General features: G+C 51.7%; 52 protein-coding genes, 1 tRNA gene and 3 pseudogenes (2 of these 56 running past the window's edge). 39 read left to right on the top strand and 17 right to left on the bottom strand.

Annotated features, from left to right (window positions below; all coding sequences use genetic code 11):
• The 11 genes from METMI_RS0119270 to METMI_RS0119205 form a co-directional block, all read left to right on the top strand.
• Window positions 1–1,608, top strand: the 3' portion of a protein-coding gene (locus tag METMI_RS0119270) for a ShlB/FhaC/HecB family hemolysin secretion/activation protein (RefSeq protein ID WP_019867941.1). The gene continues 6 nt to the left of window position 1, outside the view; 1,608 of the gene's 1,614 nt are visible here — the last part of the coding sequence; the start codon falls outside the window, past its left edge; the stop codon is at window positions 1,606–1,608.
• A gap of 9 nt (window positions 1,609–1,617) precedes the next feature.
• Entirely contained in the window at window positions 1,618–12,231 is a 10,614-nt protein-coding gene (locus tag METMI_RS0119265) for a filamentous haemagglutinin family protein (protein ID WP_019867940.1), read from the top strand.
• Between the two features lie 98 nt (window positions 12,232–12,329).
• Window positions 12,330–14,213: a DUF2341 domain-containing protein gene (locus METMI_RS0119260; RefSeq protein ID WP_019867939.1), complete on the top strand. Its 1,884-nt coding sequence runs from the start codon at window positions 12,330–12,332 to the stop codon at window positions 14,211–14,213.
• 226 nt (window positions 14,214–14,439) lie between these two features.
• A complete protein-coding gene (locus METMI_RS0119250) occupies window positions 14,440–14,844 on the top strand; it encodes an ExbD/TolR family protein (RefSeq protein ID WP_019867937.1) in 405 nt (134 codons plus the stop codon).
• Window positions 14,845–15,140: 296 nt separating this feature from the next.
• The gene (locus METMI_RS0119245; RefSeq protein ID WP_019867936.1) at window positions 15,141–15,821 is read left to right on the top strand and encodes an energy transducer TonB family protein; all 681 of its coding nucleotides are present in this window, start codon (window positions 15,141–15,143) and stop codon (window positions 15,819–15,821) included.
• A gap of 117 nt (window positions 15,822–15,938) precedes the next feature.
• Window positions 15,939–17,750: a putative porin gene (locus METMI_RS0119240; RefSeq protein WP_029151815.1), complete on the top strand. Its 1,812-nt coding sequence runs from the start codon at window positions 15,939–15,941 to the stop codon at window positions 17,748–17,750.
• Between the two features lie 12 nt (window positions 17,751–17,762).
• On the top strand, window positions 17,763–18,410 hold the full coding sequence (locus tag METMI_RS0119235; protein WP_019867934.1) for a coiled-coil domain-containing protein: 648 nt from the start codon (window positions 17,763–17,765) through the stop codon (window positions 18,408–18,410).
• A gap of 514 nt (window positions 18,411–18,924) precedes the next feature.
• Window positions 18,925–19,902 (top strand): serine O-acetyltransferase EpsC, encoded by a 978-nt coding sequence (epsC, locus tag METMI_RS0119220; protein ID WP_019867931.1) that lies wholly within the window; start codon window positions 18,925–18,927, stop codon window positions 19,900–19,902.
• 52 nt (window positions 19,903–19,954) lie between these two features.
• Window positions 19,955–20,872, top strand: a complete 918-nt coding sequence (locus METMI_RS0119215; RefSeq protein ID WP_019867930.1) for a family 2A encapsulin nanocompartment shell protein — start codon at window positions 19,955–19,957, stop codon at window positions 20,870–20,872.
• Window positions 20,859–22,502, top strand: a complete 1,644-nt coding sequence (locus METMI_RS0119210; RefSeq protein ID WP_019867929.1) for a family 2A encapsulin nanocompartment cargo protein cysteine desulfurase — start codon at window positions 20,859–20,861, stop codon at window positions 22,500–22,502. The genes METMI_RS0119215 and METMI_RS0119210 overlap by 14 nt, the downstream gene beginning before the upstream one ends.
• 116 nt (window positions 22,503–22,618) lie before the next feature.
• Window positions 22,619–22,694, top strand: a tRNA-Thr gene (locus METMI_RS0119205).
• A gap of 165 nt (window positions 22,695–22,859) precedes the next feature.
• Here METMI_RS0119205 and METMI_RS0119200 read toward each other — a convergent pair.
• From METMI_RS0119200 to METMI_RS0119185, 4 genes are read right to left on the bottom strand one after another with little or no spacing between them, the layout of a single operon-like run.
• A complete protein-coding gene (locus METMI_RS0119200) occupies window positions 22,860–25,370 on the bottom strand; it encodes a DEAD/DEAH box helicase (RefSeq protein WP_019867928.1) in 2,511 nt (836 codons plus the stop codon).
• Window positions 25,367–25,738 carry a hypothetical protein gene (locus tag METMI_RS0119195; protein ID WP_019867927.1) on the bottom strand — a complete coding sequence of 124 codons (372 nt, stop codon included), beginning with the start codon at window positions 25,736–25,738 and terminating at the stop codon, window positions 25,367–25,369. The genes METMI_RS0119200 and METMI_RS0119195 overlap by 4 nt, the downstream gene beginning before the upstream one ends.
• A 17-nt stretch (window positions 25,739–25,755) precedes the next feature.
• Complete coding sequence (locus tag METMI_RS0119190) at window positions 25,756–26,337, bottom strand: IS1595 family transposase (protein WP_019867926.1); 582 nt, start codon at window positions 26,335–26,337, stop codon at window positions 25,756–25,758.
• Window positions 26,334–26,714, bottom strand: a complete 381-nt coding sequence (locus METMI_RS0119185; protein WP_019867925.1) for a transposase — start codon at window positions 26,712–26,714, stop codon at window positions 26,334–26,336. The genes METMI_RS0119190 and METMI_RS0119185 overlap by 4 nt, the downstream gene beginning before the upstream one ends.
• A 44-nt stretch (window positions 26,715–26,758) precedes the next feature.
• Between METMI_RS0119185 and METMI_RS24645 the strand changes: the two genes are divergently transcribed.
• The 7 genes and pseudogenes from METMI_RS24645 to METMI_RS0119150 all read left to right on the top strand — a co-directional run bounded on the left by METMI_RS24645 (window position 26,759) and on the right by METMI_RS0119150 (window position 31,716).
• Window positions 26,759–27,334: a COG4705 family protein gene (locus METMI_RS24645; protein WP_019867924.1), complete on the top strand. Its 576-nt coding sequence runs from the start codon at window positions 26,759–26,761 to the stop codon at window positions 27,332–27,334.
• 604 nt (window positions 27,335–27,938) lie between these two features.
• A pseudogene (locus tag METMI_RS27545) lies at window positions 27,939–28,313 on the top strand (transposase); the annotation flags it as partial.
• Window positions 28,314–28,329: 16 nt separating this feature from the next.
• Window positions 28,330–28,896 carry an IS1595 family transposase gene (locus tag METMI_RS27540; protein ID WP_019867923.1) on the top strand — a complete coding sequence of 189 codons (567 nt, stop codon included), beginning with the start codon at window positions 28,330–28,332 and terminating at the stop codon, window positions 28,894–28,896.
• Window positions 28,897–28,983: 87 nt separating this feature from the next.
• Window positions 28,984–29,919 carry a YfdX family protein gene (locus METMI_RS0119165; protein ID WP_019867922.1) on the top strand — a complete coding sequence of 312 codons (936 nt, stop codon included), beginning with the start codon at window positions 28,984–28,986 and terminating at the stop codon, window positions 29,917–29,919.
• A gap of 193 nt (window positions 29,920–30,112) precedes the next feature.
• On the top strand, window positions 30,113–30,382 hold the full coding sequence (locus METMI_RS0119160; protein WP_019867921.1) for a hypothetical protein: 270 nt from the start codon (window positions 30,113–30,115) through the stop codon (window positions 30,380–30,382).
• Between the two features lie 236 nt (window positions 30,383–30,618).
• Window positions 30,619–30,945, top strand: coding sequence for a c-type cytochrome (locus METMI_RS0119155; RefSeq protein ID WP_019867920.1), 327 nt, complete (start codon window positions 30,619–30,621; stop codon window positions 30,943–30,945).
• 231 nt (window positions 30,946–31,176) lie between these two features.
• Window positions 31,177–31,716, top strand: coding sequence for a hypothetical protein (locus METMI_RS0119150; RefSeq protein ID WP_156829904.1), 540 nt, complete (start codon window positions 31,177–31,179; stop codon window positions 31,714–31,716).
• Window positions 31,717–31,890: 174 nt separating this feature from the next.
• Here the strand turns inward: METMI_RS0119150 and METMI_RS0119145 are convergent, their stop codons facing one another.
• From METMI_RS0119145 to METMI_RS28340, 4 genes are all read right to left on the bottom strand, one after another.
• Entirely contained in the window at window positions 31,891–32,265 is a 375-nt protein-coding gene (locus tag METMI_RS0119145; protein ID WP_019867918.1) for a type II toxin-antitoxin system VapC family toxin, read from the bottom strand.
• Window positions 32,262–32,504, bottom strand: a complete 243-nt coding sequence (locus tag METMI_RS0119140; RefSeq protein WP_019867917.1) for a hypothetical protein — start codon at window positions 32,502–32,504, stop codon at window positions 32,262–32,264. Before METMI_RS0119140 ends, METMI_RS0119145 begins: the two co-directional genes overlap by 4 nt.
• 623 nt (window positions 32,505–33,127) lie before the next feature.
• The gene (locus METMI_RS0119130; protein WP_019867915.1) at window positions 33,128–33,883 is read right to left on the bottom strand and encodes an IS5 family transposase; all 756 of its coding nucleotides are present in this window, start codon (window positions 33,881–33,883) and stop codon (window positions 33,128–33,130) included.
• Window positions 33,884–33,903: 20 nt separating this feature from the next.
• Complete coding sequence (locus METMI_RS28340; protein ID WP_408630398.1) at window positions 33,904–34,314, bottom strand: tyrosine-type recombinase/integrase; 411 nt, start codon at window positions 34,312–34,314, stop codon at window positions 33,904–33,906.
• A 176-nt stretch (window positions 34,315–34,490) separates the two neighbouring features.
• On the opposite strand from METMI_RS28340, the pseudogene tnpA reads away from it, so the two are divergent.
• Window positions 34,491–34,715 (top strand): annotated as a pseudogene (gene tnpA, locus METMI_RS24630) (IS200/IS605 family transposase); the annotation flags it as partial.
• Between the two features lie 249 nt (window positions 34,716–34,964).
• Here tnpA and radC read toward each other — a convergent pair.
• From radC to METMI_RS27965, 3 genes and pseudogenes are all read right to left on the bottom strand, one after another.
• Window positions 34,965–35,357, bottom strand: coding sequence for a RadC family protein (gene radC, locus METMI_RS0119115; RefSeq protein WP_019867913.1), 393 nt, complete (start codon window positions 35,355–35,357; stop codon window positions 34,965–34,967).
• Between the two features lie 554 nt (window positions 35,358–35,911).
• Entirely contained in the window at window positions 35,912–36,646 is a 735-nt protein-coding gene (locus tag METMI_RS27170; RefSeq protein ID WP_232215317.1) for an IS630 family transposase, read from the bottom strand.
• Window positions 36,562–36,939, bottom strand: a pseudogene (locus METMI_RS27965) (helix-turn-helix domain-containing protein); the annotation flags it as partial. The pseudogene METMI_RS27965 and the gene METMI_RS27170, both read right to left, overlap by 85 nt.
• Before the next feature lie 44 nt (window positions 36,940–36,983).
• Here METMI_RS27965 and METMI_RS0119100 point away from each other — a divergent pair.
• Together METMI_RS0119100 and METMI_RS0119095 are read left to right on the top strand one after the other, a co-directional pair.
• Window positions 36,984–37,454 carry an SGNH/GDSL hydrolase family protein gene (locus METMI_RS0119100; protein WP_019867911.1) on the top strand — a complete coding sequence of 157 codons (471 nt, stop codon included), beginning with the start codon at window positions 36,984–36,986 and terminating at the stop codon, window positions 37,452–37,454.
• A 113-nt stretch (window positions 37,455–37,567) separates the two neighbouring features.
• Complete coding sequence (locus tag METMI_RS0119095; protein ID WP_019867910.1) at window positions 37,568–39,730, top strand: zeta toxin family protein; 2,163 nt, start codon at window positions 37,568–37,570, stop codon at window positions 39,728–39,730.
• 269 nt (window positions 39,731–39,999) lie between these two features.
• Here METMI_RS0119095 and METMI_RS0119090 read toward each other — a convergent pair whose 3' ends face one another.
• Entirely contained in the window at window positions 40,000–40,737 is a 738-nt protein-coding gene (locus tag METMI_RS0119090) for a GlcG/HbpS family heme-binding protein (protein ID WP_019867909.1), read from the bottom strand.
• A 237-nt stretch (window positions 40,738–40,974) separates the two neighbouring features.
• Between METMI_RS0119090 and METMI_RS0119085 the strand changes: the two genes are divergently transcribed.
• The 6 genes from METMI_RS0119085 (at window position 40,975) to cobT (ending at window position 45,644) form a co-directional block, all read left to right on the top strand.
• Window positions 40,975–41,250: a hypothetical protein gene (locus METMI_RS0119085; protein WP_019867908.1), complete on the top strand. Its 276-nt coding sequence runs from the start codon at window positions 40,975–40,977 to the stop codon at window positions 41,248–41,250.
• A 17-nt stretch (window positions 41,251–41,267) separates the two neighbouring features.
• On the top strand, window positions 41,268–42,125 hold the full coding sequence (locus tag METMI_RS0119080; RefSeq protein WP_019867907.1) for a quinoprotein dehydrogenase-associated putative ABC transporter substrate-binding protein: 858 nt from the start codon (window positions 41,268–41,270) through the stop codon (window positions 42,123–42,125).
• 175 nt (window positions 42,126–42,300) lie between these two features.
• A complete protein-coding gene (locus METMI_RS0119075) occupies window positions 42,301–43,173 on the top strand; it encodes a dCTP deaminase (protein ID WP_019867906.1) in 873 nt (290 codons plus the stop codon).
• Window positions 43,174–43,566 carry a cytidine deaminase family protein gene (locus METMI_RS26460; RefSeq protein WP_083930407.1) on the top strand — a complete coding sequence of 131 codons (393 nt, stop codon included), beginning with the start codon at window positions 43,174–43,176 and terminating at the stop codon, window positions 43,564–43,566.
• Window positions 43,567–43,956: 390 nt separating this feature from the next.
• Window positions 43,957–44,616: a 5,6-dimethylbenzimidazole synthase gene (gene bluB / locus METMI_RS0119065; RefSeq protein ID WP_019867904.1), complete on the top strand. Its 660-nt coding sequence runs from the start codon at window positions 43,957–43,959 to the stop codon at window positions 44,614–44,616.
• A complete protein-coding gene (gene cobT / locus METMI_RS0119060; protein ID WP_019867903.1) occupies window positions 44,607–45,644 on the top strand; it encodes a nicotinate-nucleotide--dimethylbenzimidazole phosphoribosyltransferase in 1,038 nt (345 codons plus the stop codon). Before bluB ends, cobT begins: the two co-directional genes overlap by 10 nt.
• A gap of 39 nt (window positions 45,645–45,683) precedes the next feature.
• Here the strand turns inward: cobT and METMI_RS0119055 are convergent, their stop codons facing one another.
• From METMI_RS0119055 to METMI_RS0119045, 3 genes are all read right to left on the bottom strand, one after another.
• On the bottom strand, window positions 45,684–46,286 hold the full coding sequence (locus METMI_RS0119055; protein WP_019867902.1) for a nitroreductase family protein: 603 nt from the start codon (window positions 46,284–46,286) through the stop codon (window positions 45,684–45,686).
• A gap of 73 nt (window positions 46,287–46,359) precedes the next feature.
• Window positions 46,360–47,235, bottom strand: a complete 876-nt coding sequence (locus tag METMI_RS0119050; RefSeq protein ID WP_019867901.1) for a pirin family protein — start codon at window positions 47,233–47,235, stop codon at window positions 46,360–46,362.
• Window positions 47,225–47,689, bottom strand: coding sequence for a DoxX family protein (locus METMI_RS0119045; RefSeq protein ID WP_019867900.1), 465 nt, complete (start codon window positions 47,687–47,689; stop codon window positions 47,225–47,227). The genes METMI_RS0119050 and METMI_RS0119045 overlap by 11 nt, the downstream gene beginning before the upstream one ends.
• A 124-nt stretch (window positions 47,690–47,813) precedes the next feature.
• Here METMI_RS0119045 and METMI_RS0119040 point away from each other — a divergent pair, with 124 nt between their 5' ends.
• Entirely contained in the window at window positions 47,814–48,713 is a 900-nt protein-coding gene (locus METMI_RS0119040; RefSeq protein ID WP_019867899.1) for a LysR substrate-binding domain-containing protein, read from the top strand.
• Here METMI_RS0119040 and METMI_RS25750 read toward each other — a convergent pair.
• A complete protein-coding gene (locus tag METMI_RS25750) occupies window positions 48,700–49,545 on the bottom strand; it encodes a peptidylprolyl isomerase (RefSeq protein ID WP_019867898.1) in 846 nt (281 codons plus the stop codon). The genes METMI_RS0119040 and METMI_RS25750 overlap by 14 nt on opposite strands.
• A 146-nt stretch (window positions 49,546–49,691) precedes the next feature.
• Window positions 49,692–50,213: a DUF1097 domain-containing protein gene (locus METMI_RS0119030; protein ID WP_019867897.1), complete on the bottom strand. Its 522-nt coding sequence runs from the start codon at window positions 50,211–50,213 to the stop codon at window positions 49,692–49,694.
• 303 nt (window positions 50,214–50,516) lie between these two features.
• Here METMI_RS0119030 and hslV point away from each other — a divergent pair, with 303 nt between their 5' ends.
• The 11 genes from hslV to METMI_RS0118980 form a co-directional block, all read left to right on the top strand.
• Window positions 50,517–51,062: an ATP-dependent protease subunit HslV gene (hslV, locus tag METMI_RS0119025; protein WP_040572807.1), complete on the top strand. Its 546-nt coding sequence runs from the start codon at window positions 50,517–50,519 to the stop codon at window positions 51,060–51,062.
• A 13-nt stretch (window positions 51,063–51,075) separates the two neighbouring features.
• Window positions 51,076–52,407 carry an ATP-dependent protease ATPase subunit HslU gene (gene hslU, locus METMI_RS0119020; RefSeq protein WP_019867895.1) on the top strand — a complete coding sequence of 444 codons (1,332 nt, stop codon included), beginning with the start codon at window positions 51,076–51,078 and terminating at the stop codon, window positions 52,405–52,407.
• 42 nt (window positions 52,408–52,449) lie between these two features.
• Complete coding sequence (locus METMI_RS27165) at window positions 52,450–52,644, top strand: hypothetical protein (protein ID WP_156829901.1); 195 nt, start codon at window positions 52,450–52,452, stop codon at window positions 52,642–52,644.
• Entirely contained in the window at window positions 52,622–52,831 is a 210-nt protein-coding gene (locus METMI_RS0119015; RefSeq protein ID WP_019867894.1) for a hypothetical protein, read from the top strand. The genes METMI_RS27165 and METMI_RS0119015 overlap by 23 nt, the downstream gene beginning before the upstream one ends.
• Window positions 52,831–53,229, top strand: coding sequence for a type II toxin-antitoxin system VapC family toxin (locus METMI_RS0119010; protein WP_019867893.1), 399 nt, complete (start codon window positions 52,831–52,833; stop codon window positions 53,227–53,229). The genes METMI_RS0119015 and METMI_RS0119010 overlap by 1 nt, the downstream gene beginning before the upstream one ends.
• A 31-nt stretch (window positions 53,230–53,260) precedes the next feature.
• On the top strand, window positions 53,261–53,542 hold the full coding sequence (locus tag METMI_RS0119005) for an antibiotic biosynthesis monooxygenase (protein ID WP_019867892.1): 282 nt from the start codon (window positions 53,261–53,263) through the stop codon (window positions 53,540–53,542).
• A gap of 93 nt (window positions 53,543–53,635) precedes the next feature.
• Entirely contained in the window at window positions 53,636–54,031 is a 396-nt protein-coding gene (locus METMI_RS0119000; RefSeq protein ID WP_019867891.1) for a gamma-butyrobetaine hydroxylase-like domain-containing protein, read from the top strand.
• A 16-nt stretch (window positions 54,032–54,047) separates the two neighbouring features.
• Entirely contained in the window at window positions 54,048–54,794 is a 747-nt protein-coding gene (gene ubiE / locus METMI_RS0118995; protein WP_019867890.1) for a bifunctional demethylmenaquinone methyltransferase/2-methoxy-6-polyprenyl-1,4-benzoquinol methylase UbiE, read from the top strand.
• 1 nt (window position 54,795) lies between these two features.
• On the top strand, window positions 54,796–55,413 hold the full coding sequence (locus tag METMI_RS0118990) for a ubiquinone biosynthesis accessory factor UbiJ (RefSeq protein ID WP_019867889.1): 618 nt from the start codon (window positions 54,796–54,798) through the stop codon (window positions 55,411–55,413).
• A gap of 321 nt (window positions 55,414–55,734) precedes the next feature.
• Window positions 55,735–57,294, top strand: coding sequence for a ubiquinone biosynthesis regulatory protein kinase UbiB (ubiB, locus tag METMI_RS0118985; RefSeq protein WP_019867888.1), 1,560 nt, complete (start codon window positions 55,735–55,737; stop codon window positions 57,292–57,294).
• 289 nt (window positions 57,295–57,583) lie between these two features.
• Window positions 57,584–57,671, top strand: partial view of a calcium-binding protein gene (locus METMI_RS0118980; protein ID WP_019867887.1) — the beginning only. It continues 260 nt past the right edge of the window; the window shows 88 of its 348 coding nt (coding positions 1–88); the start codon lies at window positions 57,584–57,586; its stop codon lies off the right edge, out of view.

Here is a 57,671-nt window from a genome sequence, read left to right as displayed (position 1 = left end):
CAATTAGTACGATATGCATTAATAAGCACCAGCGCGTTGCTTTTCCCTCCCCAGTTGTGGGCAGAAAATCCGCCAGCCGCAGCAACGGAACACCCCACCGAAGCTTCACCGAAATTCGACATGCTGGAAATGCAAGTTGACGGCAACACCGTGCTGGACCAGCAATTGGTTGAAAAAACCCTGTACCCGTTTATGGGGCCGGGCAAAACGGTCGATGACGTGGAAAAAGCCCGGCAAACCCTGGAAGCCGTCTACAAGGAAAAAGGTTACCCGACGGTGCTTGTCGATATTCCGGAACAAGACGTGGTGGACGGCCTAGTGCGCCTGCGCATTGTCGAAGGCAAGGTGGATAGGTTGAAAATCACCGGTTCGCGTTATTTTTTCCTCGGCAAAATCAGGGAAAAAGTCCCCGCATTGGCGGCGGGCCAAGTGCCATATATGCCGGATGTCCAAGAACAGGTCGCCGAACTGGGTAAGGAATCCTCAGACCGCCAAGTCACGCCGATTTTCCGTGCGGGTTCAACGCCGGGGAAAACTGAGGTCGAACTGCGCGTCAAAGACACCTTGCCCCTGCATGGCAGCCTGGAGATGAACGGGCGCAATTCCGAGCATACGTCACGTTCCCGGCTAATCGCTTCCTTGCGTTATGACAACCTCTGGCAAAGCTTCCATAGCGCGTCATTGCAATACCAGGTCTCGCCGGAAAATGATGATGAAGTGGATGTCTGGTCAGGCACTTATGTGTTGCCAACGGGTTGGGCGGACACGCGTTTGGCCCTGTACGGCATCGGCATTAGCTCCAACACGCAGCTGGGTGCGAGTGTCGGCAGTTTGTCGGTGGTCGGTACCGGGGCGATTTATGGCGCACGGCTGATAAAACCCTTGGCTGGCGTCGACGCGTACAGCCACAACCTGAACTTAGGGTTTGATTACAAAAATTTCAATCAGGGCGTTAGCCAGCAAGGCCAAGACCAGCAAACGTCGCCCATCAGCTATCTGCCTTTCTTGATCGGTTACGACGCCAGTTGGCGTTATCCGGGCGTGTCAACGACGCTCAGTTCGGCGCTGCATTTCTCATTGGACGGCTTAGGCAACGAACAAGCGGAGTTTGAGAAACGCCGCTTCAAAGCCAAAGCAGGCTTTGCCTACCTGACTTCCGACCTCAAACATTTGCGCGAACTGCCTTGGGATATGCGCCTGGCGGCCCGCGCCTCCGGGCAAATCACCAATACGCCGCTAATCAGTAACGAACAGTTCGCTGCGGGCGGCCCGCAAAGCGTACGCGGTTATTTCCAGACCCAGCAACTGGGCGACGATGGCGTCAACTTGTCAGTCGAGCTGCAAAGCCCCCAATTGAAGCGCCAAAACTGGGATTTCGCCCAGAATTTGCGCCTGCATGTGTTCTTTGATTACGCCTATTTGTGGATAGACCATGCGCTCGCCCCGAACCCGACGTATTACCGCCTTGCCGGAACCGGTGCGGGCTTGCGCCTACAGTTCTTCAAACATTGGCTGGGCGAATTCGACTGGGCTTATCCGCTGGAAAAGCAAAGTACGGTCGATGTGGGCAACCAGCGGGTGGATTTCCGTCTGGCGTATGAATTTTAGGGAATCAACATGGTTAAGAGAAATATTCTGGCGGACAGTAGCGGCGTAAAACGGCCGGACGGGTTTTTAAGCCCTGTCCGCAGCTTCCAAACCAAACCATTGGTCTTGGCCATCCGCGCCCTAATCGCGGGGGGCTTGGCGGTGGGCGTGGGTATGCAGGCCGCCCAGGCCGAAGTGCCCGTGCCCTCAAGTCCGGTCACGCTATCCAACACGCCTGTTGACATCGCCACACAAGGCCACGCCACGGCGGCGGTTTCCGGCAATGCCATGACCATCAACCAAACCACCGACAAAGCCAGCATAGATTGGCAAAGCTTTAATATCGGTGCCGACAGCAGCGTGCGTTTCGACCAGCCGGCCCCGACGTCCGTGGCCTTGAACAATATCCACCAAGCCGACGCCAGCCGTATCATGGGTTCCTTGACCGCCAATGGCCAGGTTTATCTGGTCAACCAAAACGGTTTTGTATTCGGGGCAAACTCGCAAATCAATGTCAATTCCTTGGTCGCCACCACCTTAGGCATCAGCGAAACCACTTTTCAAAACGGCCTCACCAAAGCCTTCGAAACTGGCGGCGGCGCCGCTTTGCAAGGCAATGGCGAAGCGTATCTAAAAGACCGTCAGGGCCGCCTTGTCCTTGACCAGAACGGCCAAAAAATCAAGATCCAGATATTTATCGAACCCGGCGCCCATATCAAAACCAACGCCTCCGGTGGCCGTGTCATTATCGCCGCCCCTGTCATCAACAATGCCGGGACGATAGAAACGCCGGACGGGCAAACCATCCTCGCGGCGGCAAAAGACAAAGTGTATTTGCAAGAGGCGGGCAGCGATTCGGACATACGCGGTTTGCTGGTGGAAGTCGGCACGGGCGGCGAAGTGAACAACATGGGCAAAGTGTTGGCGGAACGGGGCAATGCCAGTTTGATGGGTTTTGCCGTCAACCAGCAAGGCATCGCTTCGGCCACGACTTCGGTCAGCCTTAACGGTTCAGTGCGTTTGTTGGCACGCGAAGGCATACAAGACCCGTCCGGGACGGGCGGAAAGCTGCTGCCTAAAGCCACGGTCAGGAACACCGCGCTTGATGACGGTTTAGGCACGAAAGCCACCGTGCATCTGGCCAGCGGCAGTGTGACCGGCGTGGCCTTGGATGCCGACAAGGCCGCCACGGCGATAGATGCGCAGGCGCAAACCCCTTCCCGGATTGAAATCAGCGGGCATGATGTCTATCTGCACCAGCGCTCCCTCGTACAGGCAAAATCCGGTGACATCACTATCGCCGCCATAGACAACCCCACCGATAGCGCTGAAAAAGGGGATGCGCGGATTTTTCTGGAATCGGGCAGCGTGGTTGACGCCTCAGGGGTCAAAGACGTGAAATTGGCAATGGAACGCAATGTCCTGACCGTGGAATTACGTAAAAATGAATTGCGTGACGCGCCGTTGCAGCGTGACGGCGTCCTCTACGGTAAAAAAGTCAATGTTGACCTACGCGATGCGGCGTTAACCAGGGATGCTGACGGCAAGTTAGTTAGCGCAACCATTCCGGTGGCTGACATCAAGGGGGCGTTTGACCGTATTGCCCGCAATATCGACGAGCGCAGCACCGCCGGTGGCTCCGTGAGTTTTAAATCCACTGGCGATGTCGTCACCCAATCGGGCAGCGTGGTTGATTTTTCCGGTGGTTCGGTGGTGTATCGGGATGGCTTTATCGAAACCACTAAGCTGGTTGCGGACGGGCGCGTCTATGATATTTCCACCGCCGATGCCAACCGCCATTACACCAGTATCTTAGGCCAAGTTTCCAGTGCGCATCCCAATTGGGGGGTCACCGACACCTGGAACATCCCGGCTTTGGGCAGCAAACGCTTTGAATCCGGCTACATCGAAGGCAAGGCGGGCGGCTCATTCAATATAGCCGCTTACGAAATGTCCCTGAACGGTACGCTGGATGGCTCAACCATTGCCGGGACCTTGCAACGGACAACGGCTGAACGGGCCTTAGGTAGCACGTTTGGCGTTGACCTAAGCAACAACACCCTGCTGGGCAAGCAGGACGTGGTTTTCAATAAAAGCGGGCAAACCATCGACATCAATTTTGATGGGGCTTTGCCAAGAAAATCCCCCGGCTCCCCTGAAGCGGCGGCCTTGGAATTTGATGCCGGTTTGTTCAAACGCTCTGGCATCAGCCATGTCAACATCAAGATCAACGGTACGGTCAGCCTGCAAAAAGAAGCCCGCTTGGATTTGCCGGAAGACGGTAGCCTGGATCTGGCGGCGACGGGTATTAATATCCAGGGTTCCATCACCGCCCCCTCTGGTGAAGTCAACCTTAAGCCTATCGTCATCATCAACAATACCGGCGAAAAGCAGTTGTTGCCTAGCACGGTGACGTTAGGCCATTCGGCGCTGATTGATGTGTCAGGGCTGTGGGTGAACGACGTTTTGGACAGCAAGCCAGGCCATCATTTGGGCGTGATCGCCAGTGATGGCGGTTCGGTGGCATTGGCTTCCGAGCAAGGGGACTTGCGCTTGGAACGGGGTAGCCGCATTGATGCCAGCGGTGGCGCGTGGCTAGATAACCAGTCGCAAATTCACGCCGGGCGGGGCGGGGACATCACCTTGGCCGCCGCCACCCACGATGGCGGCGGTGCGCCTTCTAGCCTGATATTGGACGGCAAACTGGCGGCTTGGGGCGTCAGTGAAGGCGGCGGTTTGACAATAAGCACTAACGAAGTGGTGATAGGTTCCGCCAGTGATGCGCCTGTGCACAACCCTTCGACAAGCTCAGGACAGGCTCCTTCGGCAGGGTCAGGACAGGTTCCTGCGGCGGGCGCGGGGCAAGCGATGGCGCCACTGATACTTAACCCCGGCTTTTTCCGTCAAGGCGGTTTTTCGGATTACCACATCACCTCCACCGTTTATGGGCTAAAAGTCGCCGATAACGTCCAAATCAAGCCCCAGCAAAAAAACCTGGTGTTGGATAGCACCGTCACCGGGCAGGCTTCGGGCGGGGAGCTACAGGACTTCAGCACTATCGCCACCTTGCCCGATAGCGAAAGGAAGCCCACCAACCTGGCCTTATCTTTTAGCGAACTGTTGACGCAAAACCGCGCCGAATCGTTGACGATAGGCAAAGGCGCGTCAATCCAGGCCGATCCTGGGGCTACGGTTGCGTTGGCTTCCGACACCTCGGTGTCCGTTGACGGTACGGTCAGCGCACCGGGCGGCAATATCGCCATCACCATCAACACGCCTGCCGTCGAAAAGGGCTTCTTCGCTTCCCAAGGCATTTGGTTAGGGGCGGACAGCCGTTTATTGGCAAAAGGCGTGTTCAAGCCAGAAGTCAACGGTTTTGGCCTAAAGACAGGCCAAGTCATGTCCGGCGGTTCGATCAGCCTGACCGCCAAGCGCGGTTACATTGTTGCGCGTGACGGTTCGGTCATGAATGTCTCGGGCACTTCGGAAAAACTAGATTTCCAACAAACCAGCCCGGCCAATGCGAAGGTCATCAAGGTTGTCCAGGAAGACATCGCTTCAGAGGGCGGTAGCATCATCCTGAAAGCCGGTGAAGGCATTTTGGCCGATGGCGCATTCCGCGCCAAAAGCGGTGGTGGCCGTGCGGCGGGCGGGACATTGGATGTCGAAATGAACAAAGGCTTACGTGGCAAACCTACTGAGCAGAACCGTGGCGACCCGTTCCCGGATGACGTTAATGCCGCATTGCCACGCACGATCGTCATTGCTGCCGATGACAAAAACGCCATCCCCAAAAACCTGGCACAAGGCGGCGATATCGCCTCCGGTGCTTACAGTGGCCGGGCTTTATTCAATGACAAGCAAATCAACAATGGCGGCTTTGATTCATTGTTGTTCAAGTCCGATGTGTTGGGCGCCAATGGCAAATACGCAGGGACTATCCAGTTTAAAGGCGATGTCGCGTTAAATGCGGCGCGGCAAATAGTCTTGGATACGCCCACGCTAAAAACCTCCCATGGCCAAGTGGTTTTGGATACGGCTTATGCCCAATTAGGTTCCAGCCAAAGCCGTATTGACACCAGCATAGGCGAAGGCAAATTCTCGACCACACTGGCGCCTAGCGCCAAAACCGGGCCAGGCAAATTCAGCGTCAATGCCAAAAGCATAGACCTGATAGGGGGCTTGAGTTTTGACGGTTTTAATAAAGTCAATCTTGTCAGCCGTGGCGATTTACGTACGGTGGGTATCCGGACCAATACGGACACCAAGGATTTCTTGGGGGAAATGCATCTGGCCGGAAATTTGACGATCAAGGCCAGCCAAGTCTATCCCGCCACCTTGACGGACTACAAAATATCCGTCGGCGGCAAAGGCAACGAAACGGTCAAAATCCTTAAAAGTGGCGGCAACCCCGCCCCCGTCTATTCCGCCGATGGCAATTTGACCATCAGCGCACCGGACATCATCCAACGCGGCGTCGTGAAAGCCCCGTTCGGTTCGCTGGTGCTGGACGCCAGTAAAAAACTGACCCTGGCGTCCGGTAGCCTGACATCCGTTTCCGGTGGCGGCCTGACCGTGCCCTTCGGCCAAGGTTCGGGCGGCTTGAATTGGTTGTATCCGCTGGACAGCACGGGCAACACCAATATTGTCATCGACAGCCCCCCTGAGAAGCGCATCGCGTTAAACGGCAAAAACATCGCCTTAAAGGACGGTGCAAAAGTTGACCTGTCCGGTGGCGGGGATTTGTATGCTTACGAATTTATCACCGGCCCGGGTGGTTCCAACGATGTGCTGGACGCCAATGCCGTAGGCTTCACGCAAAAATTTGCGGTGATCCCAAGCTTAGGCAACGCGCCCGCTCCTTATGACCCACAAGAATCCGCCAGTTCCGGCTTAACGGTCGGTGACAGCATTTACCTGAGTTCCGGTTCGAATTTAACAGCGGGTTGGTACACCTTGCTGCCAGCCCATTACGCGCTGTTGCCAGGGGCTTATCTGGTCACGCCACAGGCCGGTACGCAGGATATGCAGCCTGGCCAAGCCACCACCGACCTTGCCGGAAGCACCATCGTCGCAGGCCGTTACGGTGTCGCCAGCGTAGGGACTGCCGATGCCCGTTGGCAAGGTTTTGCCGTCGAACCAGGCAGCATCGCGCGTACCCGTTCCCAATACACCGATTATTTTGCCAATTCATTTTTCACTGCCAAAGCCGTGGCGGATGGGACGGTGGTCTCGGCCTTACCCCAAGATGCGGGAAGCCTTGCTATTACCGCGCAAACGGGTTTGACACTAGGCGCGGAATTGGCGGCGGCCCCTGCCGATAAAGGCCGTGGCGGGCAAGTGGACATCAGCGCCGACCATCTGGCCATTGTCGGCCGGCGTGAAGAATTGTCCGCGGCCAGCCTAGGCACGGTCAGTTTATTGGCGGACGATCTGAACAAACTCAAGGCTCCTAGCCTGTTGCTGGGTGGTGTGCGCAGCAAAGCCAAAAGTGGGCAGCGGGTGGCGGTGTCGTCACAAACCTTGAGCATCGAAGGTGATGTGGCTTTGCAAGGCGACGAGCTGATATTGGCGGCGAGCCAGGAAGTGCGGGTCAAAGCGGGCGCCGTGGTGGCAAGCACGGGCAAGGGCATCGGCAATGGCGTTGGCCTTGTGGTGTCAAATTCAGGGAAAAACAACAGTGACGGCGCGTTGCTGCGGGTCTCGGCGTCCGCCCAGGCGGAAGTGACCCGTGATAAAACGGTGACCGGAAAATCCGGCACGCTAATCGTTGAGAACGGGGCGCACCTCAAGTCAGGCCATTCGATGCTGTTGGATTCCACCAAAGACACGGTATTCGATGGCGCGATTGACATGCAGGGCGGCTCCTTGGCGTTGAAGGCCAGCAAAATCAGTTTGGGGGCGGCCCCTACCGGCACTTCCGGCCTGGTGCTGTCTTCCACGCAGTTTACCCTGGATGAATTAAAACTCACCAGCGCCAGCGATTTTGACATTTATGGTGGTGTCACTGTCAACACCGGCCTATTGGGCATCGACGCTGCACACATCAACGGCTTTGATAACGCGGGTGCGGCCGCCATCTTGACCGCGGACACCATCACCTTAACCAATACCGGCGCCAAATCCGCCAGCACCGGCAATGGCGATGGCACATTGTCGCTAAACGCCAAGGAAATCGAATTAGGTGGGGGCGATTATGCGGTCCATGGCTTTGCCCAAGTCAATCTGAACGCCACCACCGCCATTAAAGGCGCGGGGCAATTGCTGGATAAAACCACCGGACAAAGTTCCTTGGCGGCGGCTGGCAAGTTGACGGTGGCGGGCGGTTTGAACCTTAATGCCGGGCACTTCATCGGCGACGCGGGGGCGACCACGGTGATTGATGCCAGCGGGCATCACGTGGACATCTCGGCCTTGGGTGCGGATAACCCCGCTTGGGCTAATGGTCTGGGCGCCAGTTGGGCCATCACAGGCGACGCCATCACCAGCAACGGGCGTTTTGATTTGCCGTCCGGCATCCTCAAACTCACGGCTTTGAAAGGTGATATTGACCTGGACAACGGTTCGCGCATGGACGTGTCAGGCCGCAGTATCAGCTTCGCCGGCTTGGTCAAATCCTCATCGGCGGGACGCGTGTCGCTGTCGGCAACGGAAGGCGACATCAACTTGGCGGACGGTGCGGCCATTAACCTTGCCGGAGCCAGCGACGGCCAGCAACAAATCAGCGATGCCGGATTATTGGACGTCCGCGTTGCCAAAGGCCAATTCCATTGGGACGGCGACATCGCGGCCTTGAACAACGCGGCCGCCAACAGCGCGCTCAAGCAAGGCCAATTCAGCCTCGATGCCAACCGCTTCGGTGCAGGCGGTTTCTCCGCACTTAACGATAAGCTCATGGCGGCGGGCTTCACGCAGGCCGTGCACTTGGAACAACGCACGGGCGACGTGGCGGTAGCCGCCAGCGACATTGTCAACGCCCGGCAATTCACCTTGCTCGCCGACCAAGGCCAAGTCACCATCGACGGCAAAATCAACGCCAGCGGCAAGCAAGCAGGCGAGGTGTCCATTTACGGGCGCGATGGCATTACCTTAGGCGCGACCGGCACTATCACCGCCACCGCCAGCACTGCCGGTAACGCGGGCGGACGGGTCACGCTGGACACCGTCTATCGTGACGGCACGGGCAGTGGCTTGCTGGACCTGTCGCAAACAGGCGGCGTGATTGACGTGTCCGGCGGCGCCGATGGCGCGGGCGGTTCGGTGCATTTGCGTACCGGACGTGATGATGGGTTGCATACCGTCAATGCTACCGGCATCCATACCCGCATCATCGGGGCCGACGCCAAACGCACGGCTTTGGAGGCGACCCGCGTTTATGACGGGCAAAGCACCATCAAATCGAAAGACATTTCTACTTGGCAAAAAGACACCGGCAAGTTTATGGCGGCTGCGCCGGAGTTGGCGAATTTCTCCGGCACCGCCATTGATTTATTGCCGGGCCTTGAGATCCGGGGTGCGGACAAGCTGGTGCTGGCAAGCCAATGGGATTTGCTGGGCTGGCGTTATAGCGATAGCCACGGTGATAAAACTTTGCCGGGTTTCCTGACACTACGGGCGGGCGGTGATTTGGACATCAACGCGACGTTGACCGATGCCTTCGCCACCGCCTTCATCCCTGGGCAATCGTCCATGCAACTGCAAGACGTGCTGCAACCCGGACGTTCCTGGAGTTACAACCTGATTGCCGGCGGCGATGTCAATTTGGCCAGCAGCTATCTTGCCCCCGATGCTTATGGGACGGGTGAAACCGTCAATACCCAAGTGATGGTCCGGACCGGCACGGGGGACATGACCCTTGACGCGGGTGGCGATATCCGTTTTGTCAGCGACCCCAATGACAGCACCGCCGCGGCGGCGGTGTACACGATGGGCACGACGGCCGAATATACGCGTGCCCAATTGTTAAGCGGCGCAGTGCCTGGCGTCCCTGTGAAATTGGCGGGCGAGAGCGATGCCGATTACCTGAACCGCCTAGACCCGGCACAAATGGACACGCTGTTGCGTTACGGTTATTTTAACGAATCCTTATTAGGCCTCGTGTTTACGGTCGCCGAATATCCTACCCAAGGCGGCGCGGTCAATTTACGGGCGGGCGGCAATATTCATGGCGTCAATACCGGACAAGAGACCAGCGACTGGCTGGTGCGTAGCGGTGTTTTGGATGAAAATAGCCGCCCGACCGCGTGGGGCATCAACATCAGCGGCGACCGCACCAATGCCATCAATGGCATTTCCTCGAAAGGCAAACACTACTTCAACCAGAACATCGGCTCTTTGGCTGGTGGTGATGTGAGTGTCGTTGCGGGCGGGGATGTGACTGACCTTTCCGTGATGTTGCCGACCACGGGCAAACCGTTTGGCAAATTAAGCGATGCGACCAACCAATGGCTGGCAACCGGCACGGTGGTCAATGGCGGCGGCGATTTGCAGGTTAGCGCCGGCAATGACATTGTTGGCGGCGAGTATTTTGTCGGGCGCGGCACGGCGAATTTGGATGCGGGCGGCAGTGTCAGCAAAGCCGGTAACGGCTTGGGGGCGGTGCTCGAACTCGGTGATGGCACGGTCAACGTGCAGGCGCGGCAAGATGTGGTGGTCGCCTCCGTGTTCAACCCCACCGTGCTCAAACAAAACAATGTCTTGCCTACGGCGGCTGGCGGCGATTCCCGGTTCTTCACGTACGCTGACCGCAGCGCGGTGGACCTGAAGGCGGTGGCCGGCAATGTCGTGCTGGACAACAACGTTGATGGCATCCGGGCGGCAAAAAATATTGATACCAGCAGTTCTTCAGGTTTTGAATATGCCGTCTATCCGGGCAGCTTACGTGCCGCCGCCTTGTCGGGCGATGTGCGCATCAACCGTTCGATGACGTTGATGCCGTCGGCGCAAGGCGGATTGGAATTGCTCGCGGGCCGTAACATCGGCACCGACAGCGATGCCGCGCAATTGATCAACATCAATATGTCCGATGCCGACCCTGCCTTTTTGCCTGGCGTCAACACGCCCACCCAACAGCTGGAAGGCAGCCTTAGCGATGGCCTGATCCGGGCGCGTGAACGCTTGGACCCGTCCACACCGGACGCCACCTTGATCCACGCCGCCACGCCCATCCATAGCGGCGATCGCTCCAAACCTGCGGTTATCGCCAAAGCGGGCGACATCGCTTTCGCCTCCAGTTCGGAAGTGACGTTTTTTCTGCCCCAAGCGGCTGATTTTATTGCCGGACGCGACATTAATAACCTCAGCTTGTCCGGCCAGAACTTGTCGGTGAATGACGTCACCCGTGTCAGCGCAGGCCGCGACCTCCGTTTTGACGCGCTCATCAATAGCGATGGCATTGTGCAAGCCAACGATAAACAAATCGAACTGGGCGGTCCCGGGCAATTGCAAATCCAAGCGGGCCGCAACATCAGCCTGGGCGGTTCGGCGGGCATCAACACCATCGGCAACACCAAGAACGCCGCATTGTCATCGGCCGGTGGTGCGGACATCAATCTGCTGGCGGGGATTTCTGACCAAGTGGATTACGCGGGTTTCATCAAAAAATATTTCACGCTGGCTGGCGATTACCTTAAGAACCTGAATATCGCCGATGATAACGGCAACAACGTGGTGGCGGGTTTAACACCGGAACAAAAACTGGCCTATCTTGGGCAACTGTCCGACCCACGTAGGCAAAAGCTGGTGTTGGATGTCATGTACAACGAAATCAAATTGTCCGCCGCCAAAGCCGCCGTTGCCCCGGAAGCGCAGCGCAAGGCCCTATACCAACAAGGTTTTGATGCGATTGCCGCGTTGTTCCCGGGCAGCAAATACCAAGGCGATTTGTCGCTGGTGTTCAGCCAAATCAAAACCCTCGCGGGCGGCGGCATCAACCTTGCCGTACCTGGCGGTGCGGTCAACGTGGGCTTGGCGGGCAAAGTCGGCGGCATTGCCAAAGGCGCGGATGAGCTGGGTATCGTCGCCCAACAAAGCGGCGATATCAACGCCATCAGCCAAGGTGATTTCAACGTCAACCAATCCCGCGTGTTCACGATGGGCGGTGGCGACATCGCCATCTGGTCGTCCAAAGGCAATATCGACGCGGGCAAGGGCGCGAAATCGGCGATTTCCGCCCCTGCGCCGATCACAAGCGTGGATTCCAAAGGCAATATCATCACCGTCTTTCCGCCGATTGTCTCGGGCAGCGGTATCCAAACCATCAACCCGCAAGACAAAACCAAGAAACAAGGCAATGTCTATTTGGCCGCTCCGGTCGGGATTATTGACGCGGGTGAAGCGGGCATCAGCGGTGGCAACATCGTCATCGCCGCCACAGCGGTGGTCGGGGCGTCGAACATTTCCGCATCCGGCGGTTCGGTCGGTGTGCCTACCGCCGTGACCACGCCCGTGGTGCCATCTGGCGCGTCCAGCGCCGCCGCCAGCGCCGCCAAACAAGCGACCACCGGTAATGAAGAGGAAGACAGTAAAACCAACGACAGCGACAAGAAGAAAGCCGCCGTCAGTTTGCTCAGCGCCGATGTGGTGGGCTATGGCGAGTGTAGCGTCGCCGATGTGCGTGATGGCAAGAAAGGCTGCGGCGGTTAAGGAAATGTCGGTCGGGTTACGCTATTTGCCAACAGTAGGCGGCCCGACGAAAAAGCTTGCCTGGCATCCGAATTTTTAATACCAACGAAATCTAAACTATGAAAAGCCTTATTCAAAACCCCATCACACTAGCGGTGTTGCTATTGCTGATGATCCCCACCGCCGCTTCGGCTTGGTGGAACAACGACTGGACATCACGCAAGCCTTTGACGGTGGATGCCGCCACAACGGGCGCGGACATCCAGGAGACCCTCAGCGATGTGCCGGTGCTGTTGCGCTTGCATACCGGCAACTTCGGCTATTTCGCCGAACTCGCCGAACATGGCAAGGACTTGCGCTTTATGTTGGATGACAAAACCGCGCTCAAGCACGCTGTCGAAAAAATCGACCCGCTGGCCGAATTGGGTTTGGTTTGGGTGAAGTTGCCGACCGTGCGCGGCGGGGCCAGCACCGATTCGTTCATGATGTATTACGGCAACGCCAACGTCGCTGATGCCTCCGATCCCCAAGGCATTTATGACGTCAACCAAGCCTTGGTCTACCATTTCAGCGAAGGCGAAACCCTGCCTCACGACGCCACGGCGTATGCGCTGAACGCTTCCGCGTCAAAAGTCACGGCTGATCCGGCGGGTTGGATAGGCGCGGCGGCAAAATTTGACGGGCAGGGTGGCATTAGCGTCGATGCCGCACCGCCATTGGCGATTACGCCGGACAGCGGTTGGACATTCAGTACCTGGGCGAAAATTGGCCAAGACCAGAATGCCGTGCTGGTGCAGGCGATAGACGGCGACAACAAACTGGCGGTGACCTTGCAGGGCACGGCCTTGACCGCTGTCTACCGCAATGCCCAAGGCGAAGTGAAAACCGCCGCCGCGCCCGTCACGCTGGGGCAATGGCAGCATATCGCCGTCACGGCACAAAAAGATAAACTCACGCTGTACCTCAACGGACTAGCGGTCGGCAACACCCCGATCAATTTGTTGGCCATGACCCCGTCGCTGCTGGTCGGCGAAGGCCTCGTCGGCCTGCTGGATGAAGTGCAAGTCGCCAAACAAGCGCGGAGTGGCGACTGGCTGAAATTCCAATTCCGCAGCCAAAGCCCTGATTTCACCACCGTCAACTTTGACCAGGACGAATCCGGCGGCGCCGCCGAAGGCCCGAATTATTTCGTCATCATCCTGCAAAGCTTGACCGTCGATGGTTGGGTGGTCATCGCCTTATGCGGCGTGATGCTGGTCATCAGCGCCTTGGTCATTATCGGCAAAACGGTGGCCTTGAAACGGGCCACTAAAGACAACGCCGCCTTCCTCAAACAATACCGCAACGTCGATGCCGAACATTTGGGCGATTTGGACAGGGACGAAGACGAAGAAGACGAGGAAATCAGTGATTCGGAGTTCCTGTCATCGCTGATCGGCAAACACGACCATTTCCAAGGCTCGCCGATTTACCACATCTACCATGCGGGTGTGCATGAGCTGAAAATTAATTTCACGGATAGTTCGGTGCTGACCGCCGAAGGCCTGAACTTAGTCCGTACCCGCCTGGATGCGGCGGTCGTGCGCGAAACCCAAAAGCTCAACAAAAATATGGTGTTATTGACCATCGCCATTTCCGGCGGCCCGTTCTTGGGGCTGTTGGGTACGGTGTTGGGGGTCATGATCACTTTCGCCGTGATTGCCGCGACGGGCGATGTCAACATCAACTCCATCGCCCCGGGCATTTCCGGTGCGTTGCTGGCGACGGTCGCGGGTTTGGCGGTGGCGATCCCGGCCTTGTTTGCCTACAACTATCTGCTCACGCAAATTAAGGACCTCACCGCCGACATGCACGTGTTCACCGATGAATTTTTGGCGATGGTGTCCAAGCGTGTGGCTGACCGGCAACGCAGCGATAACGGCTTGAATGTGATGTTCACCGAAGAATTCATCAACCTGATCGCCGAACGTATCGCCGCGAAACAATTGGGGCAAGTGTCATGACTAGCAACGCCGTATTGATGTTATCTCTTGTCCACGAAAAACACGAATACCCTCTGGGGCACAAGAGGCACGAAAAAAATAGCGGCAGCCGCTGGACGGGGTTTGCTACCCCGTCCGTAACGTTTCAAAACACCTACAGATACACGAAACCTTACGGAACAGGTAACAAACCCGTTCCGGCTTTCGTCCTCGGACGCATTGCCACCAAACAACTGAAGCAAGCATCATGAAAGCGAACGAAGAAGGCAAGGTTTACGACGACATCAACATCACGCCGATGCTCGACGTGGCCTATGTGTTGTTGCTGATTTTCATCATCATGACCACGGCGACCGTGCAGGGCATCACTGTCAACTTGCCCAAAGCCAGCAGCACGCCGTCCTTGTCCAAACCCAAGACCAAGGCGATTTCCATCACCAAAGACGGCACGGTGTATCTGGACACTTACCCGATTTCGCTGGCGGACTTGGAAACGCGCCTGGGCCAGTACAAAGCCGCCACGCCGGATTTGCCGGTGGTCGTGAAAGCCGACGCCGCCGTACAGTACGAGAAAGTCATTGAAGTGCTGGATATTGTCACGCGTTTGGAAATCAGCCAGCTCGGTTTGGTGACGCAGAAACTGGTGAAGTAGGCGGTGATGAAGCAAATGGTTATGGAACAAAAAGGTTGTCCACGAAAAACACGAAAAAGCCTTAAAAAGGTTTCGGTAGTGTTGCACTGTGGTTTCTTCGTAGGGCGGGCAAACCGCTTTATCGTTTGCCCGCCTTTGCTATGGATAACGGTGGGCAGGACAGCGTTGCCCACATATCTAAAATTTTCAGGCCAGTTTTCATTCAACCACGACCAAAATTCTTTTGATTTTTTTCGTGTCTCTTGTGCCCCAGAGGGTATTCGTGTTTTTCGTGGACAAATCTTAGGACGTAACGGATGACAACATTACCCAAACATCAACGCTGGTTACGTAATCTGCCATTGATCATCGGCATTATCTTGGCTTTGGCCATTGCGGTGGCGGTGTATTTTCTGCAAGGCCTGTTCCCCAAGCCCGCGCAGCCGAAAAAGCAGATGCAGCAGATCACGATGATCCAACCGCCTCCGCCACCCCCGCCGCCGCCTGAAGTGAAACCGCCGGAACCCGAACCTGAGCCGGAAAAAATGCCGGAGCCGGAACCTGAGAAAGAACCGGAACCCGCGCCGGAAGAAGCCCCGGAACCTGCGGGCGAGGAATTGGGCGTGGATGCCGAAGGCGGTGCCGGTTCAGATGGTTTTGGTTTGGTCGGCAAGAAAGGCGGACGCGGCTTGTTGGGCGGTACGGGTGGCAGCGCAATCCTTTGGTACGGCGGCCAAGTCAAACGTGGCCTGGAAGAAGAATTGCAGCGGGTGTTGGCGGACAGCCCCGCGCGGAAGGCATCTTACAGTGTGCAATTGCAAGTGTGGGTCAATGCTGACGGTAGCGTCGACCGCGCTGAATTGGCCAATTCCAGCGGCAAACCGGAAGTCGACCAGGCCATCCGTGCGGCCTTGCCGGGCTTGCGTTTTAGCCTTCCGAAAGCGCCGCCGGAGAATATGCCGCAGCCGTTGAAAGTACGGGTGACCTCAAGGATGTAGGATGGGTTGAACGAAGGGAAGCCCATCAAACCACGAATATGATGGGCTTCGTACCTCAGCCCATCCTACAAGATGTATCAAAACAAGAAAAACTCAGATTTTGAATTAAGAGAAAACATGATGACCAAAAAAACCTTAGCGGCCTTATTGGCTAGCTCGTTGGTGACGCCGATCATGGCGGACGAGAAAGCCGAACTGCTCAAGCTCAGGCAAGACATTGCCAAGGAGCGGGAGGAACTGCTCGACCTTAAAAACACCACCGCCAATCTGATTGACGTGTTCGTGCAACAAGGCCTTTTGGATAAACAAAAAGCCGAGACCCTGATGAAAGCCGCCAAAGCCAAAGCGGCAGTCGAGGCCAAACAGCAATTGGCGGCGGAAAATGCCGAAAGCAAGGCGACTGATGGGCAGGACACGGCAAAACCTAAAGAGCCCAAGAGCATCCGTTTTGCCTACGTGCCTGAATTTGTGAAAGAAGAAATCCGCCAAGAAGTCATCGCGGGTTTGACGGGCAAAGTGGTGACGGAAGTCAAGGCCGATGCCAAAAAGGAAAAATGGGGCGTGCCCGCCGCCTTGCCGGAATGGTTGGACAATATCAAAATTTCCGGCGACATCCGCTTGCGTGCGCAGGATGATTTTTTTGGCTCGGAGAATCCGCAAAACGCTTATTTGGATTATCTAAATATCAACCATGAAAGCGGTGTTTTGGCGGCCCAAAACAAAAACGAAGCGTTTTTGAACACCACCGAAGACCGTACACGCTTTCGCGAACGTTTCCGTATTGCGATTGATGCCAAAGTTACCGATGGTTTAAAGGCGGGGGTACGGTTTACGACCACCAACGAATTCAGCCCCGTTTCCAGCAACCAGACGTTGGGCAACACCGGACAAACGTACCAAGTCGCTTTTGACCGTGCGTTTATCCAATATGATTTCCTGGATAGCAAGAACAACGACTGGTTCAGCCTTTACGGCGGGCGCATTGCCAATCCGTGGATGTCTACGGAAATGCTGTACAGCCCTGATTTGAGTTTTGAAGGTTTTGCCGGAACTTTCCGTTGGCACATGAACCAAGGCAACGCGGTGGTGAAAAATTATCACGCCGCCCAACCGAACTCACGTTTTGGCTTGCAGATGGGCCCGCAAACTCCCGATTCGCTATTCCTGACCTTGGGCGCGTTCCCCATCCAAGAAGTCAATTTCTCAACGATTGATAAATGGCTGTTTGGCGGCCAAGTAGGGGCTGATTGGTTGGTGCATAACGATTCCAGGTTGAAAGTGGCGGCGGCCTATTACGATTACCAAAATCTCCGGGCACGCGCCAATGGCCGTGACAGCTTCACTTATGACTGGACAGCCCCGCAGTTTGTTGAAAAAGGCAACACCATGGTGCCCATCAATGTCAATGACGGCTTTAACAGCCGCTGCACCGACAGCCAAAGCTTGCAAGGCCAAGGCTGCTTGTTTGGCCTGGCGTCCGATTTCAAAATTTTTAACGCCACGGTCATGTACGATTTTGCCGATTTTGCCCCGACCCATGCCTTGGTGTCGTTGGATTATGCGAAAAATTTGGGTTATGACGCTAACCGTATCGAGCGTGAATTCCCAGGGTATTTAGGTGGCAACAACAAGGAACGGACGGACGCCTTCCAAATCCGCTTGGATGTCGGCAAGCCCGAAATCAAATATTTCAAAGACTGGAGCACCATCCTCGCCTACCGTTATATCCAGCGCGATGCGGTCTTGGATGCGTTCACCGACACCATTTTCCATCAGGGCGGAACTGACGCCAAAGGTTGGATGATAGGCGGTAACTATGGTCTGGCGAAGAACACCTGGCTGATGTTCCGTTGGTTCAGCACCGAAGCGATTGACGGCCCGCCACTGGACATCAATACCCTCACCATGGATTTGAACATGCGTTTGTAAGCGGAGGCCGACATGAACCAGATCCCTAAAATTTACTGTTTGCTAGTGCTGTGCCTGCTGGGTTCGGAAACTGTCGCCGCACCGAAACCGGAATCGGCCGGTCAGCAGGCCTTGAAAAAAGCCCAAGGCGTCGTCCGGCAATTGACCGAAGAAAAGCAGGCCCTTGAAACCGAAAAAACCGCGTTGCTGGAGCAGGTGAAAAAGCTTGAGCTTGTCGCGAAACAAATCGGGCCTTTGCAAGGTGAAATCCTGCTGCATAAAACCCAGGAAGACACTCTGCGCAACACCAACAGTACGTTAGAAGCGCAATTGCAGCGCGAACGCGAGAAACAACAGGACTTGCACCGCAAAATCAAAGAAATCGTCGCCCAAGCCAAACAAATCCAGAGCGATAACCAGTTGTTGGTGTCAGCTGTCAACGAGCGTGAACGTTGGATCAAACAATGCACGGACAAAAACAGCGGTTTGCTTGAAGCCAACCGGGCATTGGTCGGTAAATATCAGGACAAGGGGTTTTGGGACAAGGTGGCGGAAATCGAACCGTTTACTGGTTTAGGCAAAGTCGAAACCCAAAATACCGTGGAGGCCTACCAATTCAAATTGGAGGACCTTAAAGTCACCGGCTTTACGGATAAGACGGAGCTTAGTCCGCCTAAATGATCCATGGGGAAAATCAAGTTGATACAAGGGCGCTTGTGGAAAATTACCGGGGAATTCAGGCAAGGGGCTACCCCGATCTGGCGAAGACCCGTGGTATGCCTGGCTTGGCAGGATTGCGGGAGGCTTAGGGTAGAGGCATTGCCTACTGGGGCTGAAATATGCAGTCCAACGGGTATTCCGGCCTTGATTGGAGCCATTCATAAATGGTTTAATACCCGCCTGACAAATCCTTGCGCCGTGCTGTTGCCGGGCTTCACCCCCCCAAATACGCCATCAATAGCAACAAAAAATAGCTAACGTTTAGGCTTACTAATAAACACAAAAGTAAGCCTGGTTTTTACAAAAAGTAGCAAATGCTGACCGGATAACCGGAAGCCAATGAGCCTTATGGGGTTCATTGGCTTTTTTTTGGCCTAAAATTATGGATAAACCGGGTATTTGGGTTGGCAGACAGCGTATGTGCTGATTATTTAACGGATAACGGGATATTTTGTCCGAACCTGGGGCATTTAACATGAACATCATTTCAAAAACCGGTATGGGTTGGAACATAGATACCATTGTCTCGGAACTCCGCCTGTTGCGGAACAAAGCCTTGGAAAGCCGGCAGAGGGAAGGGCGGCCACCCAAAATGCCCTCGCGCAAGGCGTTGTTGGGGGTGTTGGAAAACATATCGGCGGCCTTGTTTCCAAACCGTTTGGGCCCCGGCGAACTTTCCGATGAAAGCGTCGATTATTTTGTCGGACATACCCTGGATGCCGCGCTTCGGTCTTTGTATGACCAATTACGGCGTGAATGCCGTTTCAAATCCGAGCAGCAGGGCCTATTCGATATTGATTGCAGCCAACAGGCGGCGGCCATCAACCGTGAATTTGCCGCACAATTGCCTGCTATACGCGTTTTGCTGGATAGTGATTTGCTTGCCGCTTATGAGGGTGACCCGGCGGCAACGGGCCTGGATGAAGTCCTGGTCTGTTATCCCGGCATGACCGCGATCATTTATCACCGCATTGCCCATGCCCTATACCAGTTAGGTTCGCCGTTGGTGGCGCGCATGATCGCCGAGATTTCACATTCCGCGACAGGCATTGACATCCACCCTGGCGCAGCAATAGGCCCCAGCTTTTTCATTGACCACGGCACTGGCGTGGTGATTGGCGAGACGGCCGTCATCGGCCAGCATGTCCGCTTATACCAGGCCGTCACCTTAGGCGCCAAGCGTTTCCCGAAGGACGAAAACGGCGCTTTGGTCAAAGGCAATGCACGGCATCCCATCGTTGAGGACGATGTCGTGATTTATGCCGGAGCCACTATTTTGGGGCGCATCACGATAGGCAAAGGCTCTTCCATCGGCGGCAATGTCTGGTTGACCCACAGCGTAGCCCCGGGCAGCGTCATCACCCAATCACAAGCCAAAAATGAACCGACGGTAGGCAATACCGCATCAACCCATCATGACGTAACAATAGGAGCAGACATCCCACCGGTTTAAGACCAGCCACCCAACACATCCGCAACATAACAAGCAATAATGAGGAAAAAACATGTCCGATATACATGAAGCCCATACCGCGTTAAGCGATGTCGCCGCCCGCACCTTGGCGAACGCCACCAAAACCGTACCGATGATGTCAACCATCACCCCCCGATGGTTAGTGCATTTGCTCCAGTGGGTTCCGGTTGAGGCGGGCATTTACCGTGTCAACAAAGTTAAAAATGAAAAAGGCATCGCGGTCGATTGTTCGAACCTTGATGAGCGGGTATTGCCGCAAACCTATGTCGATTATGAAGAGTGGGGCCGTGAGTATCGCCTTGGTGCGGTCAATAGCGTCGTCGATATCCACACCCGCGTGTCCGATTTGTACAGCAGCCCGCATAACCAAATCCAAGAGCAACTCCGCCTGACCATCGAAACGATCAAAGAACGCCAAGAAAGCGAATTGATCAACAACAGCGAGTACGGCTTGCTGCATAACGTCGCCGCAGAAAATAAGGTGCAAACGCGCACGGGTGCGCCTACGCCTGATGATCTGGACGAATTGTTGACCAAAGTCTGGAAGCAGCCCGCCTTCTTCTTGGCGCATCCGCAGGCGATCGCCGCTTTTGGCAGGGAATGTACCCGCCGTGGCGTGCCGCCACCAACCGTGACCTTGTTCGGTTCGCCTTTCATCACCTGGCGCGGCGTGCCGCTCATCCCGTCGGATAAGGTTAAAATTGTCAACGGCAAGACCCATATCCTGTTGCTGCGCACGGGGGAAAGCCGCCAAGGTGTCGTCGGTTTATACCAACCTAACCTGACCGGTGAGCAAAGCATGGGGCTTTCCGTGCGTTTCATGGGCATCAACCATAAAGCCATCGCCTCGTATTTGATTTCGCTTTATTGCACATTGGCCGTATTGACGGATGATGCACTTGCCGTGCTTGAGAACGTCGAAGTGGGCAAATACCATGAATACAAGTGATTCCGGCAAAATCTTGAACGACGGTCCGGGGGCTTTTACAGCTGAATTGTCGGTGGAAGCATTGGAACGGATGGCGAATGAATTGTTTTCGGCTTTGCCAGGGGCGGATAGTGGGGATGTTGTCGGTTTTGCGCATCAGCAAGTGGAAGCGCAAGCCGCCGCCCATCCCCGCGCCGTGGCGTGTGCAACGCGGCTTGCCGATTTGGCTAGCCAAGCGGGCCACGGCATACCCGATGACCCTTTAGTTATGGGGGGTGTTGGTTTGCGGCAATTAGTGGCGCAAACCCCGCAGCCCAGCGTCACCTTGCCGGTCAACGGCCCTGCAACGCCGTCATTTTATTTTCTCAATGAAATCTCGGTTTTTGCGCAGGCTTTGCAAAGCCCTACCGTTGCCAATAACCATCCTGGTTTCGATGTCCATGCCGTGCGCCGGGATTTTCCGATTTTGCAAGAGCGCGTCAACGGGCGGCCACTGATTTGGCTGGACAATGCCGCGACCACGCAAAAACCGCAGTGCGTCATTGACCGGCTGGCTTATTTCTACCAACACGAAAACTCCAATATCCACCGCGCCGCGCATGAACTGGCGGCACGCGCCACCGATGCTTACGAAGGCGCACGCGATACCGTCGCACGCTTCCTCCACGCCTCAGCCAGCGAAGAAATTATTTTTGTGCGTGGGGCGACCGAAGCCATCAATCTGATCGCCCAATCTTGGGGCCGCCAGAACATCGGCAAAGATGATGAAATTGTCATCACATGGCTGGAGCACCACGCCAATATCGTGCCGTGGCAACAACTCTGCACGGAAACGGGCGCGCGGTTGCGTGTGGCTCCCGTCGATGACAACGGGCAGGTTTTGTTGGAAGAGTACGGGAAACTGCTTAATTCGCGCACCCGCCTGGTGGCTTTCACGCAAGTGTCGAATGCATTGGGCACTGTGACGCCCGCACGGGAGATGGTCGAAATGGCCCATCGTCACGGCGCACGGGTGCTGGTTGACGGGGCGCAATCGGTCTCGCATATGCGCGTCGATGTGCAGGCCTTGGATTGCGATTGGTTCGTGTTCTCCGGGCACAAAATCTTCGGGCCTACAGGTATAGGGGCTGTGTACGGTAAGCGCGGACTGCTTAATTCAACCCAACCTTGGCAAGGTGGCGGCAATATGATCGAGGATGTGACTTTTGAGCATACCCGTTACCATCAGGCCCCCGCACGTTTTGAAGCGGGGACAGGTAATATCGCCGATGCGGTGGGTTTAGGCGCAGCACTGGCGTATGTCGAAAAGCTGGGCATTGAAAACATCAACCGCTACGAGCATGAACTGCTGGTTTACGCCACTAAAGGCCTAGGTGAAGTTTCAGGTTTGCGCCTTATCGGCACGGCACCTGACAAAGCCAGTGTCTTGTCTTTTGTCTTGGAAGGTTTCGCCACCGAAGAAGTGGGGGCGGCACTGAACAAGGAAGGGATTGCGGTGCGCTCAGGCCACCACTGCGCCCAGCCAATACTGCGCCGCTTCGGTGTGGAAAGCACGGTGCGCCCATCACTGGCGTTTTACAACACCTATGAAGAAATTGATGTGCTGGTCGCGGCCTTACGGCGTATCCAACAAAGCAAAGCCCGCAACTGAACATTAGGTTGATGCGGCGATCCAGTGTTTCAGTTAGCAATATCTTAACTAATGTTAAGCCAAAATTAAAAAAATACTAGGCAAACATAAAATATTGTGTATAATATCCGCTCTTTGCTGGTGTAGCTCAGTTGGTAGAGCAGCTGATTTGTAATCAGCCGGTCGCGGGTTCGAGTCCCATCTCCAGCTCCAAAGAATACAAAGGCTTAGGGTGAAAACCCTAGGCCTTTTTTATGCCTATCGAAAATTAATAGGCTGATAATAGGCATTTCAGAAAAAACACTTATAGCCAATCGGCACAAAAAAAGCAGGTGCTACCCTGCTTTGTCAAAAACGAAAAACCATTAACACCGGGCTTTATCGTGAAATATCACCCCATCCCCACTTTATATTCTCTACCCGAAACACTTGGTCTGGCTCGATTTTCTGGGTCGATTCGATATAGCGCATCATCCAAAACCGCCCATCCTCTTGGGGCGACAGCATCAATGGCTTGCCATAAAGCTTATGTTCCGCCCTGATTTTATCCAAGGTGTTTTCACAATTGATGATATGCCCGCCTTTTGTTTCTACTAACAATATACCGTCACCGTGATAACGGTCTTTAACGCCCACGATAAAGTCAGGAAAATAACGGTCGCCAATCGGCATGACAATGCCCACTGCCCACGGCTTGCTGGATTCGTTCCGATGCCACCAAAGCACTGTGTTGCTGGTGTCCGCATCCAACATTTGCACAAATTGGCGTTCAGTGTTGTTTAGGTCTTGCGGCATGATGCCATAAACATTCAGCCTTGATCGGCTTACACCCTCCGGCAATTCAAGAAACGGCGGCAACTCCTTGGCGTCATCTATAACTTTAAAATTAGCGGCGCAAATACGGGCGGCATCACGCACTAATTTAGGAAAAGTTGCCAAAATTAAATTTAAGGCGCGGGCCAAGTCCTGTTCGCTTAAGTCCATACCGTAATGCTCGTTATATTCGGTTTGTAAACGCGCCAGCAATAAGGGATTCAAATCCCGTTGGTCAATATAACTGGCATCATCCAACACTTTTTGCGCCCGTCTATAAATTTCCGCATTTGATAATCGAGCTTGGACACTATCAACGGTTTCTTCGTGTTGAGTAAAAATATCGCTGACAGTTTTACGGGTGATTTTCTGGCTTTTCCGCAATCCCGCACTTAGTTCTGGCGCGTTGAATTTAATGTTCTTACTGATACAGTCCACCAACCTATCGGTACTCATCGGCAAGCGTTCCGTTTTAAAACGATTAGGCACACCTTCACGCAAGGCAAAGCGGCTATTTCCAGCCACTATTGGACGATGATAAGGCGTAGTTGATACCAGTTCATTGATTTGTGGCGTTAGCGCGATAAAGTCAGTAAACAGTGAAAAATTCGTGCCTTGAAAACTCACTACATCCGTATTTGTAGATGTCGTGCTTGGTGTGGTGGGTGGTTGCCACTCAGGTGGTTTAAAACCTTGCGGTAACAACGACACTTGTCCGTTGGTAGACACTTGCACTTCTGTTTGACCTGCAATTTTAACCACCATCGTATAGGGCGTAATTTCAGACAGTTGTGTCGTAATGGCGTTGATTTTTGAACCCGCGTTTATCAAACCGCTTTGGCTTTCCGAATCGGCAAGAAACACATAACCGAAGCGTAACAAATCCGGTACGGTTTTACTGATAGCCATAGCGCGTAAACGGTGATGCACCCGTAAAATCCGCCCAACGACTTGAATGCCAAAATCGGTGCTTTTCGCGCCGCGTAACGATACCAAGGTAAAAGCCCGTGGCGCGTCAAAACCTAAGGCCACGGCAACCTTAAAAATCAACACTTCCTTGGTTTCATCCCGCGCTACTGCCAACAAATCATCGTTCGGTTCATCAGCGGTGTACCACGCAATCGCCTCCTCAGCCACGCCCAAATTCAGCAAATGCTGTTTGGCCTCAGTAATGGCAGATTCACCTGCTTTGCCCGTATTGCCCACTTGCACCAACATCAACGGCGTTACCCGAATATTGGTCTCAAGCAACCGCGCCTTTATCAGTTGATGAGTGCGCCAGCCGTCTTCCAGTGCGGTGGCTTGTAGATTTACCAATTCTTTTTGGTCATCCGCCACCAGATAAGCAACCGACTTTACCGTTTCTTTAATCAAGCCCGCGTCCACGGCATGTTGCCGCGATACTTGAATCCTATACACAATTGCCAAACCTGCCGCTTTTTTAAAAGCTTCCACATCGGCATCATCGGGTGTGGCGGTAATCAGCAAAGTAAAGTCAGGGCGCATGATGTCGCGATAAAATTTCACCGCTTCCGTGGCTTTGGTAAAACTGTGATGGGCTTCATCCACCACCACTCCAATCCGAAAACCCGCCTCGCGCAATTCGGGGATAAAATCATCCAAAGCCAGTGACAAATCGCCGCTGCTCCGTAGTTTACGGGATTGGGCATTACGCGCGGCAACCGATGCCCAAGTGGTGACAAACACATCGCCGCTGTTGGCAAAATAGGTCTTACGGTCACAACTTAAATCGCGGATAGTCAGCGCGTTAAAATCCCGCTTTAATGCGCCCTTGGCCTGTTCCACCAAATTGGCAAACGGCGTGAACCAGAACCAAATAATTTTGGCATTATGTCGGTCATCGGGGCGGGCAAAACTTTCCGCGATTTTGCCCGCAATAAAAGTCTTGCCCGCGCTCGTCGGGGCTTCCAACAACACACAACCGTTAAAGGCACTAATGGCGCGTTGGTCTTCGCCTGTATTGACTTGCTGCAATTGGCTTTCGGCATAACGGAAAATGTCCAGCGCGTTAGCCACCGCGTCATCCTGATAGCCGATTCGGATAGTGTTGCTCATCGCTGGCCTCCGTTTCCAAAGCGATCTACTAAAAATTGTGGAATCGGTAAAAAGCTCACCCGTTCATCCTCAAAATGTTGCCGTAACAAACCCGGTTGCCAAGAATAAATAAGCAGTGTTGAGGTATTGGCAAGCGCGGTGGTCAACGCTTCCAAAACTATTTCATTGATTTTGGGCAGATATAGCACGGTAGCCGTTTCTAGCCCAAGCTTTTGAACCAGTGAGTCGGCATTATAGGGCGATACTGTTTCCGCATGGATTAGGCATAAGGCTGTCCATATCGCTTCATGCGGGATGCTGTTGAATAAGGTTTCGGCGGGGTGGCGGTGGCTACGCAAATAGGCGAAACCTTTGCCCAAACCCGCCACGGCTTCACCCTTTGGCTCTATATGGGTTCTGGGGTCTTTTTAACCAAAACAGCCAGTAACGAAGACAGCAAGCCTTTCCCGCGTTTTCTGACATTATGGACAAACTCAAAAAAGCTCAGGTACAGTGGCAACTTGGCTTGTGAAATGCCGCGATGCGGGCGCAGCCAGGAGCGCAGCAGCGACCAGAAGCCTTCCAGGGTGTTCGAATGGACTTCGCAGAAACCGTCGCCGTCCTCGTCACGGGCGTATTCCCCCGCCGAGTGGTTGACGGTCTTGTGGGGATAGCCCCACGCCTCCAAGCGGCTATAAATGTTGTATTCGTCGGTATAGATTTGTGTGCCGGGCATAATGGTTTGTAAGATCAACGGTTTGATGGTGGCCTGCCGCACGTTGTCGAGTAGCCTGATGACGACCTCGCCCGTTCGTTGGATCATGCCGAAGACGGGCGGCTTTTCCGTCGCCGCCGTGCCGCGCCCCGGCGCACCTTTTAGGCGGCGGCAACGTGGTTCCCTTCCGGCTTCGGCGACCTTGTCCGGCTGGCCTTTATGGCCCGCCACGATATAGACCTCGTCACATTCAACCACGCCGGACAGGGTCACCGGCTGTTTTTTTTAGTGATGCCCGTGCGCAGGTGTTCCGTCATGTACTGCACGTCGTCCTTGTTCAGATCCAGTTCTTGGGCGATCTGCCGGTTGGAAAGGTTCAGCCCCATGAAAGACAGGCATAGCACCCAGGCCGACAGCGGCTGGTGATGCCCTGACAGCACGGTTTCGGTCAAGTCGTCGAAACGTTTGCCGCAGGCTTTGCATTGGTAACGCTGGCAAAGGCGTTGCGGACTGTCGAAGCCGCGCCGGATCGTGTCGCCGCCGTCGCAATGCGGGCAAGTGACACCATCAGCCCAACGTAACTGGCGGATGGTGGCATAACACTGGGCTTCACTGACTAATTGTTTGATGGTTATGATTGAATTTTCCATCTGCCCATTTTATCAAAAGACCTTGAAACCCATATAGAGCCAAATTGTTTTTAAAACGCTACGATCCTTTAGTGTATTGGTTGGCTTTTACGGCAAGCGCTATTGTGGGTACGGTCATTTCGGATTATATCGACCGGACTTTAGGCCTTGGTTATCTGCTCGGCTCCCTCATCCTAATCGGTTTGTTGCTGGTGGTGCTGGCGGTTTGGTATCTCAAGGAAAAGTCACTTTCCGTTGAAAACATCACGACCTCAACAGCCGAGGGTTTTTATTGGGTCGCCTTTTTAATTGCCAACACCTTGGGGACAGCGGCAGGTGATTTTTTGGCCGATAGCCTAGGGATGGGTTTTTTGTTGAGTGCCGCCTTGATAACAGGGCTGCTCATCGTCACCGTGTTACTGCATTATTTCAGCAACATTTCTGGAATATTGCTTTTTTGGATTGCGTTTGTGTTAACAAGGCCGTTTGGTGCAACCTTTGGGGATTTGCTGACCAAGACCACTGAAAAAGGTGGGCTTGATGCCAGTACGATTGGGGCATCCTTGTTTTTGGCCCTGATTTTGACCTTTGCCTTAATGAAAGAAACACAGCTTGAAAACGCAAGGCTGCAGGGACGTTAAGCAACGTAAGCCGTTGGCAGATGCCTGTAAAGCATTCCTGATTCGTCAGCAACGGGGTATCACTCCAGATCGGGCGTTCGATACGCCATGAAGAGGCGGGTGGAGAAATGGTTGGCCGGACAAAACGACTCAGGAGTTGAGCCATATTGCGTAATTCAACAACGAATTTAACAGCAAACTTATGGTGTCCAAGCGGATACGACGTTTGCACCGCGTTGGCCTAAAGAGCCATTTGACGGATTTGTTTTGGAGTGTTCGGGGAAAATGTGGTCACACTTGATCATTATCCTGAACCATCTCCCGTAATTTCCACAAAAGGCAAAGTATCGCCGTAACGGCCAAGTGCCTATGCGGGATGATTTTTAAGTGATGATAAGTTTGTCATATCCTGGCCTGATGGGCTGGGATATGACCATCTTGTGGAAAATAGCGTTATTGTAAGGGTATGGTTGAAAGACCCCGTTTAGCATGGGTTTTTTGAACCAATGATTTTCTATTTAATATTTATAAATACCTATTGCATTGATTTTATTTGCTATTTATTTGTGGCATAAAAAAAGCATGGCTCTATATGGGTTTCAAGGTCTTTTGATAAAATGGGCAGATGGAAAACTCAATCATCACCATTAAACAATTAGTCAGTGAAGCCCAGTGTTATGCCACCATCCGCCAGTTACGTTGGGCTGATGGTGTCACTTGCCCGCATTGCGACAGCGGCGACACGATCCGGCGCGGCTTCGGCAGCCCGCAACGCCTTTGCCAGCGTTACCAATGCAAAGCCTGCGGCAAACGTTTCGACGACTTGACCGAAACCGTGCTGTCAGGGCATCACCAGCCGCTGTCGGTCTGGGTGCTATGCCTGTCTTTCATGGGGCCGGACCTGTCCAACCGGCAGATCGCCCAAGAATTGGACTTGAACAAGGACGACCTACAGTATATGACCGGACACCTGCGCACGGGCATCGCTAAAAAAAGGGCCCATAACCCTATCTGGGGTGGCCGAATGCGACGAGGTTTACATCGTTGCAGGCCACAAAGGCCAGCCTGAAAAGGTCGCCCAATCCGGACGGAAGCCCCGTTGCCGCCGCCTGCAAGGCGCGCGTGGGCGCGGCACGGCGGCGACGGAAAAGCCGCCCGTCTTCGGCATGATCCAACGAACGGGCGAGGTCGTCATCAGGCTACTCGACAACGTCCAACAGGCCACCATCAAACCCTTGATCTTACAAACCATTATGCCCGGCACGCCAATCTATACCGACGAATACAACATCTATAGCCGCTTGGAAGCGTGGGGTTACCCGCACAAAACCGTCAACCATTCGGCGGGTGAATACGCCCGCGATGAAGATGGTGACGGCTTCTGCGAAGTCCATTCGAACACCCTGGAAGGCTTCTGGTCGCTGCTGCGCTCCTGGCTGCGCCCGCATCGCGGCATTTCACAAGCCAAGTTGCCACTGTACCTGAGCTTTTTTGAGTTTGTCCATAATGTCAGAAAACGCGGGAAAGGCTTGCTGTCTTCGTTACTGGCTGTTTTGGTTAAAAAGACCCCAGAACCCATATAGAGCCAAAAGCATAGTAGCGTTGGCAAAAGTGATATTGACACATTTGCCCTTTGCAAAGCCATTTTAATAACGGCAGGAAAATCGGACATGAAAAACTCATTACCCAAAATCGCGGTGTATACCGCTTCCATCATCATTTCATCATTACCTTTTGCTTTAGATATGGCCGAAGCCGACGATAAGGTACAAAAATACCCTTCATCCATAATGGGCAATCCCCATACATCCAAGATCGGCAAGCTCAAAATTCTGGCGGAAAAATCACAGCAAATAGCGAACGAAGCCGCTGATGTTTTGGAAGGGACTGAACAAGCCTTGAGTGCGTTGTTGAAAGGCGATGCTAAAAAAGCCACGGAAATTTTACAGGGGGTTTCAGGAAAATTGGACGTATTGTTGGCTAAATATCCCCATATGGCATTGGTTCCGGCGGATGTTTCGGTCAGGGTTGAAGAATTTGTCGGCGATGAGGCGGAAGTTAAAAAAACCTTGGACACGATTGATGATTTGTTTGAAGACGGCAAAATCCAAGCCGCCAGGGAATTGATAGGTGAATTGGCCAGTGAAATGGACATCACGACCACCAGCATCCCTCTGGCATTGTACCCTTCCGGTATCCGTAATGCCGTGGCTTTGGCGGATGTTGGCAAGACTGGAGAAGCGGCGGACATGCTGTATACCCTGTTGGGCAGCGTTGAGACGACAACAGAAATCATGCCCTTGCCCGTACTGCGTGCCGAAGAGTTCCTGACGGCGGCATCGGAACAAGAGCATAAACAAGATTTGTCGAAACAAGCTATCCGGGATCAAATCATGAATTATACGGATGCGGCAAAAAGCCAACTGAAGCTGGCGATATTGTTGGGTTATGGCAGCAAGGAAGATTACCGGGAGCTGTACCAGGCGATTGATGACATGAAATCCGCGGTACATACGGCGGGTGCAGAGGCGGCGTGGGAAAACGTCAAGCGTTCCGTTGTGGCGTTAAAGGACAAACTGACACTCTCGAAAAGTAACGGGAAATAAATTTATCGTGGCGCAGCCCCGATAAAACTTCGCAGATGGAGGCATGGGTATGGTGATTTTAACCCTGTCATCGTATCTGGGAAGATTATTACTAAACCACGGCAAGACGTTAGTGGTGGTCAACATCCTAACGGGTTAGACATCGCTTGCCTATTTTCATAAATAGCATTAACAATAATTTATAGGTGCACCCATGAATTTTTCTAAACACACCCTTTTTTCCATTATTGGTGCCGTGCTGTTGGTTTCTTCGGTGGTGAAGGCCGCTGAGGATCCTACTAAATTTCAAGCCAGGAAAGACCAAGAAACCAGCCATCTTCAAGAGCGGCTGCAATTGGTGCAAGAACATCTCAGTTGTGTACAGGCGGCAACTGACCATGCCGCACTAAAAACCTGCAATGAAGCCGCCAAAACAAAAGGGCAGGCTTTTGAGGCGAAACTAAAAGCCGAACGCGGGAAGTGATAACGACCAAATCAATAGGCATTGGATGGCAAGTGATTCGGTTTAAACAGCTTTGAAAGCTTACTCCCATCTCACTTTAAAAACGCCTAACTTTAATGTGACTTCATACCTTGTAGATCAAGCTATACAGCCTTATAAACGGGTACGTTTTTTCAATCAGATGGGAGTCGTATTGGTAAGCTTGTAAATTGGTATCTACAAGCCATTTTAATAAAACTATTTACGGGTACAAAACAATGAAAACAATCGTCCCAGTCGTGGCCTTATCACTGATCGGCTTTGCAAGTTCTACCATGGCGGCAGATGCAGAGAAAGGCAAAGAAATATTTACCAAAAATTGTTCAACCTGCCATTCAGGTGGCAGAAATGTCATGGCACCGGGCAAGTCGTTAAGCAAAGAAGACTTGGAAACCAACAAAGTAGACTCAGCCGCAGCCATTATTGAGATCGTGACCAATGGCAAACCGCCTATGCCAGCCTTTGGCAAACTAGGTACTGTCAATGCCGCCGATATTGAAAATGTGGCGGCTTATGTAGTGAAAAAAGCGGATGCGGGTTGGTAATAGCGAATAATAGCCCCCCCCGCACGAAATGGAATAATCGTCGGTTAAAGGTAGTGTCGCAAAAATTTCAGGTCTTCAGAAAAGTTAGTCCACTTTTGCGGCATAACCGCTTTTGTAGCCCAATTAGTCGAATAGTGAAGCGTCCGTGAAATACCGGCACGATTCAGAATTAAACCCTATCAGCTAAGAGCCATGACCATAAAATTTAACGTCTATAAAAAGAGTTTCGTTATGGCTTTCTTAGCTGCTACCCTGCATATCTCCGGCTGTGCCGAAAATATCCGTGAAGCACCAGCCAACATCATCACAAACTACACGGAACACCTTGCGGCTCCAGATGATAAAGGCTTTGCATGGTTCGCACCCGAATTGCACAACAGCCACTATCGCCCGTTATTTTTCGGTTACGATACTTTGGATTACCGTTTGGCTGCACCTGAACATGCCGACGGCAATAACGTCAGCTTATTATTCAAGGTAAGCTACGGTGGCGATGTCCGCCATTATGACATCACCAAAGATGCAGAAGGTACAAGCCATACCATCAAACAGCTGAAACACCATGCCGTCCGGTGCCAACTTTTTAACAGCCTGATTTCTTCCTGCCTGTATGAAGGCCAGTATAGCCTGACCTTATCGCGTTCGGATTTAGAGCAAATAAGCAAAGCAGGCTTACAACTGCAATCCATAAATGGCTCCCAACTGTACGAACATATCGACTTGCCTAAGGATTATGTCCAAGGATTCCTTAACGCGATCCACTCAAATTGATACCAAGGAAATCAATGAGGATTTTGGGGGTGGCGTTAACCACCGCAGCGCTTGTTGTCGGTGGGCGACCTCTGCTGAAACGAGATTGTCGAGATCGGATAACAGGAATCCAGCGGGATTTAATGTCGCAAAACTACCGATAACTTAAGGTAGGTTGGGGGAGGGGGAAGTATTTTATCTAATCAATTGAATTTCTAAAGACAACGGCAAATTTTGCCAAATTTTATCTGCGGTCATAACCGGCATTTTTTCGATTAACCCCGTTGCTAAACAAGCCCTATCGCCTAACGAAAGACCAAATGGCGCAGTCATAGGCCATAATTCACCTGCTGTGTCGGCATGTTGCCTATTAAAGGCGACAAACCGAAGACCTAAAATTTCTAGGTTTTTGCATATGGCCTTATCATCGATTGACCTAGCGTGTAATTTTTGGACAACCTCGCACCAATTCACCGTTGACATAAATGCCACTGGCAAAACGTGTTCTACCAGCAAGCAACCTTGTTCTTGCTGTAAATAAGCCAGTAATGCAGAGGCATCCAAGATCATGGGATGTTATCCCGTTGCTCAGCTTTTGCCTCAAGCCTTCTTTCCTGAATCAACTCATCCGCCAAACTGACGGTTTTTGGAATGGTTGCCATAAGCGACAATAGCTCCTGTTTGGCTTGTAGTTGTTGTTTTTCTTCCGATAACATTTTTCGTATGGCCAGGGATACAAATTCTTGTACATTGGAATGTTGTAATAATTCTTGACCTAACTCATCAGGTAATTCTATTGCCAATTGCATATGATGATCCTTATTAAAACAAGTAACCTTTTATTAAACAGATAGCCAAAATTTGGTATCAAACAGATAACCAGGGGTCATGGTTGCTGTTACCAAAGAATCGCCTTAAACGCGTTGACTGGTTCTACCAATTTCCATGTTTTTGGGTGAGGTCTATGAATGAGCATGGAAATTGGCTCTGTATGTGATTATAACATAGTGGTAATTCGACCCTGATTGGCCATGATAATGAATGGTAAAACACCATATACCATCAGTGACTGCGTGATTCTTGCGTGAAATATGCGTGTAACGGTTGTATTTCGTGGTGCCCAGTCATGCCAATCACGCAAAAAACCATAATATAATACCAATAAAAACAATTGGTTAAGATGTAATAATATGATTTGTAATCAGCCGGTCGCGGGTTCGAGTCCCATCTCCAGCTCCAAAGAATACTAAGGGAATCAATGATATACAACATCGTTGATTCCCTTTTTTATTGCCCTACAAAATCACTGCGTGATTTTTGCGTGACCCACTGTCACACACCGTTTCTGCCGCCGCAATCAAGTTTGCCAAATTGGCAGAGGAATAATGCGTCGTCATTCTCCTTGATTTGTGGCCTAGGTTCTGTTGACGTTTCATCGGAGCCATAAGAGCACGGAGGCAAATGACAACATCCCCCTGTAATTAATGGCTTTTTTCTCATATCTGGTGGCAATTCCGCGGTAGTGTTTGAGCTTGCCGAACAGGCATTCGATGGCGTGCCGCTCCTTATAATGGCAATAATCGCAGTCAATTTGTCCTTTCCGGTTCGATTTGGGCGGGATGACGGCTTTGATGCCCCGTGCTTCAAGCCATTCCCGCAAGGCATTGGTGTCATAGGCCTTGTCCGCCAAGACGGCGCGGGCGTTAAGGTTTTCCAGCAAAGGGATCGCCTGCCTGCATTCCGCCTCTTGGCTACCCGTCAGGACAAATCGGACGGGCAACCCCAAGGCATCACAGACCGCATGGATCTTACAGCCAAAGCCGCCTTTGGAACGCCCCAACGCCTCTTCCTTGTCGGAGCTGTTTGCCGCCCCCGCCGCACAGGCATGTGCCCTGATTACCGACCCATCCATGGAAACATCCTGTAAATCAGCGGCTTCGGAAAAATATCCGAGGAGTTTCTCCCAAGCCCCATTCGCGCACCAGCGCGAGAAACGTTTGAAGATGGTGTTCCATTTGCCGTACGTTGGCGGCAAAACCCGCCACTGCGCCCCCGAACGTAATATCCACAGGCAAGCCCCAACGAACCGCTTGCATTGCTCGGGACAGCCGACATGGATGCACGGCAATTGTTTTAAGAACGCCAATAAGCGGCCCCACTCGTCATCACTCAGCTCTATTCGGTTCATGCCATCCAAATCGGATAATCTTAACCTATTCGACAAACGTCAACAGAACCTAGCAAATCCTCCCTTTCTTCATACGAAACGTCTGCCGCCCTCAACCGATGCCCGAAGGTGTGCTTTAGGTCATGTATCCTCACATGGTTTAGACCCACCCGTTTCCTCCCCTTCTGCCAAGCAGTGTTGTTCATGGTCAACATCCGATCCCTACGATAAGTGAACACATATTCTGAGTGCCGCCCCCTAGGGTTTTCAACGATGGACTTGGCTTCACTGTTCAGAACAACGACTCGCCTATCCTGTTTTTCACCCGATGGGCTGGAATGACAAAAACACTGGTGTCCAGTTCTGGGATATGCCTTTCCCTCCCAACGCAAGCTACAGACTTTTTGCTCCCTGCATCCCGTATTAACTTTAAATACAGCCATTTGCAGCAAATGCTCGGGTAATTCCTTAAACAGCTTGTCCTGTTCAGCCCAAGAAAGATGATAAGGATCATCGGCATCGGTCAAAGGAAACAGCTTGATTAATCAAGGGTAAACCCCCGGCTCTGCCGGGGGACTCCCAAAGTTTGACAATTCCGGGAATCATCGAGAGTTTCCCAATCTGTGAACCGCCCAAATACTCGGTGTCACAGGTAGTAGGCTTCATCAAAGGCAAAAGCGCGATCGCCATAGCCCGCAACTTTATGGGACGGAGGAACAATTTCACTGGGCAAAGTTTTTGGGCGAGGGGTTACTATGTTTCAACTGTCGGCAAAGATGAGGAGGCTGTCCGCGAGTATATCAAGCATCAGGAAGCAGAGGACAGGCGGATCGAGCAACTGAGCCTGTTTTAGAACACTTTCCACCGCCACCCTTCAGGTGGCACACATTTTAACCCGCTTTGAGCGGTTCACATTTACAAGCCTCCGGCTTTGCCGGAGGTATTTTGACTTTTGAGCACTTTTTTCAGCCGTTTTAACGCGTGTTTTGCAAGGTGATTTTCGCCATTGCGAAATGGCATTACGTGGTAAATGGTGTTGCGCGGTTTTGGTTTTGTGACAGTTGGATGTGTTGGTAGCGACCATGAACACCCCTTCAACCCGTCACACCCAACCGTGTTCGGCAAAGGAATAACAGGTCGTGCCGCCGACGATGAAATGATCCAGGACACGGATGTCCACCAGCTTCAAGGCGTCAATTAATTTGCGGGTGATGTCATGGTCGGCTTGGCTGGGTTCGGCAATGCCCGACGGATGGTTATGGGCGAAAATCAGGGCGGCGGCATTTACCTGCAATGCCCGTTTGACGATTTCACGCGGATGCACGCTAGCCCCGTCAATCGTGTCTTGGAAACAACATTCCGAGGTGAGGACACGGTGCTGGTTGTCGAGGAAAATGCCATAAAACACCTCCCGTTCCAACACCGCCAATTCCAGCATTGAAAGCTCTTGGGTCGTCTGGGGGCTGGCCAGTGCTTGTCCCCATGTGAACCGCATCAACCAGTTGTTTTGCCATCGCTAGGATTTCTTCCGGCGTGACGGGGCGTGACACTTGGAAATAACCTGGGTACCGGAAGGGGGGGGGGTCATGATCCACTATAGTCAAGGAAGTTTTTAGTTTTTTGAAGTCTTATGACTGAAGATGTTAGGTATGTTGGATTATGATGTTAGGACACCCTGTCCTAAAAAGGTTATCATTAAAAGGTTATCATTGCTAAACCCATTGGGTTGTTGTATGTACGATAGGGCGAATTAAGCTTTGGGGGCGGTGTTTGTTAGGCTCGCGTAGCAAGGCTTTTCTTAACTGGTTTATCAACCGGCCTATCCGCCATTTGTGCGATTTGGTTTGGCTATGTCACCGTTAATTGTGGAAGCCTTAAATGACGCGGCTTTGAGCGAAAGCCGCAATCCGCATTAAATAAGGCTTTGCGCCGAACATAAAATTTTTTCAACAACTAACGGTGACATAGCCTTTGGTTTTGGTTTTTTTATGGAATTCCCCGCCAATAAATTTAAGGAAACGGCAAGCAGTTGGTTTACCCTCTAAGTAATTACACAAAAGTAACCCGGTATTCATCGCCGAATTTTGAAAGGATGTCCAATACGGCCTGTTTCAATGTCCCGTAACTGGCATAGCACGATAGGGGCAGCCATTCATACTTGATCTTGCGCCAGACGATTTCGATCAGGTTAAGCTCAGGGCTATAGGGCGGCAGATAATGCAACACGACACCTTGCGCCATCCAGTCGTCGCGGCGTGCCAAAAAGGCGCGGCTGGTGTGCATGGAAGCGTTGTCAATAATGACGACGCACGGTTTTTTATGGACGGCGTAGCCGTCGCCATAGTGTGCGGCAAACAGGTCGAAGGCCCCGGCCACCTGTTCAGTTTTGACGCGCCCTTCAACGGTGTGGAAAAAAGACCGGCTGTCCCGGGAAACAAACCCCAGGACATTGAGGCGCTGGCTATGGAAACAGGGGATTTCCAACGTCTGGCCTTTGGGTTGCCAGGCGTAAGGCACGGAGGACGCGGTGCTGAAGCCGGATTCGTCAAAATAGAACAGGCTGATTTTGTCTTCATCGTCCCATTTTTTCAGGGCGGTTTGGATGTCCTTGGCCTTGGCAAAGCCCTCGGCACAACGCCTGCTTTTTACGGAGCGCCTGCACCGCCGCCATGAATAACCGGTTTTTTTAAAATGCGCCTTAACGTCCCGGTCGCCGACTTTTTCCGGGTCCGGGCCTCCAGAAGGGCTTGGGCCTGCTTGATTTGGCGCGGTTCTTCGTCCAATTGGGCCCGGAACAGTGCGATTTCTTCGGGCGTGTAAATCGGTGGCCGCCCGGAGCGCGGTAAATCCCCAAGCCCGCCGACACCTTGCGCGTTGAAGCGGTTGATCCACTGGCTGATAGGGTCACGGTCAACCTGGAAAATGGCTTGTAGCTGGTTTATCGTATGCCCGCTGCCGCTCAGCAACAAGGCGTGGGCGCGTCTTCGCACCTTAAAGTTTGGGTGGGTCTTGTAAAGCGCATCCAACTCTTGCTTGTCTGTGTCGCTGAGTGGCCGGACAAATTTTAAACGTGGCATGGGGGCGGTGGCTCAAAAAGCTTATATTTTATACCCTTTAACTTATGTCAAATTACTTATTAACTATCAGGCTATGGGGGGATAAGCAATATTGGACGAAATTCACTCCCTTTTTATCCCAGGGCGACCAAGCCCCAATTTCAGCAAGCCTGTTGCGCCATATTGTCCTGCAAGACCAGATCCATATGACGCAATTGATCGAATTGTTGAAACGTGTGGGAGTGAAGGTCTTTGTCATAGAGGCACCGAAGCCATTTAAACATCATCCAGCTATAAAAATAGCAGGTAATAAGGTGATCACTTATGTTGACCAGTTTTATAGGCAAGTCATGAAAGACTGGTTGGCGGAAAAAGGCGTGCCCGTTATCAATGTGCCCAGTGCTTGCTATGATGCTGACGGATTTATGCTCGAGACATACAGAAATGACAATCGACTGGATCGCACCCATGCAAATAAACAATTTGGTGCTGTAATGGTCAAGGAAATTATTAGTTTTTTGAAGTCTTGTGACTAAAGATGTCAAACATGTTAAATTTGTGAAAGAGAATATGCAGGCCATCTTAAGGCCCGCTACATAATATCGAACCCACTTTTAATGAATAAAGGTTCACCCCACAAATTGGCAACATGATTAGCAGCGCAACAAACCACTCGATTCCAGGTTACCGGCAACTAAAAAAACTGCGCACCGCCTTGGCAATTGCGAAAGGGTGTTTGCTGTTAAGCGCGTTGCAGCGCGAGATTGAAAGTACTGTTTCGCAAGACCAAGCAAAACGGGTGACGTATTTGACCGATTTGTTTTTGCGCATCCATAGGGAAATCTTTTTTGACTGGAAAGACCAAGCCACCGTCAGCCACCGGCCTGGCAACATGCCGGAGGCGGCGAAACGCAAACAATTTCGTGAAACCATAGAACGCTTAGTGTTGGATGGTGATGACAACAAGGACACGGCGATTTTCGATAACAACGGCTTTGTTATCTGTACCGAAAATATCGCCGAACGCTTGAGCGTGTTTTACCAAAAGATGCGCGAAGTCCGCCCGTTCACTTATGGAAACCGCATCACGCTGGATTTGTTTATGGTTGCCTTGGGCAAATTGCCTGCCTTTAAAGCCGTGTATGAGCAGGGCATTGATTTCCGGCGCTTGGGAAAAAGCGACCCTTTTGCCTTACATCACGAAGGCAGCAGCCTTGCGGATATTACCCTAGCGTTTCAACATGCTCTGGAAGCGGCGCGTTGCAAAAGTCTACAGAATATCGCCAATGGCTATGGGAAGTGGCCGGAAAATAAGAAGTTTGTTTTAGGCATCCCGTTTTTATCCCACACAACGCCTGATGGCATTGCCTGCCTGGTGACGGTCAATGGCGGCTTAGTGCCATTGTCCTATATCCGGGAAGAATTATTTTTGCCCGGCAAACAATTCGCCGATTATCCGTTAAGTTTGTCCGAGCATGTGATTGGCTACCTGCCTGACACCGAGGCTTTGCGTCCGGTGCGGGATACGGAAATTGACGGTATCAGCGTCGCTGAAAATGGCTTGGCTCCATTGTTCTGCTTGGATGTCAATATCCTGAGCGGCTTACGCGCGCCCGGGCATACTGAATTGCTTGAGCTGATCAAGCAATGTGGGGGTGAGGGGGTGACCATTTATAATCTGGCAAACAATGAGAGCCTAAAAAACCAGTTGTTGCAGGCGGCGGAAGGCGATGAACGTTTATATCGTGGCGTGGAAATCGCCTACGAGCGCGTCAGCCGCATGACGCAAAAATTGGAAAACGCCAGAAAAGCCATTTTTGAAGGCAAAACGGCCGATGCCCAGCCTAAGCTGTTTATGAGCATGGGTGGTGCGGGTTCTGGCAAGACGGCGGTCGAGGAGATTGCCGCCGCGCAGTGCGGGGACAATTATGTTATCGCGTCACTTGATGAATTCCGCAAGCTCAGCGATTTGTACACGGTGTTGACCGCCGCCAGCCATCACAGTGACGACTATGTCTTTGTCGAACCCTTCGCCAACCGTTTGCGCGGCTTGGTCGCACAATATGCGCGGGCAGTGCAGGTCAACATCTTGTATGACGGTACTGGCATCCCCTATAAACCGCGCTATGCCGACATTATCGACAACTTTAAGGCCGCTGGCTTCCACACCCAAATTACAGCGGTTGATGCGTTTATCGTCAAACCGGAAGGGCGGGAAGATGAGTTGCCGCGTTCGGCGGTGATCAATAGCGTCAAAGACCGCTTTGCCAAAACCGGACGGGCATTGCCGTGGGTGGTGACGGTGGACAAACATATCCGCGCCCCCGGGTCTTTTCTGGTGGCGTTACAGCATCACGCTTTGGATAAACTGTCCTTGTTCGCCAATGACGGGGAACGTGACAAACATTATCTGGTTGCGGAAAGTTTTGACTTTACTGATGATGAAGTACGCGCCTTGCATCGGCATCAAGGCGCGGGGTCTTTGGCGGGGCATTTGCAGTCATTGATTTTCGGGCGCCACGATTCCGTGTTGAAAAATTTGGGCGACAATAACGCAGAGGCGGTTGCCGCATGGATCAGCCGCAACCCGGCTTTCGACGAAAGCAATGTCGCCTATCAAATTTACCACAGCAATTATGGGTATCGGGTGCTGGTGATTTACAACACCCGGCGCATGGTGGATTTTGTTGAGAAGCGCCAGTTGAACCCAAATGCATCAGGTGAAGAGGGTTTGTTACATAAGCCTGAGGCTTTGGCGTTTCATGTTGACCCCTATGCGAAAGAACCTTGGATGACCAGGTTGCAAGATTAGCCACGCACGTTTGCACGCAGAAATAGTTGAGGGCGGGAAAGGGGATCGATTGCATTGGGGGAATTAAGCCCCAATCCGCTCGCCTGCCGGATTGGGGGTAAAGCTCGGGCCATGGTGAAATCACCCGTTTGATGCGTTTGTATGAAGCGCGAGGGGTTTCCCCGCCTAATCCTTTTGGGCTTTGGTAGCGGCGCAAACGGTCAGGCGGCGACAGCTCCCCATCATTTTAAAGTGTGCTGGTTTCACCATGGATTGGGGGTGGCAAGGGTTTAGGTTCCGGCTTTAGTAAAGCTTTCGGCAATTTCTTTAGCTTTTTGGGTACAGATCGGGTGTCCCCAACCACTAGGGGTGGCTGAGCCAATGTCATAGACTATATTGTCATCCCCGTTTTTAGCGACCCCACCAAACACATGGTCAAGGTCTAAGAGCTTACGGGTTTTCCAGGCAATGTTATGGTCGGCGCATGAAGAATCCCCGCTAACCCCGATAGCACCCTGTAATTTGCCCGCGGCATCGTACAACGCCAAACCGCCGCCAAAAACATTGACGCCACCTATTTTTTGACCAACCAGCGGGTCGCTAGCGGTGCCATAATTTTGTGAAGGGCCACGGTAGGCGGCTTCCACGTTTACGGGGTTGCTTTCTTGTAAACCGAACAGGGTGCCACCCGGTTGGACAGCGGTATAGAGGTTCGCGGTCGAAAGGGCCAGGCGGGGCAAGCTGAACGCATTGGCGGTATTGGCTTTTTGCGCCGAAATGACGCGGCTGCCTGGCCATTGGCCGCCTCTGTTAGGTGCGGTCATAGCCACTGCACAGACAATCCCGTCCCTGTCGACAATGGTTGCCCACATGTTAAGGGCAAATCCGCCGTTATTTTCTTTTTGTACAACGGATAAGGCACTGCTTAAAGCGGTATGGTTTGGCAGATTATTGCAGCCGGCCATAACCATATTTGATGCCAATGCCAATGTGCCCACTGATAGTAGCGATCTGATTAATGTTTTCATCGTTTTCCTCATAAGATTATGTATTTTTTTAAGTGCCGCATTAACTATTGCCGGGGATAAAGGCCAGCTAATAGGTTGAAACGGATAGGGTTCCGCTGCAGCTGGAAAAGTCTAGTGCCTCACTTGGAATTTGTCCACAGCTCGCACATGGTTATTAATTCATGCCACTTATGTGTAAAATACCTTTACATAGGCAAAGCATTTGTGACATGGCGGCACTTAATTTAGGGGCATTAAATGAAAATAACCCAGATACTCCCATTATTCACGTTGGCCGCGATAGTGGCTGGCTGTACCCAGGACCAGCAAAACCAGTTATCCAGAAAAGTGGTTGAATTGTTGGATAGCGATTATCGCGTCACTTACGCAAACGGCCCCACTACAAAAAGTTGGACGATTAAAAACGGTAAGGTCACCACCAGCGACAAAGGCTATTACTATTTTTGGGATGACCAAAAACACTATGTCCAAGTCCCTATAGAAAACACCTTTATTGAAGAACTTGACCATTGAACATTTGCCCAGAGACTATGATGAGCATGACCAAATTATTTGCCGGACTTTGTCTGGCGGCTTTAAGCTACTCAGCCAGTGCCGAAGAGGCTTTCAAAGTGTGCGCCGACCCGCTGAACCCGCCGTATTCCAGCAAACAACAAGACGGTTTTGAGAACAAAATTGCCGAACTGTTTGCCAAGGAACTGGGGCAAAAGCTGGAATACACCTGGTTTCCGCAACGTATCGGCTTTATCCGCAACACCTTGACCGCGCCGGTCAACGACAAGGAGGTCGATAGCAAAGAATTCAAATGCGATGTGGTGATGAACGTGCCCGAAGGTTCGGACATGACCTTGACCACGGAGCCTTATTACCGCTCGACTTATGTGCTGCTGATCGCCAAAGGCCGTGGTTGGGATGATATTACCGACACCAAGCAACTGGTGCTGATGCCCTTGCAACGCCAGGAAAAATTGCAGATCGCCATGTTTGACCGCAGCCCGGGCACGACGTGGATGCAAAAAAACGGCCTGCTCGACCAAGGCATACCCTACCAATCCATGTCCGGCGATGATGAGAACAATGTCGCCATGCAATTGGACAAAGACCTGAAAGCCAAAAAAATTGACATGGTGATAGTCTGGGGGCCATTGGCGGGTTACATCGTTTCGCAAAGCCCCAAAAACAGTTACACGATGATCCCCATGCCATCCTCACAAGGCATCCCGTTTGAATTTTCGATGGCGATGGGGGTGCGTAATGGCGATAAAGCCAGAAAAGCTATGCTGGATAAATTGATCCAGTCAAGATCAGCGGAAATTCATCGTATCATTGCCGGATATGGCATTCCTTTACTGGATATTCCTAAGGGTACGAAAAAGCAAGATGATTGAAGGGGAAAAATGCGGCAGTATCGAAAATCAAAAGTAGCAAGTTTTTACTTTAAACAAAATAATTCAAATTTTGCTTGATTGAGTATCAAGCCGCTATAAACGCTCACCGATTCAGTGTGATAAATCCAATGTGGGCATTTTTGATTGCTAACAAAAATAGCTGGCTGGAGGGAAAATGAATGTCTTGTCAAGATCTGAAATAATCACACTTTTTAAATCAAAAGAATTGAAAATTGAAACTACTAATAACCATTATGAATCAGTATGTGATAACGCATACTCTAAAGATAGTCCATTTCAGCAATGCTCAATTGATTTACATGTTGGATCCATATATGTTCCCGAATTAAATTTTGATGACTTGGGGGGTATGTCACAACCAAGGACTGATGGATATGTCTTGGGTACTGGCGGCACGGTGTTAATAAAGACAAATGAAAAAATAACTTTACCGAACAATGTTGGAGCTATATGTTTTTCACCATCCAGCACTGCATTAAAAGGAGTAATGATAACCAACATGGGACATGTTGACCCTGGATATTCAGGATATTTGCACTTTACTGTCATTAATATGGGGAAGGGTCCATATGGTATAAGAGCAAATATCGACATTTTATGCACCATAATATTATTTAAACTTACTGAAAACGCAGTCCCGTATGGATCAGAGTATATAAAAACGCTTCCAGCAAATCTGGGTTCTCTTAGTATTTCGGGTTCAGTTTATTTTTCATTACCAAAATTATCGAAAGACTTTGTAAACGTTGAAAAACGCGCGCAAGATGCCGCTGAAAAAATATTTGATAAAACAAAATTATATCAAATAGGCGTACCGTTACTTGCAGCATTAGTCGTGTCAGCATTTTCGCTTTTTCAAATATTTTTTACTAAACCCTGGGAAGTCGAGGTGCAAAAAACCAATATTAAAATCGAAGCATTAGAAAAAAAATTATCTTATGAAAAACGAATAGCTGAGATGGAAATAAATCTAGATAGAATAGAAAAGACAAAAAATATTCTAAACACAAAAGGTACTACTAAATAAATGATTGATAAATCTGTGCATTGGGGTAATTTATCGAATCTCGCTTGGTCTGTTAGAGACAATTCATATTTGATTGGAACAACGGCCGTTGGTGCAGCTCTCATTGCTAGCAACGGCAAAATTTTCACGGGATGCAATGTAGAACATAGATACAGAATATTAGATGTCCATGCAGAAGTTAACGCAATAACAAACATGGTAACATCTGGATATAAATCATTTTATGCCATTCTTGTAGTTGCAGAGAGAAAAAGATTTACCCCATGTGGAAGCTGTTTAGATTGGATAATTCAGTTTGGTGGTTTGCAATGCCAAGTGGGCTATCAAACAAGTAGAGATTCAAAAATTGTTGTGCATACAGCACACGAATTGATGCCTTATTATCCTGAATAATTTTCTGAAGCCAGTAAATAACAATAAGATAAAAGAGCTATCCATCTTACTACTGTAGGTACAAAATATAAGGCTATGTCACCGTTAGTTGTTGAAAAAATTTTATGTTCGGCGCAAAGCCTTATTTAATGCGGATTGCGGCTTTTACTCAAAGCCGCGTCATTTAAGGCTTCCACAATTAACGGTGACATAGCCAAATATAAAGGCGTCAACGCAACCATGTGCCACTGTTCTTCAAGCCTGGCGTGGCTCTCGGATGAGTCCGCTTTCGGCTAGGCCACAACCGGTTGTGGTCACAGTACTTAAATGGATAGCCCTTTAAAGATAATTTGATGCCTGCCTAGCCACCCCGTTTGAATATGCCCATGAAACAACCCCACGGTAACCCATTTGCCCGCTAACCATCGTTATTCCGATGCCGACATCGCCGCTGTCTATCGGGTGATTTATGAACGCCGCGACATGCGGCATTTTTTATCTGACCCTATCGCCCCCGACCAATTGAACCGTTTGCTGGCTGCCGCCCACCACGCGCCTAGCGTTGGCTTTATGCAGCCCTGGCGGTTTGTCCGTGTCCGTTGCCCTGATCTGCGGATAGGCCTTCACCAATTGGTTGAACAAGAACGTTTGCTGACCGCCAAGGCCTTGCATGAGCGTGAAGACAGTTTTATGAAGCTAAAAGTGGAAGGGATTTTGGACTGTGCGGAAGTCTTGGTCGCGGGGTTATGCGGGCAACGTGAAAAGCATGTTTTTGGGCGGCGTACTTTGCCGGAGATGGATTTGGCCTCCTTGTCCTGCGCCATCCAAAACCTGTGGTTGGCGGCGCGTGCCGAAGGTTTGGGCATGGGTTGGGTTTCCATGTTTGCACCGGATGCAGTTAAAGCCCTATTGGGCATGCCAACCGACAGCCATCCGGTGGCGATTTTGTGTTTAGGCCATGTCACCACATTTTATGAGCAGCCGCTCTTGGAACAAGAAGGCTGGGCTGCCCGCCAGGATCTTGACGGGCTGATTTTTGAAAACTTTTGGGATACGCCGCCGTGCCGCTAGACTTTACTATCAAGCCCTTGCCATTGGCGTTGGCGACTGCCCTACAACAAAAAATTGACCAAAAAACCAAGCCGCTAGGCGCCTTAGGCCAATTGGAAGCCGTGGCCTTGCAAATTGGCCTGATCCAAAACACCTTAACGCCCACGCTTAACCATCCGCATATCATTGTCTTTGCAGGCGACCACGGCCTGGTCGAAGCAGGGGTCAGTGCCTATCCGCAAACCGTCACCGCACAAATGGTCGCCAATTTCCTCGCAGGTGGCGCGGCGATCAATGTGTTCGCCAGGCAACATGGTATTAAATTGCTGATCGCCGATGCAGGGGTCAACGCGGATTTGTCGGCGCACAGCGGCCTGATCCACGCCAAAATCGCCAACGGCACGCAAAATTGCCTGGCCCGTCCGGCGATGACTGGGGAAGAATGCCTGGAGGCATTGTATAAAGGTTCGGAACTGGTGAAAGGTTGCCATGCGCAGGGCTGCAATTGCATCGGGTTTGGGGAAATGGGCATAGGCAACACGGCATCGGCCAGCCTCATCGTCCAGCGTTTGACAGGGATGCCGTTAGCTGAATGTGTGGGACGCGGCACGGGGCTGGATGACGCCGGGCTTAGCCATAAAACCGCTGTGTTGCAGCAAGTGCTGGACCGGCATCAGGTTCCGGCCGCATCACCGTTGGCGGTTTTGGCCCATTTCGGTGGCTTTGAAATCGCCATGATGGCGGGTGCGTACCTTCAAGCCGCCGAATTGGGCATGGTGGTGATGGTGGATGGTTTTATCGCCAGTGCGGCGTTGTTGGTGGCCGCACACTGTTATCCGCTGGTGCTGGGTTATTGTGTGTTCAGCCATGTTTCCAATGAGCGCGGACATCAGGCGTTGCTAGACCACTTTAATGCCGATGCGCTACTTAAGCTGGATATGCGTTTGGGTGAAGGCTCAGGCATCGCCATCGTTTATCCCTTGTTGCAGTCGGCGGTGCTGTTTCTTAAGGAAATGGCGACGTTTGCCGAAGCCGGGGTTGACCACTAGCATTGGGATAGGTTTTATCCCGTCCCTAACGTTTCCGGCCTACGCAATACCCACCCCCCATTTCCCCGCATAAAAACGCTGCCCTAAACTGGCCCGTGCGCGTTCCGCCAATTCAGCGGCTTTAAAATCTTCATCCAAGCTATCCGCTTCGGCCTGATAACCCAGCGCCATCATGGCCATTGGTGTGCAGTCGTCTGGCAACCCGAACGCGGCCCGTGCCTTGTCGGCATCATAGCCGCCCATTTGGTGCACCACCAAACCCAGCGCAGACGCTTGCAAAGCCAAACTCACGCTGGCGGCTCCGGTATCGTACATACCAAAGCGGTTCGGTTTGCCGTTATGGTTAAAATTCGCCATCGCCACTGAAAGAATCAGCACCGGGGCGTTTTTCGCCCAGAGACGGTTTTTGTCCATCAAGGTGTCAAAGGCGGTTTCCCAACTTGCCAGATCCGCGCTTTTGTCGCAGACGATAAACCGCCAAGGTTGGTCATTGAAGCAGGAAGGCGCCCACCGTGCCGCTTCCAGCAAGGCCAGCAGGTCATCATGGCTGACGGGTTTATTTGGGTCTATCGCCCGTGGGCTCCAACGGTTTTGGATGATGTCATGGATTTTAACGGAGGTTGATGCGGGTTTTGGGTGCATGGCTAATACCTATGTGGGTTACTAAAGTGTAAGCCGGAACGGCGTCGGACGCCCTTCCGGTTTGTGGATGGGTTTATAGGGCCAATACGCCATCCCGGTAATCGCGGAAAGCCTGTTCAATTTCAGCCGTGGTGTTCATGACAAACGGCCCTGACTGCACAACTGGTTCGCGTAGCGGTTTGGCGGACAACAGTAAAAGACGGGCAGGGGAGTTGCCTGTTGTCAGGTGTATCCTATCACCATCCAGCAATTGCCCAAGCTGTCCAGAACTTAACCTGCTTGTATCAGCCCCCACACCCACGTCGCCTTGATAAACATAAACGGCGGCAGTGTGTTCTAAAGCAACTGGAATGGCCAGTTCCTGCTGCGGGCTGAGGGCAATGTCAAAGTATAAAGGCTGGGTCGTCACACCAGTGACCGCACCCGTGACCTTGCCATTGGCCGTGGCATAATCCCCGGCAATCACTTTGATATATCCGCCGTCCGCCAAACTAACCGTCGGGATGTCGGCGGCAGGAATGTCCTGGTAATGGGGCGGTTTCATTTTTTCCTCTGCTGGCAGGTTGATCCACAGTTGGAACCCTTGCAGCAAGCCATCTTCTTGCTCGGGCATTTCCGAGTGGATAATGCCGTGTGCCGCCGTCATCCATTGCACATCCCCGGCGCGTAAATGGCCTTCGTTGCCCAAATGGTCGCGGTGCAGCATCGCGCCCGCCAGCATATACGTAACGGTTTCAAAGCCACGGTGCGGATGCGGGGGGAAACCGCCGATATAATCCGCCGCTTCATCGGAAGCAAATTCATCGAACAACAGGAACGGATCAAAGGCGTTGTCAGGGGTCGGGCTGATAATGCGTTTCAGCTTAACCCCTGCGCCGTCGGAGGTGCGTTGCCCGTTGATGGTTCTGGCAAGATGGCGCACTTGCCCGACTGTTTGCTTAGTTGTCATGGTAACCTCCCAATAAGTTGTTTTTCAGCAGATAACGGTCAACGCTATACCGCCCGCCGCCCATAATCAGCAAGGACACGGTGGCGGCCAACAACGCCAGCGCGTATTCAATGCCATGCGCGCTCATAAAAAATCCTTGGCTGGCATGTACCCATAGCAAGGCCACCGCCATCGTCAAGGCGCTGGCTCCTGCCGCGATCCGGGTGAATAAACCCAGCATCAAGCCGACACCACCAAAAAATTCCGCGCTACCTGACAGTAACGCCATCAAGAACCCCGGTTGCAAACCCACCGACGCCATCCATTGCCCTGTGCCTTCCAATCCGTACCCGCCAAACCAAGCGAACAGTTTTTGCCCGCCATGGGCGGCCAAAATCAAACCGATAGGGATGCGCAACACGGCCGCTTCCAAACCAGCATGGGAAACCAACGTTCTATTAATCCAATTTTTCATAATAACCTCTTAAAATAATTAACAAATTTAATGTTCAAGCACATTATAGGGGGAGCTGGCATAATAAAAAGCGATAGATTTTGTCAGATCATTTCAAAAAAATTGATTAATCAACAAGGCGCCTATGAAATACCCGATCACCTTAGATGCGTTGGAAGTGTTGGACGCGATAGCCCGCAAAGGCAGCTTTGCCGCAGCCGCCCAAGATTTGTTCCGTGTGCCGTCGGCAATTTCTTACACTGTCCAGAAAATGGAACAAGATTTGGATGTGGTGTTATTCCGTAAAGAGGGTAGGAAAGCCGTGTTGACGGAAGCCGGTAAAGTGCTGCTTGAACAAGGCCGGGCTATTCTCGAAGCTACTGAACGGCTGGCGGTGGCGGCCAAAACGACGCACAGTGGCTGGGAGCCGGTGTTCAATATCGCCGTTGATTCGATACTTAGTTTTGATGTGGTTTACCCGCTGATCGCCCAATTTTACGAAGTGCAGCCGGATATAGAAATTAATTTGTATGAAGAAGTGCTGGGTGGGGCAATTGAAGCGATCACTACGGGGCGGGCGGATTTGGTGATCGGGGTGGGCGAACAGCCCATGCAGCACCCTGATTTGGCCATCAGGACCCTTCGGCATATCGAATGGCTATTTGTCGTCGCTCCGGGGCATCCATTGGCGCAAATGCCGCAACCGCTATCCCGCCAATTGGTCGAACAGCACCGGTTTGTCGTCGTCAGGGACTCTTCCCGCTACCAGGCGCCACAAAGCCGCCGCTTGTGCAGCAAGCGCCCGGTGTTGAGCGTGCCGACCATCAATGAAAAAATCCGTGCCCAATGCGCTGGCTTGGGCGTGGGTTTCCTGCCTGCCCATCGGATTCAGGACGAGCTTGGACAAGGCCGCTTGCTGCCGCTTGAATTGGAAGGCTCCGTGCCACCAGAAGCGATTAATGCGGGGTGGAAAAAATCTAACCGTGGCAAGGTGTTGCACTGGTTTATTAAGGAATTGCTGCAACCCCAGCCTATTGGACACTAGGGCTGGCTATAACAAACACGGCGGTACAGTTATGGTCGCCTTTTGCCATGCTCAGCGTGATGGTTTTTGCGACGCCTTGGCAATCGCCACGCCAGTTTGAGAAAACCCAGCCAGCCCCCGCTGTTGCCGTCAACTGCAAGGTGCCGCTGTTCGGTTTGGTCACTATGCAGGTGATACCGCAATTGATCCCTGCCGGAGAACTGGTTACGGTACCAACACCGCTACGTAAGATGCGGGTGCGTGACAAGGCTGGTTCTAAGGTGGTCTTATAGGTGGTTTCGACCCAAACGAGATTTCCAGCTGTGTTGTATGGCAATTGTGTCGTGTTGAAAGTGAGAAAATTGCCCATTGCGTTAGCAAGGTATAAGCCTTTGGTCACGGTTCCAAATACGGCATAACCTGGGTTATTGGGGTCGCTGTAATCCAACATAGGATTATCGACGAGGTTGATAAAAAATTGTGACCTCGCAGAATCAGGGGTATCAGTCCTCGCCATGGCTATTGTCCCTTTGGCATTGTGCAAGCCCTTATTGGTTTCCAATGGGATGGCAGGGAAGGGTGTGCTTTTGTACTGTCCGGTGCCCTTGTCAAATCCGCCACCTTGAATGACAAAATTTTTCTGCGCACGATGGATCAAGGTGTTTTTATAAAAGCCGCTGTCCACGTATTTTATAAAATTATTGGCAGTGACGGGGGTTTGGGTGAAATTAGGTTGTATGGCAATGGTGCCTAAGTTGGTTTGTAATTGCACAATTGTCGGGCCGGCACCGTGGGCTACGTTGCCGATTAACGAACAAAAAACACCTATCAGAAAAAAGGATAAGTTCCGCATGATGTGCACCAATATGAATACGGGGAATTGTTAAGGCCTTTTAGGGTTATTTTGAAGACCCGATACCCCTAAAAGGCCAAGTGGCTTGTTAACGCTACGTTTAGCTAACCACTCGGCTGGTTTTAGAATATCAGTTTCTTCAAGCCTTATTCTTTAGTCCATTTGGCGGCCAATTGTCCTGAGAACTGGCCGAAATAAGTGCCGACTACGATAGAAATCGAAATGACCAGCAAGGGGTTAGCCAAAGAAACCCCCAACAACACATCTTGGGTCAATTTATCAGGCGTTTGCAGCAAATAGGCGAAAGTGGCTGAATAACCCAAAACGCTGGCTGGAATGGCTGCAAGGCGTGGGCAGCTTGCAGCCAAGCACATGACGATAACGGCAATGGTTACGGTAACGGCCGCCATGAACGGGAAACCCAGTGCCGTGTCCGGTGCAATTTCAGTTAACAGCAGGGCGGTGACCCATGCCATGGCTACGCCGAAAATGCCGCAAGTGATAGTGTTGACCAACGCCGCTTGATCCGCGCCTAACAGAAAATAAGCCGCCCAAGCAATAGTCGCCGCCCAGATAAAAAACACGCCGCTCAGTGGGCCAACAGCTAAGAAGGTGGCAACGCCAGCCAATACGCCAATACTTAAGGAAAGTGCGGTCAGTTTGTTCATTTATGTATCTCCAATGGTCGCCCCAATAATTAGTATGCCCGGATAAGCCAGTGAGGCCATCTGTTTTATCCGGCGTTCGGGCAAAGGGAAAGGGTAAAAGCCGAACTTTTCTGATGTTAGCAGAGATTAATGGCAAGAGAAAATGTAAATGCCGCAGGAAGGCTTGAATTAGTGTTGGTTAAGCCTCACTTCTGTCAGTTGGCATGTCCATGGAGTGAGTTTTTTCGCACTTTTACAATGAGACCCTGTAAAATGCCTGGACAATGATAAGGTTCAGGTTTGGTAAATTTAGGATAAAAAAATATGTTTAGAGGAACAACCATACTTTCAGTGCGCCGTGGCGGCAAAGTCGTCATTGGCGGCGACGGACAAGTGACGTTGGGCAATACGGTCATGAAAGGCAACGCGCGGAAAGTCCGCCGCTTGTATCATGACAAAGTGATTGCAGGTTTTGCAGGGGCGACGGCGGATGCGTTCACCCTGTTTGAGCATTTTGAAGGTAAGCTGGAAAAGCACCGCGGCAATCTGACCCGTGCGGCAGTGGAAATGGCAAAAGACTGGCGTACTGACCGCGCTTTGCGCAAACTGGAAGCCCTGCTGGTGATTGCCGATGCCAAGACCTCGTTGATTATCTCAGGGACGGGCGACGTGATAGAGCCGGAGCATGATTTGATGGCGATAGGTTCAGGTGGCGCGTTTGCCCAAGCGGCGGCGCGTGCCTTATTGGAAAATACCGATTTGAGTGCGCGGGAGATTGTGGAAAGGTCACTAAATATCGCGGCTGATATTTGCATTTACACCAACCACAATTTGCGCATCGAAGAATTGGATGCAGAACCTAACGAGTAAGACGAGCAAAACCATGACCCAAATGACCCCAAAAGAAATTGTCAGCGAATTGGACAAGCACATCATCGGCCAAGCCAGCGCCAAGCGTTCGGTGGCGATTGCGTTACGCAACCGCTGGCGGCGTCAAAACGTTGATCCGGCCTTGCGCGATGAGATCACCCCAAAAAATATCTTAATGATAGGGCCGACCGGTGTCGGCAAAACCGAAATCGCCCGCCGTCTTGCCCGCTTGGCGAACGCGCCGTTCATTAAAATCGAAGCCACCAAATTTACCGAAGTGGGCTATGTCGGACGTGATGTCGAATCCATCATCCGCGACTTGGTGGATTCGGCGATCAAAATGACCCGCATGAGCGAAATGGAACGGATGCAAACTAAAGCTGCCGAATCTGCCGAAGAACGCTTATTAGATATTTTATTGCCGTTACCGTTGTCACCGACTGGCAGCTTATCCACGTCGGAAGAAAACACCCGCATGAAAATGCGCAATAAATTGCGTGCTGGCGATTTGGACGATAAGGACATCGAAATTGATGTCCATGTCGCGCCGATGGGCGTGGAAATTATGGCGCCTCCTGGTATGGAAGAAATGACCAGCCAACTGCAAGGCATGTTCCAAAGCATGGGCTCGGAGCGCACCAAGCCGCGTAAGATGAAGGTCAGCAAGGCTTTGAAAGTGTTGGAGGAAGAGGAAGCCGCCAAATTGGTGAATGATGATGACATCAAACTACGCGCCGTCGAAGCCGTAGAGCAACATGGCATCGTGTTTCTGGACGAAATCGACAAAATTTGCAAACGTGGTGAACATGGCGGCGGCAGCGGTGAAGTGTCGCGCGAAGGCGTGCAACGTGATTTGTTGCCCATCGTCGAAGGCAGCACCGTCAGCACCAAATACGGCATGGTCAAAACCGACCATATCCTGTTCATCGCCTCCGGTGCGTTCCATGTCGCCAAACCCTCGGATCTGATCCCCGAACTGCAAGGCCGTTTCCCCATCCGGGTGGAACTGAACCCATTGTCAGCCGAAGATTTTGTCCGTATCCTGACCGAACCCAATGCGTCCTTGACCGAACAATACAGCGCGTTGCTGGCAACCGAAGGCGTATCTCTCTCTTTCGCGCCAGACGGTATCCAACGCATCGCCGAACTAGGCTGGCAAGTCAACGAGAAAACCGAAAACATCGGCGCACGGCGTTTGCACACCATTTTGGAGCGCTTGTTGGAAGAAATCTCTTTTGACGCCCCGGATTTGCAAGACAAAACCATCGTGATTGACGGCGATTATGTCGATAAGCATCTGAGTGAATTTGTTGAAGATGAGGATTTGAGCCGGTATATTTTGTAGCCTGTATGTAGCGAAGCGGAATACGGGATTTGCATAATAGTTATGAACAATGAAGACAACTTAAGACTAGAATATTCACTTGAACTTATAAAATCCGGTGTGCGTGGAAAATATGCCAGCCGTTATAAGGAAGGTACAAGCATCGTCTTGGTTGACCCCGATTTGCATAAGCTTTTATTAAATCCCGAAAAACACAGCAGTACCGGAGAAAATAATGACTGTCATCGAACGACTTAAACAAGAAGCCGAACAACTTTCAGAACCATTAGCCCAGGAAGTGTTGGATTTTTTATTGTTTGTGCGTAGCAGACACGCAACAGGATGGTCCATGGGCTTTTTTGAACGCACAGCCGGGGCTTGGCAAGGCGAGCCTCTCGAACGCGCTCCCCAAGGTGAGGCGGAGCAGCGTTTGGAATTAGAATAATGTGGTTACCTGATACTAATGTCTGGATACGTTATTTAAATCCTCAGCCGTCACCAGTAAAAACCCATTTTTTGAAACATCCCCCAGGCCAGATATTTCTGTGTGATATTGTGAAAGCAGAATTATTTTTCGGAGCTTTTAAAAGTGTACGGCGCGATGAGAATTTGGCTTTGATTGATGACTTGGCTGGCGGCTTTGTATCGTTTCCATTTGATGGCGATGCCGCCCGTTATTTTGGTCAAATCCGTACCCAACTTAGCAAAGCAGGTACGCCAATTGGGCCTTATGATCTCCAGATTGCGGCGATTGCCTTAAGCCACGGTTTTACCTTAGTGACGCACAATACCAAAGAATTTTCTAGAGTTTCGGGATTGCATTTAGAAGACTGGGAAATATAAACATTTCTAACGAATAGGAAGTTACAGAAAAATGCCCCACGTACTCATCATCCATGAAGTCGAAGACTACACTGCATGGAAACACATATTCGATAACGCGGCGAACATCAGAAAAAACGCGGGCGAGCAGAACTACCAAGTTTTAAAATTTGCCGACGATGCCAACCACATCGTGCATTTTTCCCAATGGTCAAGCATCGCCAATGCCAAGGCGTTTTTTGAATCGCCCGAATTGGTGGAAATCCGTAAACAAGCCGGAGTAAAAGCCCCGGAATTTATGTATTTGGATTTGCTGGAAGAAGGCGTATTGTAAACAGCTAAATCCATCAGTAAGCCGTTATCTCGTTTAAGATTGCCAAAACCCCAGAACACAAGCCTGTGTTTACCCCTTACCATCCCTGATCCCATGCGCCTAAACATCAAACCCTGCAACAGCCAACCGGTTGAAATCAAACATCACCAACTGTCCAACCGTCTGGAAATCAGCTACGACGATGGCAGCGTGTTCGTTCTGCCTGCTGAATATCTGCGCGTCTACACCCAATCGGCGGAAGCGGTCGGGCATGGGCCAGGCCAGGAAACCTTGCAATACGGTAAGGAAGACGTGAGCATTAAAGACATCCGTCCCATCGGCAATTACGGCATTTTGCTGGTGTTTAGCGATGGCCATGACTCAGGCATTTACACCTGGGATTTGCTCTATCAGCTTGGGACTGACTATCAAACTTTGTGGGCCGCGTACCTAGAACAGTTGGAACTGGCAGGCATACAGCGCAAAACCACACGACCGAATTCGCATTAATTTAAGAGGAACGACCATGACTACCGACAACACCACCCATTTTGGCTTCAAGCAAGTCGCTGTCGATGAAAAAGTGAAACTGGTGCGCGGGGTATTTGATTCCGTCGCCGAACAATACGATGTCATGAATGACCTGATGTCGATGGGCATACACCGTATTTGGAAACGCATCGCCGTACAACTCAGCAATGTCCGCAAAGGCGAACATGTACTCGATTTGGCGGGCGGCACTGGAGATTTGACCGCCTTATTCAATGAGCGTGTCGGCCCGGAAGGCCAAGTCGTATTGGCGGACATCAATGCGCAAATGCTCCGCACCGGACGTGACCGCATGATAGACCGTGGCTTGGCGAACATCCGCTACGCCCAAGTCAACGCCGAGTGCCTGCCGTTTGAAGACAACACCTTTGATTGCGTGTGCATCGCCTTTGGCCTGCGCAATGTCACCGATAAAGATGCCGCCTTGCGTTCCATGCACCGCGTGTTGAAACCCGGCGGCCGCGTCATCGTTTTGGAATTCTCGCATCCCACCGACAAAGTCACCGAAAAAGTCTACGATTTCTATTCCTTTAATATATTGCCGAAAATTGGCCGGTTCGTTGCCAAAGACGAAGAGAGTTACCGTTATCTCGCCGAATCCATCCGCATGCACCCCAAGCAGGAAGAGCTAAAAAAGATGATGGAAAACGCTGGCTTGGAACGCTGCGAATATTTCAATATGACCCAAGGCATCGTCGCCGTGCATAGAGGTTATAAAATTTAACATGGTCATTAAGCCGTTGTTATTGGGCGTGTTGGAAACCGCCTTCCGTGAATATCTGGCTTTGGATGCCAATAGCCCCGCCTTGCTCGCGCCTTTGGCGGGCAAGGTGATCGCCGTGACTGTCACGCCGTTTAATGAAACGGTGTATTTATGTCCGGCGGCCGATACCATCCAATTGCTTGATGTTTATCCAGGCGAACCCGACACACAATTGACAGGATCATTGCTGGCGTTGGGCTTGATGGGCGTCAGCGACAAACCGATGCGGTCTATTTTTGCGGGTGATGTGGTCATTGACGGCGACATGCACACGGGGCGGCGGTTTCAGGAATTGTTCGCCAAATTGGACATCAATCTGGAAGGCAAACTGGCCCGGTACACGGGTGAACGTTTCGCCCATAATCTCAGTCAGTTTTTCCGCGCAGGGCAAGACTGGAGCAAAGAAACGCTGGAAACGTTCCGCCTCAACGCCGCCGAATTCCTGCAAGAAGAAACCAGGGACTTGCCTGCCGTACCCGAAGCGGATATGTTCTACCAGCACATAGACGACTTGCGGCTGGATTTTGACCGTTTGCAAAGCCGCGTGGAACGCTTGGAAAATCAGCATAAAGAAGATTAAGAAGAATTCCACGAAAGACACGAATAGTTTCGTAGGATGGGCTGACGTGAGGAAGCCCATCAATCCCGGCAACACCCATGATAGGCTTCCTATCGTCAGCCCATCCTACGTTGGCTGTTATATGAATTAACCGAAAACTTGAACGCTTGAAGCTTAGTTAGGAGTGCGGTTATCTTGATCACAAAGTTGGACAAGATGCCCCTTTTCCAACTAAGTCATGCAACTTTTCGTGCTTTTCGTGGAAAAATGCTTCATCAATTAAAATTATAAACACACCAGCGGCCTCGCCAGCTGGTTCAAAACGCCACCAAAGGTAACGCAGTGATCCGCCCAAAAATTTTAATGCGCCTGATCCATATCAATTGGGTTTTGGTGATGCACGGCCTTGACGAGATTGTCTTAAAAACACCTTATTTCCGCCCCATCCGTTTCCTGGCGATTTTCTCCCCCTATTATTGGATGACCCGCCAATCCGAGATCAAGGTTGCCCGTGGGGTCAGGATCCGCCAAGCTTTGGAAGATTTGGGGCCGATTTATGTAAAATTTGGCCAGGCCTTGTCGACACGCAAAGACTTGTTGCCCGATGACATCGCCGACGAATTGGTCAAGCTGCAAGACCGCGTCCCGCCGTTTGGCAATGATGTCGCCCGCGCGATCATCGAAAAAGAACTGGGCATGTCAATTGAAGAAGCGTTTGCCGAATTCAGCCCGCACCCTTTAGCTTCCGCCTCCGTCGCCCAAGTGCATACCGCCGTTTTGCATACCGGGCAAGAAGTGGTCGTCAAAGTCCTGCGCCCCGATATTGAAGAGCGTATCCATTCCGACATGGGCCTGATTTACGAATTGGCGCGTATCGCCGAGAAATTTTCGCCCGACGCCCGGCGCTTGCGGCCTATGGAAGTGGTCGCCGAATTTGAAAAAACCACACTGGATGAATTGGACTTGGTGCGCGAAGCCGCCAACGCCGCCAAAATCCGCCGTAATTTTGAAAAATCCGCGATCATCTACATCCCCGAAATCCATTGGGAATTCACCCGCCAAAAAGTGATGGTCATGGAACGCATCCACGGCATCCCGGTCGGCGACATCGAACAAATGCGGGCAGGGGGGGCTGACTTTAAACTGCTTGCCGAACGCGGCGTGGAAATTTTCTTCACCCAGGTGTTCCGCGACAATTTCTTCCATGCCGACATGCATCCTGGCAATATCTTCGTGGAACTGCCCGCGAAATACATCGCCATCGACTTTGGTATCGTCGGTTCTTTGTCACTGTCCGACCAACATTATCTGGCGGAAAACTTCCTCGCCTTCTTCAACCGCGATTACCGCAAAGTTGCGGAAATGCACGTCGAATCCGGTTGGGTTCCGCGCACAACCCGAATTGAAGAATTCGAATCGGCGATCCGTAGCGTTTGCGAGCCGATATTTGAAAAACCCTTAAAAGACATTTCCTTCGGACAATTGCTGCTACGCCTATTCCAAACCGCCCGCCGTTTTGACATGCGTGTGCAACCGCAATTGGTGTTGTTGCAAAAAACCCTGCTCAATATCGAAGGCCTAGGCCGCCAGCTTTATCCCGATTTGGACTTATGGCAAACCGCCAAGCCGTTCTTGGAAGGTTGGTTCCATGAGCGCATGGGGCCAAAAGCCAAAATCAACCAATTATTAAAGCAATTCCCCGAATTCGCCCAACAATTCCCCGAAATCCCCTCTCTGGTCTACAAAGCCCTAGACAACGCCGCCCACGCCCAACACCAAGCCGAAGCCCAACAACGCGAACTGGCCTTATTGCGTGAGCAGATAGATAGCCACCAACGCAGCACGATGTGGGCGATGATAGCGGGTGCGGCGTTGATTAGCTTGGCGGTGTTTTTTCAGTGATGATTGGGTCGCCATACTCTTGGCGACCAGTTTATTGGTTTGTCCTGAAATCTTTATTCCCAAGAGATCCCTGCCGGCAATAGCCTTTTAAGACTTTGTTCCGTTAAGGTTTTAGCTTATTCGTAAGCTAAAATCACTGTTACTCGTCGTTTATCCATAATTTTCTGAAAAATAACCCAAATTCCATTTTCAAAAGTGGAATAGTACCTCGCTTAATTTCATATATAAGCTAAAATTCTGGACATTTATTTAAAGACTCCCTGCAACTTTAATTTTATGGTGATGAGTGATGGCAATTTATAACGGCGATAATAAGGACAATATTTATGTAGGCACTTCTGGGGATGATGAGGTTTATGGATGGGGTGGGGATGACA

The organism is Methylovulum miyakonense HT12 (genome assembly GCF_000384075.1).
Classification (GTDB): domain Bacteria; phylum Pseudomonadota; class Gammaproteobacteria; order Methylococcales; family Methylomonadaceae; genus Methylovulum; species Methylovulum miyakonense.
Note: the sequence above shows the minus strand (reverse complement) of the source record. Positions and strands in the feature narration are given on the sequence as shown.

Bases quoted from the DNA above. Each gene is read 5' to 3' on its own strand.
- hslV (WP_040572807.1), top strand. From the start codon at position 50,517: ATGTTTAGAGGAACAACCATACTTTCAGTGCGCCGTGGCGGCAAAGTC.
- METMI_RS0119075 (WP_019867906.1), top strand. From the start codon at position 42,301: ATGAATGTCTTGTCAAGATCTGAAATAATCACACTTTTTAAATCAAAA.
- METMI_RS0119250 (WP_019867937.1), top strand. From the start codon at position 14,440: ATGAAAGCGAACGAAGAAGGCAAGGTTTACGACGACATCAACATCACG.
- METMI_RS0119080 (WP_019867907.1), top strand. From the start codon at position 41,268: ATGATGAGCATGACCAAATTATTTGCCGGACTTTGTCTGGCGGCTTTA.
- METMI_RS0119200 (WP_019867928.1), bottom strand. From the start codon at position 25,370: ATGAGCAACACTATCCGAATCGGCTATCAGGATGACGCGGTGGCTAAC.
- METMI_RS0118990 (WP_019867889.1), top strand. From the start codon at position 54,796: ATGGTCATTAAGCCGTTGTTATTGGGCGTGTTGGAAACCGCCTTCCGT.
- METMI_RS0119055 (WP_019867902.1), bottom strand. From the start codon at position 46,286: ATGCACCCAAAACCCGCATCAACCTCCGTTAAAATCCATGACATCATC.
- METMI_RS0119000 (WP_019867891.1), top strand. From the start codon at position 53,636: ATGCGCCTAAACATCAAACCCTGCAACAGCCAACCGGTTGAAATCAAA.
- METMI_RS0119050 (WP_019867901.1), bottom strand. From the start codon at position 47,235: ATGACAACTAAGCAAACAGTCGGGCAAGTGCGCCATCTTGCCAGAACC.
- METMI_RS0119140 (WP_019867917.1), bottom strand. From the start codon at position 32,504: ATGCAATTGGCAATAGAATTACCTGATGAGTTAGGTCAAGAATTATTA.
- METMI_RS0119245 (WP_019867936.1), top strand. From the start codon at position 15,141: ATGACAACATTACCCAAACATCAACGCTGGTTACGTAATCTGCCATTG.
- METMI_RS27165 (WP_156829901.1), top strand. From the start codon at position 52,450: ATGAACAATGAAGACAACTTAAGACTAGAATATTCACTTGAACTTATA.
- METMI_RS0119165 (WP_019867922.1), top strand. From the start codon at position 28,984: ATGAAAAACTCATTACCCAAAATCGCGGTGTATACCGCTTCCATCATC.
- ubiE (WP_019867890.1), top strand. From the start codon at position 54,048: ATGACTACCGACAACACCACCCATTTTGGCTTCAAGCAAGTCGCTGTC.
- METMI_RS25750 (WP_019867898.1), bottom strand. From the start codon at position 49,545: ATGCGGAACTTATCCTTTTTTCTGATAGGTGTTTTTTGTTCGTTAATC.
- METMI_RS0119265 (WP_019867940.1), top strand. From the start codon at position 1,618: ATGGTTAAGAGAAATATTCTGGCGGACAGTAGCGGCGTAAAACGGCCG.
- METMI_RS0119090 (WP_019867909.1), bottom strand. From the start codon at position 40,737: ATGAAAACATTAATCAGATCGCTACTATCAGTGGGCACATTGGCATTG.
- METMI_RS0119005 (WP_019867892.1), top strand. From the start codon at position 53,261: ATGCCCCACGTACTCATCATCCATGAAGTCGAAGACTACACTGCATGG.
- METMI_RS0119215 (WP_019867930.1), top strand. From the start codon at position 19,955: ATGTCCGATATACATGAAGCCCATACCGCGTTAAGCGATGTCGCCGCC.
- METMI_RS0119240 (WP_029151815.1), top strand. From the start codon at position 15,939: ATGATGACCAAAAAAACCTTAGCGGCCTTATTGGCTAGCTCGTTGGTG.
- hslU (WP_019867895.1), top strand. From the start codon at position 51,076: ATGACCCAAATGACCCCAAAAGAAATTGTCAGCGAATTGGACAAGCAC.
- METMI_RS0119010 (WP_019867893.1), top strand. From the start codon at position 52,831: ATGTGGTTACCTGATACTAATGTCTGGATACGTTATTTAAATCCTCAG.
- METMI_RS26460 (WP_083930407.1), top strand. From the start codon at position 43,174: ATGATTGATAAATCTGTGCATTGGGGTAATTTATCGAATCTCGCTTGG.
- METMI_RS0119040 (WP_019867899.1), top strand. From the start codon at position 47,814: ATGAAATACCCGATCACCTTAGATGCGTTGGAAGTGTTGGACGCGATA.
- METMI_RS0119185 (WP_019867925.1), bottom strand. From the start codon at position 26,714: ATGGAAAATTCAATCATAACCATCAAACAATTAGTCAGTGAAGCCCAG.
- METMI_RS0119045 (WP_019867900.1), bottom strand. From the start codon at position 47,689: ATGAAAAATTGGATTAATAGAACGTTGGTTTCCCATGCTGGTTTGGAA.
- METMI_RS0119085 (WP_019867908.1), top strand. From the start codon at position 40,975: ATGAAAATAACCCAGATACTCCCATTATTCACGTTGGCCGCGATAGTG.
- METMI_RS0119260 (WP_019867939.1), top strand. From the start codon at position 12,330: ATGAAAAGCCTTATTCAAAACCCCATCACACTAGCGGTGTTGCTATTG.
- METMI_RS0119030 (WP_019867897.1), bottom strand. From the start codon at position 50,213: ATGAACAAACTGACCGCACTTTCCTTAAGTATTGGCGTATTGGCTGGC.
- METMI_RS0119130 (WP_019867915.1), bottom strand. From the start codon at position 33,883: ATGAACCGAATAGAGCTGAGTGATGACGAGTGGGGCCGCTTATTGGCG.
- METMI_RS0119095 (WP_019867910.1), top strand. From the start codon at position 37,568: ATGATTAGCAGCGCAACAAACCACTCGATTCCAGGTTACCGGCAACTA.
- METMI_RS0119235 (WP_019867934.1), top strand. From the start codon at position 17,763: ATGAACCAGATCCCTAAAATTTACTGTTTGCTAGTGCTGTGCCTGCTG.
- METMI_RS0119015 (WP_019867894.1), top strand. From the start codon at position 52,622: ATGACTGTCATCGAACGACTTAAACAAGAAGCCGAACAACTTTCAGAA.
- METMI_RS0119155 (WP_019867920.1), top strand. From the start codon at position 30,619: ATGAAAACAATCGTCCCAGTCGTGGCCTTATCACTGATCGGCTTTGCA.
- METMI_RS0119150 (WP_156829904.1), top strand. From the start codon at position 31,177: ATGGCTTTCTTAGCTGCTACCCTGCATATCTCCGGCTGTGCCGAAAAT.
- METMI_RS0119160 (WP_019867921.1), top strand. From the start codon at position 30,113: ATGAATTTTTCTAAACACACCCTTTTTTCCATTATTGGTGCCGTGCTG.
- METMI_RS0119100 (WP_019867911.1), top strand. From the start codon at position 36,984: ATGTCAAATTACTTATTAACTATCAGGCTATGGGGGGATAAGCAATAT.
- METMI_RS0119210 (WP_019867929.1), top strand. From the start codon at position 20,859: ATGAATACAAGTGATTCCGGCAAAATCTTGAACGACGGTCCGGGGGCT.
- METMI_RS0119145 (WP_019867918.1), bottom strand. From the start codon at position 32,265: ATGATCTTGGATGCCTCTGCATTACTGGCTTATTTACAGCAAGAACAA.
- epsC (WP_019867931.1), top strand. From the start codon at position 18,925: ATGAACATCATTTCAAAAACCGGTATGGGTTGGAACATAGATACCATT.
- radC (WP_019867913.1), bottom strand. From the start codon at position 35,357: ATGCGGTTCACATGGGGACAAGCACTGGCCAGCCCCCAGACGACCCAA.